At 73.9% G+C, this 57,671-nt stretch carries 42 protein-coding genes and 1 tRNA gene (1 of these 43 running past the window's edge); 26 read left to right on the plus strand and 17 right to left on the minus strand.

What is annotated here, in order from left to right; translation table 11 throughout:
• Window positions 1-5,668 carry the 3' portion of a PKD domain-containing protein gene (locus KKR89_RS18560; RefSeq protein WP_208198034.1) on the plus strand. 200 nt of this gene lie to the left of the window's left edge, so the window shows 5,668 of its 5,868 coding nt (coding positions 201-5,868); its start codon lies beyond the left edge, outside the window; the stop codon is at window positions 5,666-5,668.
• Between the two features lie 146 nt (window positions 5,669-5,814).
• Window positions 5,815-7,086, plus strand: a complete 1,272-nt coding sequence (locus tag KKR89_RS04420; RefSeq protein ID WP_208198035.1) for a hypothetical protein — start codon at window positions 5,815-5,817, stop codon at window positions 7,084-7,086.
• Here the strand turns inward: KKR89_RS04420 and KKR89_RS04425 are convergent.
• From KKR89_RS04425 to KKR89_RS04440, 4 genes are all read right to left on the minus strand, one after another.
• Window positions 7,044-8,168, minus strand: a complete 1,125-nt coding sequence (locus KKR89_RS04425) for a glycosyltransferase family 4 protein (RefSeq protein ID WP_208198036.1) — start codon at window positions 8,166-8,168, stop codon at window positions 7,044-7,046. The genes KKR89_RS04420 and KKR89_RS04425 overlap by 43 nt on opposite strands.
• Entirely contained in the window at window positions 8,165-9,973 is a 1,809-nt protein-coding gene (locus tag KKR89_RS04430; protein ID WP_208198037.1) for a polysaccharide biosynthesis tyrosine autokinase, read from the minus strand. Before KKR89_RS04430 ends, KKR89_RS04425 begins: the two co-directional genes overlap by 4 nt.
• Before the next feature lie 135 nt (window positions 9,974-10,108).
• On the minus strand, window positions 10,109-12,745 hold the full coding sequence (locus KKR89_RS04435; RefSeq protein WP_208198038.1) for a right-handed parallel beta-helix repeat-containing protein: 2,637 nt from the start codon (window positions 12,743-12,745) through the stop codon (window positions 10,109-10,111).
• A gap of 409 nt (window positions 12,746-13,154) precedes the next feature.
• Window positions 13,155-13,700 carry a hypothetical protein gene (locus tag KKR89_RS04440; protein ID WP_208198039.1) on the minus strand — a complete coding sequence of 182 codons (546 nt, stop codon included), beginning with the start codon at window positions 13,698-13,700 and terminating at the stop codon, window positions 13,155-13,157.
• A 382-nt stretch (window positions 13,701-14,082) separates the two neighbouring features.
• Between KKR89_RS04440 and mfd the strand changes: the two genes are divergently transcribed.
• The 6 genes from mfd to KKR89_RS04470 all read left to right on the plus strand — a co-directional run bounded on the left by mfd (window position 14,083) and on the right by KKR89_RS04470 (window position 24,510).
• A complete protein-coding gene (mfd, locus tag KKR89_RS04445) occupies window positions 14,083-17,724 on the plus strand; it encodes a transcription-repair coupling factor (RefSeq protein WP_208198192.1) in 3,642 nt (1,213 codons plus the stop codon).
• Window positions 17,725-17,858: 134 nt separating this feature from the next.
• Entirely contained in the window at window positions 17,859-18,422 is a 564-nt protein-coding gene (locus tag KKR89_RS04450) for a hypothetical protein (RefSeq protein ID WP_208198040.1), read from the plus strand.
• A gap of 13 nt (window positions 18,423-18,435) precedes the next feature.
• Window positions 18,436-19,131 carry a MazG family protein gene (locus tag KKR89_RS04455; RefSeq protein WP_208198041.1) on the plus strand — a complete coding sequence of 232 codons (696 nt, stop codon included), beginning with the start codon at window positions 18,436-18,438 and terminating at the stop codon, window positions 19,129-19,131.
• A 210-nt stretch (window positions 19,132-19,341) separates the two neighbouring features.
• On the plus strand, window positions 19,342-20,895 hold the full coding sequence (locus KKR89_RS04460) for a Re/Si-specific NAD(P)(+) transhydrogenase subunit alpha (protein WP_208198042.1): 1,554 nt from the start codon (window positions 19,342-19,344) through the stop codon (window positions 20,893-20,895).
• Window positions 20,896-20,899: 4 nt separating this feature from the next.
• Window positions 20,900-22,291 (plus strand): Re/Si-specific NAD(P)(+) transhydrogenase subunit beta, encoded by a 1,392-nt coding sequence (pntB, locus tag KKR89_RS04465; RefSeq protein WP_208198043.1) that lies wholly within the window; start codon window positions 20,900-20,902, stop codon window positions 22,289-22,291.
• 128 nt (window positions 22,292-22,419) lie between these two features.
• The gene (locus KKR89_RS04470; protein WP_208198044.1) at window positions 22,420-24,510 is read left to right on the plus strand and encodes an endo-1,4-beta-xylanase; all 2,091 of its coding nucleotides are present in this window, start codon (window positions 22,420-22,422) and stop codon (window positions 24,508-24,510) included.
• A gap of 110 nt (window positions 24,511-24,620) precedes the next feature.
• On the opposite strand, the gene KKR89_RS04475 is transcribed toward KKR89_RS04470, so the two are convergent.
• A complete protein-coding gene (locus KKR89_RS04475) occupies window positions 24,621-25,499 on the minus strand; it encodes a putative protein N(5)-glutamine methyltransferase (RefSeq protein WP_307802244.1) in 879 nt (292 codons plus the stop codon).
• A 147-nt stretch (window positions 25,500-25,646) separates the two neighbouring features.
• Between KKR89_RS04475 and eno the strand changes: the two genes are divergently transcribed.
• From eno to KKR89_RS04520, 9 genes are all read left to right on the plus strand, one after another.
• Entirely contained in the window at window positions 25,647-26,927 is a 1,281-nt protein-coding gene (eno, locus tag KKR89_RS04480) for a phosphopyruvate hydratase (RefSeq protein ID WP_208198045.1), read from the plus strand.
• 421 nt (window positions 26,928-27,348) lie between these two features.
• On the plus strand, window positions 27,349-27,822 hold the full coding sequence (locus KKR89_RS04485; RefSeq protein WP_208198046.1) for an FtsB family cell division protein: 474 nt from the start codon (window positions 27,349-27,351) through the stop codon (window positions 27,820-27,822).
• Window positions 27,823-27,874: 52 nt separating this feature from the next.
• Window positions 27,875-28,447 (plus strand): DUF501 domain-containing protein, encoded by a 573-nt coding sequence (locus KKR89_RS04490; protein ID WP_251141018.1) that lies wholly within the window; start codon window positions 27,875-27,877, stop codon window positions 28,445-28,447.
• A gap of 63 nt (window positions 28,448-28,510) precedes the next feature.
• Entirely contained in the window at window positions 28,511-29,464 is a 954-nt protein-coding gene (locus KKR89_RS04495; RefSeq protein ID WP_307802245.1) for a Ppx/GppA phosphatase family protein, read from the plus strand.
• A gap of 190 nt (window positions 29,465-29,654) precedes the next feature.
• Window positions 29,655-29,984, plus strand: a complete 330-nt coding sequence (locus KKR89_RS04500) for a PadR family transcriptional regulator (RefSeq protein WP_208198049.1) — start codon at window positions 29,655-29,657, stop codon at window positions 29,982-29,984.
• Window positions 29,981-31,189 carry a hypothetical protein gene (locus KKR89_RS04505; RefSeq protein ID WP_208198050.1) on the plus strand — a complete coding sequence of 403 codons (1,209 nt, stop codon included), beginning with the start codon at window positions 29,981-29,983 and terminating at the stop codon, window positions 31,187-31,189. The genes KKR89_RS04500 and KKR89_RS04505 overlap by 4 nt, the downstream gene beginning before the upstream one ends.
• A gap of 164 nt (window positions 31,190-31,353) precedes the next feature.
• The gene (locus KKR89_RS04510) at window positions 31,354-32,793 is read left to right on the plus strand and encodes a hemolysin family protein (RefSeq protein WP_208198051.1); all 1,440 of its coding nucleotides are present in this window, start codon (window positions 31,354-31,356) and stop codon (window positions 32,791-32,793) included.
• Window positions 32,794-32,887: 94 nt separating this feature from the next.
• Window positions 32,888-34,408 carry an NAD(P)/FAD-dependent oxidoreductase gene (locus KKR89_RS04515; protein ID WP_208198052.1) on the plus strand — a complete coding sequence of 507 codons (1,521 nt, stop codon included), beginning with the start codon at window positions 32,888-32,890 and terminating at the stop codon, window positions 34,406-34,408.
• A 155-nt stretch (window positions 34,409-34,563) separates the two neighbouring features.
• Window positions 34,564-34,637: transfer RNA gene (locus tag KKR89_RS04520), tRNA-Leu, on the plus strand.
• A 19-nt stretch (window positions 34,638-34,656) separates the two neighbouring features.
• Here KKR89_RS04520 and KKR89_RS04525 read toward each other — a convergent pair.
• The 4 genes from KKR89_RS04525 to KKR89_RS04540 form a co-directional block, all read right to left on the minus strand.
• The gene (locus KKR89_RS04525; protein WP_208198053.1) at window positions 34,657-35,070 is read right to left on the minus strand and encodes a DUF3592 domain-containing protein; all 414 of its coding nucleotides are present in this window, start codon (window positions 35,068-35,070) and stop codon (window positions 34,657-34,659) included.
• A gap of 37 nt (window positions 35,071-35,107) precedes the next feature.
• Window positions 35,108-35,500: a PLDc N-terminal domain-containing protein gene (locus tag KKR89_RS04530; protein WP_208198054.1), complete on the minus strand. Its 393-nt coding sequence runs from the start codon at window positions 35,498-35,500 to the stop codon at window positions 35,108-35,110.
• A gap of 74 nt (window positions 35,501-35,574) precedes the next feature.
• Window positions 35,575-36,051 (minus strand): YciI family protein, encoded by a 477-nt coding sequence (locus KKR89_RS04535; protein WP_208198055.1) that lies wholly within the window; start codon window positions 36,049-36,051, stop codon window positions 35,575-35,577.
• 118 nt (window positions 36,052-36,169) lie between these two features.
• Window positions 36,170-37,054 carry a siderophore-interacting protein gene (locus tag KKR89_RS04540; RefSeq protein WP_208198056.1) on the minus strand — a complete coding sequence of 295 codons (885 nt, stop codon included), beginning with the start codon at window positions 37,052-37,054 and terminating at the stop codon, window positions 36,170-36,172.
• Window positions 37,055-37,255: 201 nt separating this feature from the next.
• Between KKR89_RS04540 and KKR89_RS04545 the strand changes: the two genes are divergently transcribed.
• Window positions 37,256-40,396, plus strand: a complete 3,141-nt coding sequence (locus tag KKR89_RS04545) for an efflux RND transporter permease subunit (protein WP_208198057.1) — start codon at window positions 37,256-37,258, stop codon at window positions 40,394-40,396.
• Window positions 40,397-40,471: 75 nt separating this feature from the next.
• Here KKR89_RS04545 and KKR89_RS04550 read toward each other — a convergent pair whose 3' ends face one another.
• Both KKR89_RS04550 and KKR89_RS04555 read right to left on the minus strand, forming a co-directional pair.
• Entirely contained in the window at window positions 40,472-41,332 is an 861-nt protein-coding gene (locus KKR89_RS04550; protein ID WP_208198058.1) for an ABC transporter permease, read from the minus strand.
• Complete coding sequence (locus tag KKR89_RS04555; RefSeq protein ID WP_208198059.1) at window positions 41,329-42,279, minus strand: ABC transporter ATP-binding protein; 951 nt, start codon at window positions 42,277-42,279, stop codon at window positions 41,329-41,331. The genes KKR89_RS04550 and KKR89_RS04555 overlap by 4 nt, the downstream gene beginning before the upstream one ends.
• Window positions 42,280-42,523: 244 nt before the next feature.
• On the opposite strand from KKR89_RS04555, the gene KKR89_RS04560 reads away from it, so the two are divergent.
• From KKR89_RS04560 to KKR89_RS04580, 5 genes are all read left to right on the plus strand, one after another.
• On the plus strand, window positions 42,524-43,354 hold the full coding sequence (locus KKR89_RS04560) for a Bax inhibitor-1/YccA family protein (protein ID WP_208198060.1): 831 nt from the start codon (window positions 42,524-42,526) through the stop codon (window positions 43,352-43,354).
• A 94-nt stretch (window positions 43,355-43,448) separates the two neighbouring features.
• Window positions 43,449-44,855 (plus strand): cystathionine beta-synthase, encoded by a 1,407-nt coding sequence (locus KKR89_RS04565; RefSeq protein WP_208198061.1) that lies wholly within the window; start codon window positions 43,449-43,451, stop codon window positions 44,853-44,855.
• Between the two features lie 90 nt (window positions 44,856-44,945).
• Complete coding sequence (locus tag KKR89_RS04570; RefSeq protein ID WP_208198062.1) at window positions 44,946-45,944, plus strand: acetylxylan esterase; 999 nt, start codon at window positions 44,946-44,948, stop codon at window positions 45,942-45,944.
• An 81-nt stretch (window positions 45,945-46,025) separates the two neighbouring features.
• Window positions 46,026-46,430, plus strand: coding sequence for an FKBP-type peptidyl-prolyl cis-trans isomerase (locus KKR89_RS04575; RefSeq protein ID WP_208198063.1), 405 nt, complete (start codon window positions 46,026-46,028; stop codon window positions 46,428-46,430).
• Window positions 46,431-46,586: 156 nt separating this feature from the next.
• Window positions 46,587-47,528, plus strand: a complete 942-nt coding sequence (locus tag KKR89_RS04580) for a transglutaminase-like domain-containing protein (RefSeq protein WP_208198064.1) — start codon at window positions 46,587-46,589, stop codon at window positions 47,526-47,528.
• A gap of 21 nt (window positions 47,529-47,549) precedes the next feature.
• Here KKR89_RS04580 and KKR89_RS04585 read toward each other — a convergent pair whose 3' ends face one another.
• The 5 genes from KKR89_RS04585 to msrA all read right to left on the minus strand — a co-directional run bounded on the left by KKR89_RS04585 (window position 47,550) and on the right by msrA (window position 53,266).
• Window positions 47,550-48,818, minus strand: a complete 1,269-nt coding sequence (locus tag KKR89_RS04585) for an FAD-binding protein (protein WP_208198065.1) — start codon at window positions 48,816-48,818, stop codon at window positions 47,550-47,552.
• A 22-nt stretch (window positions 48,819-48,840) separates the two neighbouring features.
• Window positions 48,841-49,584, minus strand: a complete 744-nt coding sequence (locus KKR89_RS04590; RefSeq protein WP_243883528.1) for a CPBP family intramembrane glutamic endopeptidase — start codon at window positions 49,582-49,584, stop codon at window positions 48,841-48,843.
• 186 nt (window positions 49,585-49,770) lie between these two features.
• Window positions 49,771-50,817 (minus strand): DUF2776 family protein, encoded by a 1,047-nt coding sequence (locus KKR89_RS04595; RefSeq protein WP_208198066.1) that lies wholly within the window; start codon window positions 50,815-50,817, stop codon window positions 49,771-49,773.
• A gap of 76 nt (window positions 50,818-50,893) precedes the next feature.
• Window positions 50,894-52,453 (minus strand): ATP-dependent DNA ligase, encoded by a 1,560-nt coding sequence (locus tag KKR89_RS04600; protein ID WP_208198067.1) that lies wholly within the window; start codon window positions 52,451-52,453, stop codon window positions 50,894-50,896.
• A gap of 135 nt (window positions 52,454-52,588) precedes the next feature.
• On the minus strand, window positions 52,589-53,266 hold the full coding sequence (gene msrA / locus KKR89_RS04605) for a peptide-methionine (S)-S-oxide reductase MsrA (protein ID WP_208198068.1): 678 nt from the start codon (window positions 53,264-53,266) through the stop codon (window positions 52,589-52,591).
• 117 nt (window positions 53,267-53,383) lie between these two features.
• Here msrA and KKR89_RS04610 point away from each other — a divergent pair, with 117 nt between their 5' ends.
• The 3 genes from KKR89_RS04610 to ilvA are packed head-to-tail and all read left to right on the plus strand — an operon-like array spanning window position 53,384 to window position 57,092.
• Complete coding sequence (locus tag KKR89_RS04610) at window positions 53,384-54,619, plus strand: cystathionine gamma-synthase (RefSeq protein ID WP_208198069.1); 1,236 nt, start codon at window positions 53,384-53,386, stop codon at window positions 54,617-54,619.
• A complete protein-coding gene (locus KKR89_RS04615; protein WP_372438597.1) occupies window positions 54,616-55,887 on the plus strand; it encodes an AI-2E family transporter in 1,272 nt (423 codons plus the stop codon). Before KKR89_RS04610 ends, KKR89_RS04615 begins: the two co-directional genes overlap by 4 nt.
• Window positions 55,884-57,092: a threonine ammonia-lyase gene (gene ilvA, locus KKR89_RS04620; protein ID WP_208198070.1), complete on the plus strand. Its 1,209-nt coding sequence runs from the start codon at window positions 55,884-55,886 to the stop codon at window positions 57,090-57,092. Before KKR89_RS04615 ends, ilvA begins: the two co-directional genes overlap by 4 nt.
• A gap of 83 nt (window positions 57,093-57,175) precedes the next feature.
• Here ilvA and greA read toward each other — a convergent pair whose 3' ends face one another.
• Window positions 57,176-57,661, minus strand: coding sequence for a transcription elongation factor GreA (gene greA, locus KKR89_RS04625; RefSeq protein WP_208198071.1), 486 nt, complete (start codon window positions 57,659-57,661; stop codon window positions 57,176-57,178).
• Between the last annotated feature and the right edge of the window lie 10 nt (window positions 57,662-57,671).

Below are 57,671 nucleotides of genomic sequence, written 5' to 3' on the forward strand. Positions count from 1 at the left end.
CGTCGCTCTCGGCGGGTCCGGGACCGTGCCGCGGGCCCACATGATGGCCTACGACCTCGCGACCGGTGCCCTGAGCGCGTCCTTCGCGCCGACGTTCAACGGTCAGGTCAGCGACCTCGTCGCCTCGGCGGACGGCCGCACCCTCTATGCCGTGGGCGCCTTCACGACCGTCAACGGGCAGTCGCGCAACCGTGCCGCGGCCTTCGACATCCCGAGCGGGACCCTCAAGCCGTGGGCGCCCAACCTCAACGGCTACGCGAAGGGCGTCACGGTCGCTCCCAACGGGACCGTGTACATCGCGGGGAACTTCTCTCACGTCGGCAGCACCGCGCGCCCCAAGGTCGCGGCCTTCCACCCCACGACGGCAGCCCTGCAGCCGTTCACGGCACCCGTCGACGACTACCAGGTGAACGCGATCCAGGTGTCGCCCGACGGGCAGACGGCCGTCATCGGTGGCAACTTCACCGGCATCGGCGGTGAGTCCACCCAGAGCTACGGCCTCGCGCGGCTCGACGCCGCCACGGGGGCGCTGCTCCCGCTGCCGGTGGCGTCCACCGTCCGCAACGCCGGGGCGCGGTCGGCGATCGCCTCGCTGAGCAGCGACGCGACGGGCTTCTACGGCACGGGTTGGCACATCGCCTCCACGGGCACCATCGAGGGCACGTTCAAGGCGTCGTGGGACACCGGCGAGCTCGTGTGGCTGGAGGACTGCCACGGCGACACGTACTCGGCCGCCCCCGCCGGAGACGTCGTCTACATCGCGAGCCACAAGCACTACTGCGGCAACAGCGGCGGGTTCCCGCAGACCGATCCGTGGTCGTTCTACCACGGCACGGCCGTGACGAACGACGTCCGTGGCGTCAACACCCGGGACATCTACAACTACCCCGACCACCCCGGCACGCCGCGCCCCGAGTTCCTCGAGTGGTACCCGACCTTCGTGCCCGGCACGTACACCGGGCAGGGGCAGGGGCCGTGGACCGTGACGGCAGCCGGCAGCTACGTCCTGTTCGGCGGTGAGTTCCTGCGGGTCAACGGCACGGGGCAGCAGGGCATCGTCCGGTTCCTCGACCGCTCGTCCGCGCCGAACAAGGTGGGTCCGACAGCCAAGGGCAGCGCGTTCGCGCTCGGCGGCCTGTCGTACGCGAGCGGCGAGGTGCGGCTCACCTGGCCCGGCAACCCCGACCGGGACGACGCCACGGTGCGCTACGACCTCTACCGGCAGTCGACGTCGACGCCGCCGATCCACACCGAGAGCGTCACCGCGCCGTTCTGGACGCAGCCGACGATGTCCTTCGTGGACAAGGGGCTGACCCCGGGCTCGTCGCAGCGCTACCGCGTCATCGCGACGGACCCGTGGGGCAACGCGTCGATGTCGGACTGGTACACGGTGACCGTGAGCGACGCGCCCGTCAGCGACTACGCACGTGAGGTGCTCGCCGACGAGCCGAGCTCCTACTGGCGGTTCGGTGAGCCCAGCGGTACGGCGGTGTACGACTGGATGGGGGCGAACGACCTCACGACCACGGCGAGCGTCACCCGTGGCGCCGCCGGTGCGCCGGTGGGCGACCCGAACACGGCGGCGACGTTCCCCGGCACGACGGCGGGTACGGCCGCCACCCGGACGGCGGCGCCCGCGCCCAACGTCTTCTCGGTCGAGACGTGGTTCCGCACGACGTCTCGGACCGGCGGCAAGATCATCGGCTACGGCAACCGGGTGACGGGCGCCTCGGGCTCGTACGACCGGCACGTGTACATGACGAGCAACGGCCGTCTCGCCTTCGGCGTCTACCCCGGCACCGCACGTACCGTCACGTCCACCGCGTCCTACAACGACGGGGCGTGGCACCACGTCGTGGCGACGCTCGGGTCGGGCGGCATGCAGCTGTACGTCGACGGCAAGCGTGTCGGCCAGCGCACCGACACGACGATGGGCCAGGCGTACAACGGGTACTGGCGGATCGGCGGTGACGTCCTGTCCAGCTGGCTGAACCGCCCGTCGACCGACTACTTCGCCGGCACGATCGACGAGGTCGCGGTCTACCCGCGGGTCCTCACACCGCAGGAGATCCGCTCGCACGTGACGGCGGCCGGGTACGCGGCCGCCATCCCGCCCGCGCCCGCCGACCCGTACGGCGCCGCCGTCTACGCCGCGGACCCGGAGCTCTTCTGGCGGTTCGACGAGGCGACCGGCTCGGCGCTCGCCGACTCGGGGGCGTCCGGCAACGCGGGCACGCTCACCGGCACGGGGTGGACCCGTCAGGCCGCCGGCGCTCTCGCCGCCCACGAGGAGAACCGGTCCGTGCGGTTCGTCGAGGGGTCGGCGGGTGCCGCCACCACCGCCACGTTCGAGAACCCGCGCGCCTACTCGCTGGAGGCGTGGTTCTCCACCACCAGCAGCCGCGGCGGGAGGGTCCTCGGCTTCAGCAGCCGGCAGACCGGCACGGCCGGCGACCACGACCGGCACATCTACCTGCAGGACGACGGCAGGCTCGTGTTCGGTGCGTGGACCGGCACGGCGAACACCATCACGTCCGCGGAGCCGTACAACGACGGGCAGTGGCACCACGTCCTCGCGACGCAGGGCCCGGACGGCATGGTGCTGTACGTCGACGGCGCCTCCGTCGGCACGAACCCGCAGGTCGACTCGCAGGCGTACACCGGCTACTGGCGGGTGGCGAACGGAGCGACCTGGGGCTCGACGTCCGCCGCTCTCGACGGCCGGATCGACGAGGTCGCCGTGTACTCCCGGCCTCTGAGCGGGAGCGACGCGGTTCTGCACGCCGGTCTCGGCCGGACCGGCACCACGCCGAACCTGCCGCCGCAGGCGGCGTTCGACGCGACCCTCGAGGGGCGCGAGCTCACGCTCGACGGGTCGGCCTCCACGGACGCGGACGGTGCCGTCACGTCGTGGGCGTGGGACCTCGGCGACGGCACGACGGCGCAGGGGGTGACGCCGCCGGCGCACACGTACGACCTCGCCGGCACGTACACCGTGACGCTCACGGTGACGGACGACAAGGGCGCCACGAGCGCCCGGCAGCAGTCCGTGACCGTCGCCAACGCGCCGCCGGTGGCCACGTTCACGGTCGCGGCGAGCCACCTCGACGTCGCCGTCGACGCCTCCGCCTCGACGGACCCCGACGGCGCCGTCGTCGGGTACTCCTGGCGGTTCGGGGACGGTGCCACGGCGACCGGTGCGACGGCCTCGCACACGTACGCGAGCGCCGGCACGTACACCGTGACGCTCACCGTGTCCGACCACGACGGGACGACGACCACCACCACGCAGGACGTCACCGTCGCCCCCAACCAGGCACCGGTCGCCGGTTTCGTCGCCCAGCCGTCCGCGCTCGCGGTGGCGTTCGCGCCGGTCGGCACCGCCGACCCTGACGGCACCGTGGCGTCGTACGCGTGGGACTTCGGGGACGGCGCGACATCGGCGCAGGAGGCACCGACGCACACGTACGTCGAGCCCGGCACGTACACCGTGCGGCTGACCGTCACCGACGACCTGGGCGCGACCGGTACCACGAGCTCGCGCGTCGTCGTCACGGCCAACGCCGCTCCCGTCGCCGCCTTCACCCCGACGACGGCGCTCCTGCGCCTCGCGGTCGACGCGTCCGCGTCGTCCGACCCGGACGGGTCGGTCGTCGCCTACGTGTGGGACTTCGGGGACGGGGCGCAGGCCGCCGGGGTGGCGGCCGAGCACACGTACTCGTCGCCCGGCACGTACACCGTGACGCTCACCGTGCGGGACAACCAGGGGACGGAGACGAGCGTGAGCCACGACGTCGAGGCCGTCGCCCCGACCATGTGGGCGCACGACAGGTTCTCGCGCTCGGCCGCCACGGGGTGGGGGTCCTCGGACGCCGGGGGCGCGTGGACGCACTTCGGCAGCGCGGCCCAGTACTCGGTCGCCGACGGCACGGGCCGCGTGTCGATCGGCACCACCGCGTCGACGCCGCGCCTCCAGCTGCGCTCGGTCGCCGCGACGGACTCCGACCAGACGGTCCAGTTCTCGCTCGACAAGGTCCCCGTCGGCGGCGGCGGGACGGTCGCGCTCACCAGCCGCGGCGGGAGCTGGTCGAGCCTCTACCGGGGACGGGTCTGGGTGCGTGCCAACGGCACCGTGTCCCTCCTCGTCACACGGATCGCGGGCGCGGAGTCGACGCTCGCCGCGGTCAACGTGCCGGGGCTGACGCTCACCGCCGGGACGCCGCTCAACGTGCGGTTCCGCACGGAGGGCTCGAGCCCGACGGCGCTGCGCCTCAAGGCGTGGACGGGGCCGACCGAGCCCGCCGCCTGGCAGGTGCAGACGACCGACGCGACCACGGAGCTGCAGGACGCCGGCGCGGTCGGGATCGACACGGGCCTCGACGGCGGGGTCACGAACGCGCCGGTGCGGGTGACGATCGACGAGTTCTTCGCCGGTCAGCCCGGCTCGGCGGCGCCGAACCAGGTGCCGGTGCCGGCGTTCGCCGCGACGGCGACCGACCTCTCCGTCGCCGTCGACGGCAGCACCTCGGCCGACGCCGACGGAACCGTGACCGCCTGGTCGTGGGACTTCGGGGACGGCTCGCCGGCCGTGACGGGCACCCAGGTCACGCACGCCTACGCCGCCGACGGCACCTACCCGGTGACCCTCACGGTGACCGACAACCGTGGGGCCACCGCGTCGGTGACCCAGCAGGTGACGGCCTCGTCGCCCGCAGGGGACCCGATGGTCGCGCCGGTCGCGGCCTTCGAGGCGTCGCCGCTGGGGCTCACGGTGAGCGTCGACGGGTCCGCGTCGTCGGCGGGAGACGCTCCTGTCGTCGCCTGGGCGTGGGACTTCGGCGACGGGGAGCAGGGCGACGGCGCGCAGGCGCAGCACACGTACGCCGCAGCGGGCACGTACGCCGTCACGCTCACCGTCACCGGGCCCGACGGTGCGACGGACACGCTCACCCGAGAGGTCACGGTCGCGGCGGTCCCGGCGGAGGAGCCCCCGGTGGAGGAGCCGCCCGTGGAGGAGCCGCCCGTCGACGGGGCCCTGGCCCAGGACGTCTTCGACCGCACGGTCGCCACGGGCTGGGGGACGTCGGCCACGGGTGGTGCGTGGTCGCACTTCGGGTCCGCGGCGCAGTACTCCGTCGCCCCGGGCGTGGGGACGCTCCAGGCGCTCGCGCCCGGTGCCACGCCGCGGGTGCGGTGGGCGGACCTCGCGGTGCGGGACGTCGACGTGCTCGGGCAGGTCTCGCTCGACAGCATCGGTGACGGGGGAGGGACGTTCGTCGCCCTCACCGCACGGTCGGGCAGCTGGTCGAGCATGTATCGCGGGCAGGTCTGGGTGAAGTCGACCGGCGCGCTCAACCTCGTCCTGACCCGCATCGCCCCGCGCGAGACCATCCTCGCCCAGGTGAACGTGGCAGGCGTGACCCTCGCGGCCGGCGAGCGGCTCAACGTCCGCTTCCAGGCCGTCGGTTCCGACCCGACGACGCTGCGGCTGCGGACGTGGAAGGACGGCACGCCCGAGCCCACGACGTGGCACCTGACGGCCACGGACGCGACGCCCGAGCTCCAGGACGCCGGCGGGGTCGGCGTGGACGGGCTGCTCAGCGGGACGTCGACCAACGCACCCGTCAGGATCCGGGTGCACGGGCTCACGGTCACCGAGGCCGTCTGAGGTGCGTCGGAGCGCCGGGCGTCCCAAGGCGCCCGGCGCTCCGGGACGTGCCCTGAGCCGATCGAGGAAGGCGGCCCGCCCACGGGCGGACGATGGAAGAGTGGTGCGGCGCGCCCGTCGGGGTGGCGAGGAGGGGATGAGAGCGGATGGAGCCCAGGCGGGAGGACGCCCCGGCCTGGCGTAGCCCGGCCTACCGAGCCCTCGCGGTGCTCGGCACGGTTCTCGTCGGTGCCCGCCTCGACCTCGCTCAGGGCGCGACGCTCGGGCTGGTCCTCTGCCTCGCGCTCGCGCCGGTGTGGTGGCGCGCGGCCTGGTCGGTGGTCGGCTACCGGTGGCTCGTCGCAGCCGCGGTCCTCGCGGTCGTCGCCGGGTTCTGGCTCACCAGCCACGCCGCGACCGACCACACCACGAACACGACGATCGCCCTGCGCAACAGCCTCCTCGTCATCGGCCTGCCCGTCCTCGTCGGCTTCCTCGTCTGGGCGTGCCGGCAGGTGGCGCCGCCGCTGCTCGCCGTGTGCTTCGGCCTCGCCATGCTCGTCACCGTGCCGACGGGCGGCGCGTTCGCGACCAACCCGTGGAAGTTCGGGTTCGCGACGCCGGTGACGATCGTCCTCCTCGGGCTCGCGTGGTGGTCAGGGCGACGGTGGGTGCAGGTGGTGGTCGCGCTCGTCATCAGCGCGGTGCACGGGATCAACGACGCGAGGTCGGCGTTCGCCATCCTGTTCATCGTCGCCGTGGTCATGCTGTGGGAGGGACGACCGACGACGGCGACGCGCCGGGCGTCCGGCCTGCGCGCGGGTGCGTTCGTCGCCGGCCTCGGCGCAGGGGCGTACTGGCTCGTCCAGGCGCTGATCCTCGACGGCGCGTTCGGCGAGGCGACCCAGGCACGCACGCAGGCGCAGATCGAGCAGTCCGGCTCCGTGCTCGTGGGTGGTCGGCCCGAGATCGGGGCGTTCCGGTACCTGCTGGCCCACCGGCCGATGGGGTTCGGGAGCGGCACGCTGCTGACCAGCGAGGACATCCTCGTCGCGAAGGAGGGCATGGCCTCCGTCGGGTACGAGCCGAACAACGGGTATGTCGAGAACTACATGTTCGGCGGCCAGATCGAGCTGCACTCAGGGGTCGGCGACCTCTGGGCCTGGTCAGGCGCGGCAGGCCTGCTCCTCGCCGCGGTGCTCGCGGTGGTGGTCGCTGTGCACACCACACGGGGGATCGGCGCCTCGACGAGCGTGGCCCTCGCTCTCGCCCTCGCCATCCGCTTCTTCTGGGACCTGCTGTTCAGCCCGTTCGTCTCGTCGACGATGAACCTCGTCCTGCTCCTGGGTCTCGGGTTCGGGGTCTGGTGGGTCGGCGACGACGGGCGGCGACGCGCTCAGCCGCGGCCGGAGTCGGAGTCGGCGAACATCCACGCGTGAGCCGCCTCGCGGCCGTCCTGCGTGGGCAGCGACGCGAGGACCTCGGCACGGGGCAGCGGCGCGAGGAGCGTGTCGAGGAGCGCGTCGCCGAGATCGGCGGCTGCTGCGCTCGACGGGACGACCCGGTGCCCGTGCTCCGCGAGCCACGGCGCGAGTCCCGTCTGGTCCGTCGTCACGACGGTGCACCCGTGCTCCAGCGCCTCGACGATCGGCAGCCCGACCTGCTCGCGCCACGTCGGTGACGCCTGCGACGGCAGGACGAGGACCGAGGCCGCCCGCAGCTCGGCATGGATCTGCTCCCGCGGTGGGTCGACGACGACGCGCACCCGGTCGTCCGTGGCGGCGAGCGCGCGTACCTCGCCCTCGAGCTGGCCCTTGCCGACGCAGGTGAGCGTCGTCCCGGGATGCTCCGCGAGCGCCGGCCACGCCTCGAGCAGCACCGCAAGCCCCTTGCGCTCGACGAACGCGCCCAGGAACAGGATCCGTCCGGGGTCCGGCGCGGCGGTCGGGCAGGAGCACGGCGTCGGCAGGGCGGGGATGGTGCGTGTCTCCTGGTGCCGGGACGGCGGCCCGTAGAGCGCGTGATACGTCGCCGCCGCCTGCGGCGTGCCGAACACGAGGCGGTCGACCCGACGCACGACCCGGGACGACATCCACCACTTGGCGCGGAAGGTCACCTGCTCGCGGACCGACCGCGGCTGGTACTCCTCGCGCGGGTCGTTGTTGCCGATGGCGTACGACACGACGCGCGGGAGCGGCCGGCGTCGGACGACGCGTCGCAGGCGGAGGGCCGTCAGGCACGTCGCTGCCCGCACGATGCCGGCGAGGAAGGCCGGCTCGGTGATCTCGAGAACCGCGACGTCCGAGCGCCAGAGCAGGCGTGCGGCGTCGAGGGTGCTCGCGCGCCGGGCGTCGAGCCGCTCGGCGAGCTGGACGTCGAAGTCGTACCGCGGGGCGGCGTAGAGCAGGCTGAGCCGCGGGTCCGCGGCCTGCCGCTCGAGGTGCGCGGTCCGGGCCTGCTCGTAGAGCTGGACGTGGGCGCGCAGCGGCGCGCGGGCGCGCCCCGGCGCGTCGACGGTCACCGTGCGCCGCTCGCCCGCACTGCTGTGGCCTCGTCGGTCGCCTCGGGACGCACGTCCGGGCCGCGGGGGCCGTGAGGCGCCTCGGTCGCACCGGCAGGCGCGTGCTCGGCTGCGTCGGAGGCTGGGGAGTCGTGCTCCGCGATCTCTGCGGGACGGTCGACCGGCGCCCCGTCGTGGACGGCGGCGGCGTGCGGTCCGGAGGCCGCGTCGGACGGGGGCGTCTCGGACGCCCGCGACGGCATGTCCTCCCCGGTGGGGCCGGGCGGCTCTGCCCCGACGTCCGACGTGCGCTCGCCGGCTTCCCCGGCCGTGGTCGCGGTGGCCGGTCCCGTGGCTGCGCGACCCGCGGCCGCCGGGTCGGCGAGCGCGGGATCGTCGGCGGCGGCACCGGGAGCTGCCTGCGCGGCGGAGCGGCGACGAACCGCGGAGCCGCGCCGCATGCCGCGGCGGTGCGCCGGTGCGAGCGGGAACGCGTTGCCGTACGTCGCGCCCGTGCCGTCATCCGTCCAGTTCGTCGCGACGAGCCCGAGGCAGGTCGCCCCCACGCGCTCGAGCGCGGCCAGCGCGCTGCGCAGCTGCTGGCGGCGCGTCGACCGGAGGCGGGTGACGAGCAGGACGCCGTCGCTGCGGCGCCCGAGCAGGGTCGCGTCGACGACGGGGAGCACCGGGGCCGCGTCGATGACGACGAGGTCGTACTCCCGTGCGGCCTCCTCGAGCAGCGTGTGCATCGCCGGGGAGTCGAGGAGCTGGCTGGGGTTCGGGGGCCGGTCGCCGGCCGTCAGGACGTGGAGGTTCGGCATCCCCCACGTCTGGACGACGTCGTCGAGACGGGCGCGCCCGATGAGGACCGTCGTGAGGCCTGCACCGCCCTCGAGGCCCAGGGCCTCGGCGATCGCCGGCATCCGCAGGTCGCCGTCGACGAGGAGCACCCGCGCGCCCTTCTCTGCCACGGCCGACGCGAGGTTCACCGACGTCGACGTCTTGCCCTCACGCGCCATGGCGGAGGTGACGACGATGGTGCGCAGGCGTCGACCCGTCTCGAGGTACTGCAGGTTCACCTGCAGGCGCCGGAACGCCTCGGCCCGAGGCGTTCCCGGCTCGGTCCGGACCGTGGTGTACGCGGCGCGGGCCGACCGGGTGCGCACGATCGTCCCGAGGACGGGCAGACCGCTGACCTTCTCGACGTCGGCGCGCGTGCGCAGCCGGGTGTCGAGGAGGGTGAGCAGGAGAGCGAGCGCGACACCCAGCAGGGCACCGGCGGCGATGCCCGACGCCGTGAGGAACCGGGTGTTCGGCTCGAAGGGCACCGCGGGCGCCACCGCGGGGGCGACCAGGCTGAGCTGGATCGCGCTCTCGCCGGCCTGGGTCCGCGGCGAGAGGCCCTGGACGGTGACCGCCAGCTGGCGCGCGACGGCGTTCGAGATCGTCGCCGCGGCCTGCGGGTCGGGGCCGGTCGTCGAGATCTCCAGGATGACCGTGTTGAGCGGGTTGTCGGCGGTGACGCGCTTGCTGAGCTCCTTCGCCGTCGTGTCGAGGTCGAGCTCGGCGATCACGGGGTCGAGGACGGCCGGCATGCTGGCGAGCCGGCCGAACGACGTCACCGAGTTCTGGACGAACGTCGAGCCCTGGACGAGCTCCCCGGCGGACTCGGCCTCGGTGACCGAGGCGAAGACGCTCGCCGAGGCACGGTAGGCGGGCGTGATCGACTGGGCGTAGGCCCAGGCGAGCGCTCCGCCGACGACCGCGAGCACGGCGATGACGAGCCACCGCTTTCGCAGGGCCAGCAGGTACTCGTCGAGCTCCATGCGGTGACGCTCCTCACGCAAGACCGAGCTCCGATCGTCTCACGTGCCATGCGGGCCCACGGGCGTTATGCGCCCGAACGGGTGGTTTACCCGGGGTGATATCGGACGAAAGCACCTCCCCGGGTCACCGGGCGTTCAGCCGCGTGCTGCCTCGATCGGGCCGAGCCCCTTCCATCCGGACGAGACGCCGAGGGCGGCCGCGACGTCGTCGGTCACGCTGACCGGGACGCCCTGCGCACCGGAACGTCCGGTGGAGTTGAGCGCGAGGTCGGAGCCGACGACCGCCGCGCCCTCGACGAGCTTGGACGAGTCGTCGTTGCCGGTGGCGGACTGGAAGTCGCTGAGCGTCGTGTACGACACGAGCTGCGGCCCCGCTGCCCACTGCACGAGACGTGGCGGGTTGCTCGCGGACGAACGGTGGTAGAGGTTCCCGGCGAGGTTGATCCCGAGGTCCTTGGCATAGCTCTTCTGGGTGAAGTCGTGCACCTGGACGGCTGCGGTCGAGCCGTTGGCCGCGCCGAGGACGTTGTTCCGCACGTTGATCGTGCGCAGCAGCCACGGCACGCCGGCGGTGCTGCCGCGGCGCTCGTCCTGCAGCATCCGGATCGCATAGCCGCGGTTGCCGGTGATCGTGTTGTTGGAGACCTCGATCGTCCCGGAGTCGAAGATCTTCAGACCGGACTCCCCGTTGCCGTCCAGGTAGTTGCCGGCCACGACGATGTTCTCGCTCAGCTCGATCTCGACGCCGTCGACCCCGTTCCCGACGACGGTGTTGTGCACGACCCGGGAGTTGCGCATGTCGACGTCGAACCACAGGCCCCGGGTGACGTTCGAGTCGAAGACCGAGCGCTCCACGGTGACGTTCGTCGAGTTGTGCAGCTTCGCGCCACCGGAGGCGGGCTCGGCCTTGAAGCGCTCGGAGTTGTTGCGGGCGAAGACCGACTCCGAGATCGTGAGGTCGTCGGCCTTGCTGGCGACGAGCCCGAGCAGGCCGTTGTCCTCGACGGTGAGACGCGAGAACGCAGCGCCCTTGGCCCACACGTAGATCCCGATGCTCGCGTTGTCGCGGACGACGAGGTTCTCGAGCGTGATATCGGGGACCTCGGCGCTGACGACACCGAGCACAGCGGCGTGGTCGCCGTAGCGCTGCACGCCGATGCCGCGCACGGTGGTGCCCGCGCCCTGGATCTGGATGGCCTTCTTCAGGGCGCTCGCGCGCACCTCCTTGTTGCTGGGGTCCGTGCCGATGACGAGCCGGTTGGCGCCCCGGTCGACGTAGAACGTCCCTGCGGTGACGGCGCCCGCGGAGCCGACCTGGGTCAGCTCGGTCCCGCCGACCCAGACCTGGTCGGGGTGGCCCGCCATGGGGTACGCCGGGTCGACGTAGCGGCTCGACTCGTCCTGGTTCGCGCTGAGGGAGACGCGGGTGTCGAAGTCGACGTCCCAGCCTCCGACGGACCAGGTGCTGCCCGACTTCTGCCAGCCGGACACGACGCGCGAGCCGTCGAACCAGACGGCCTCGTTCGGCGCGGACTGGATGGTCAGGGCCCGGTAGAAGGGCACCTGGACGCTCTCGTGGTAGGTGCCTGCGTGCAGGACGACGGTCGCGCCGTTGGGCGCCTTCGCCAGCGCGGTCGCCGCGCTGCCGTAGGGGGAGGCGGCCGAGCCGTCTCCCTTGGCGTCGCCGCGCGGCTCGACGTGCACCGCGTTCGCCGGGACGGGGTAGGAGGTCGTGCCGACGGCTGCGGCGCCGTGGGCGGTGGCCGAGGCCTGCGTCGGGACGGGGGCCGCGGTGGCGGTGGGCTTCGGCGTGGCCGACGCCGTGGGCTTCGCCGTGGGGCTCGCGGTGGCGGTCGGCCGGGGTGTGCTGGTCGCCCTGGGCGTGGCGCTGGCCGACGCCGTCGGCGTGGCCGACGGCGTCGCGGTCACCGGCACGAGGGCGCGGGTCAGGAGGTCGTCGAAGCGCAGTCCGGTCGCAGCCGTCCCCCCGGACAGCCCGCCGCGCACCGACGCCGTGCCGGCCTTCGAGATCCGCTGCGAGCTCGCGTCCTCGGCGCGCACCTGCCAGGCGGGAGCGGTCGTGCCGACGGGCCACGCGCGTGCCGCGACGGAGACCGGTGAGCTGCCGGTGACCTGGAGCTCGAACCGGAACGCCGTCGAGGCGGACGTGGCGCGCTGCGGCAGGAGCCTGTCCGCGACGAGCACCGTGTCACCGCCGTTGGCACGCTCGAGCTTGAGGCTGACCTTGTTGTCCTTGCCGAACCGCAGCGTCCCCCGGTACCCGGCGGACGAGCCCGAGCCGCGCAGTTGGAGGGTGGTGGATGCACCGTTGCCGGCCGTCGGCAGCTTGTCGACCGAGACGGTGACGGCCGAACGGGCGTCGGCGACCGAGGTGCCGGAGGCGACCACCTGGCCGGTGCGGCCGGGGGCGAGCCACATCTCGCCGCGACCGGAGGCGACGGACGCGCCGACCGAGCTCTCCGCCGCGTACGTCTGGCCGCTCGTCGCGGTGCCCCAGCCCGCGGCGACGGTCCGCGAGAAGGTGTCCTGCACGACCGTCGCCCCGAGCTGGTAGCTCGTCGCCGCCGAGGCGCCCTGGCCCGAGGCGACGAGGGTGCCGAGGCCGAAGGCCGCCGTGACGCCCAGCGCGACGGTCTGCCGGAGGCGGCCGCGACGCGGCGCGGCGCGGCGCGAACCGGACCTCTCCGGACGGCTCTGTGCGCGGACCGGACGTCGGGCGTGACGCCCGGCGGGCTGCGAGTGTGCGGCCATAGGGGTCCTCCGGGGAAAGAAGAGACTGTCCAGGGAGCCGATCGGGTGAACGACGCGTTGAGCCTCGTGCCTACTGGTCGGTGAGTGTTCCACAGGACTCACGGCGCTCCACAAGGCCTGATATCGCCTGTGGACCGGGATCCGGGGGTAGGAGAGGGTCGTCGAGGACAGCCGCCCCGGACGTCGTCGTGCGCTCTGGGGCGGCCGGGCGTCGTGCCCGCCCTCACTCGCACGGGTGGTACGGGTCACGCGCGATGGCGCAGGTCAACGGCAGTCCTGTGACCACCGCTCGCCGCCCGGGCCGTCGTCCCGGCCCGGCGGTGCCCGAGTTCTGTACGTCTGTCCAATTTGGACGCGAGCAGAACTGGACATATGTCTGCGTCCCAGATGGTGGACGCCACGATGTGACCTACCTCACACATGCACAGACGGCGCAATGTGGGGCAACGAGGGGCACTCGTACGGGTGAAAAATTGTGCGCCCGGCACGCGGTGCGCCCGCTCGTCGTCGGCATTCCGGAGCGACGAGCCGGGATGCCCGTGGCGACCACCGGGGCGCCCGTGAGCTCGGACAGGCCGCGGACCAGCAGGGGGAAGAGGGGGAAGAAGGCGGCCGTGGACAGGTGCCCCTGGCCCGGCTCGGGGATGGCGTCGGGGTAGCCCTGCTCGGCGATCGCGACGTAGAACGGTCCGTCCCACGGTGCGAAGGCGCGCGACCGGTCGAGGTCCTGCTGGCGGGTGGCGACCGCGATCGCGCCCAGCACCGCGACGCGCGACACCAGGTACGCGACGACCAGGACGGCGCTGCGGCGGACGAGGTCGCGGCGCGAGACCGGTGCGGCGTCGCCGCGCGCCACCGGTGCTGCGCGGACGAGGGTGGTGTCACCTCGTGGCTCGTCCGGGAGCGAGCCGCTCTCCGCGGCGAGGCGCACCCCTCTCAGCAGCTGCGCGAACATCGTTCCCCCGGGTCGTGCGTCCTCGTGGTCGGGCCCACGTGCGGCGGCCCGGGTCGGGCGGCGGCTCAGGGGTCGGCGTCCGCGGGCACGGTGTCGGTGCGCCCGGCCCGGCGCAGCGCCGGTGTCGAGGTGCGCGGCGGCGGCAGCAGCGACGTGCCACCGCGTCCCGTGCGCTCGCGCACCGCATCCCCCACCCCCCGGTCGGGACGAGACCGGGCAACCCGGTCGATGCAGACTGGCAGGGGGTGGCCGGCGCGCGCACCCACGCCCCGGGTGAAACCGGCGTCACCGTCGCCATCCCCGTGCCTCCGTAGAATGGAGGTGCTGCCGCATCACCCCCCGAGCCCTCGGGAGGGTGGACATCATGCTGCCCAAGGACCTCATGGACCTCACCGGAATCCTTCCCGCCCTGCTCGCCGACCCCGCCGCCGCGGAGGCTGTCGCGTCCGTCCGCGCACGCGGCGAGCTCGACGTCGTCGGCCCGGCCGGCATCCGCCCGCCGCTGCTGGCCGCGCTCGCGGGCGCGCACGCCACGGCGCGGGACGCGGCGTCGGGCAGCGCGGGCCGCCCGCTGGTCGTGGTCACCGCCACCGGCCGTGACGCCGACGAGCTCGCGGGCGCGCTGCGCTGCTACCTGCCCGACGACGACGTCGCGGTCCTGCCCAGCTGGGAGACGCTGCCGCACGAGCGGCTGAGCCCTCGCTCGGACACGGTCGCGCGCCGGCTGGCGGTCTTCCGCCGCCTGGCGCACCCCGATCCGGAGCCAGGGCCGTCCGGCCCGGTGCGGGTCCTCGTCATGCCCGTGCGCGCTCTGCTGCAGCCGGTCGTCGAGGGTCTCGGCGAGCTGGTGCCGGTCGAGGTCCACACCGGTGACACGGTGGACCTCGAGGACCTCGCCCAGCGGCTCGTCGACGCGGCGTACACGCGCGTCGACATGGTCGAGCGGCGCGGCGAGTTCGCCGTGCGAGGCGGCATCCTCGACGTCTTCCCGCCCATCGAGGACCACCCGCTGCGCATCGAGCTGTGGGGCGAGGAGGTCGAGGAGATCCGCTGGTTCTCTGTCGCCGACCAGCGCAGCCTCGAGGTCGCCGACCACGGCCTGTGGGCGCCACCGTGCCGCGAGATCCTGCTGACGGACGCGGTGCGTGCGCGTGCCGCGGCCCTGCGCGAGCAGCTGCCCGGGGCCCTGGACATGCTGGACCGCCTCGCCGAGGGCATCGCGGTCGAGGGCATGGAGTCCCTCGCGCCCGTCCTCGTCGAGCGGATGGTGCCGGTGCTCGACCTCGTGCCCGACGACTCCCTGCTGGTGGTCGTCGACCCCGAGCGTGTGCGCCGCCGCGCGCACGACCTGGTCGCGACGACGCGGGAGTTCCTCGAGGCGGCGTGGACGTCGGCGGCTGCCGGTGCCGCCGTCCCGCTCGACCTGTCCGCAGCGTCCTTCGCGTCCTTCGCGGAGGTCCGCGCCCTGGCGGCCGTCCGGTCCCTCGGGTGGTGGACGCTGTCGGGCTTCACGCTCGACGCCGACGCCGTGACGGGCGAGGGCCCGGCGGACGGGCCGTCCGCCGACGTCGACGTGCGCACGCTGGTCGTCGGCGCGCGCGAGGTCGAGCGGTACCGCGGCGAGGTCGCACGCGCCGTCGAGGACGTCCGGCGGCTGCAGCACGACGGGTGGCGGCTCGTGCTGGCGACCGACGGCCACGGCCCGGCGCAGCGCATGGTGGAGCAGCTCAAGGCCGCGGACGTCCCGGCGCGCCTGGTCGCGACGGTGCCGGACGAGCCGGAGGGCGGGGTCGTGCTGGTCACGCCCGCCCCGCTCGGGCCCGGGTTCGTCCACGAGGCCCTGCACCTGGCCGTGTTCAGCGAGTCCGACCTCACGGGACGCGCCGGGTCCAGCACGCGCGACATGCGCCGCATGCCGAGCCGGCGGCGCAACGTCGTCGACCCCCTGCAGCTGCGTCCGGGCGACTTCGTCGTGCACGAGCAGCACGGCGTCGGGCGGTTCGTCGAGCTCGTGCAGCGCACGATCGGCTCGGGTGCGTCCGCGGCGACCCGCGAGTACCTCGTCGTCGAGTACGCGTCGAGCAAGCGCGGCCAGCCGGGGGACCGGCTGTACGTGCCGACCGACCAGCTCGACCAGGTCACCAAGTACGTCGGCGGTGAGGCGCCCACGCTCAACCGCATGGGCGGCTCGGACTGGCAGAAGACGAAGGGCCGTGCCCGCAAGGCCGTCAAGGAGATCGCGGCCGAGCTCATCCGCCTGTACTCGGCGCGCATGGCGACGCCCGGGCACGCCTTCGGGCCGGACACGCCCTGGCAGCGGGAGCTGGAGGACGCGTTCGCGTACGTCGAGACGCCCGACCAGCTCGCCACGATCGACGAGGTCAAGCAGGACATGGAGAAGACGGTCCCCATGGACCGCCTGGTCTGCGGCGACGTCGGCTACGGCAAGACCGAGATCGCGGTGCGCGCGGCCTTCAAGGCCGTGCAGGACGGCAAGCAGGTCGCCGTCCTGGTCCCCACGACGCTGCTCGTGCAGCAGCACATCGACACGTTCACCGAGCGGTACGCGCCGTACCCGGTGACCGTCCGGGCGCTGTCGCGGTTCCAGTCGGCCAAGGAGTCCGCGGAGGTCGTCGAGGGCCTCGCCGACGGGTCCGTCGACGTCGTCATCGGCACGCACCGCCTCATCACGGGCAGCGTCCGGTTCAAGGACCTGGGGCTCGTCATCATCGACGAGGAGCAGCGCTTCGGCGTCGAGCACAAGGAGACGCTCAAGGCGCTGCGCACCAACGTCGACGTCCTGGCGATGAGCGCCACGCCCATCCCGCGCACGCTCGAGATGGCCGTGACGGGCATCCGCGAGATGTCGACGCTCGCGACGCCGCCCGAGGAGCGCCACCCGGTCCTGACGTTCGTCGGCCCGTACGAGGAGAAGCAGATCTCCGCGGCGATCCGCCGCGAGCTGCTGCGCGAGGGGCAGGTCTTCTTCGTGCACAACAAGGTCGAGTCGATCGAGCGCGTGGCGTCGCGGCTCAACGAGCTCGTGCCCGAGGCCCGCATCGCGGTCGCCCACGGCAAGATGGGCGAGCACCGGCTCGAGCAGGTCATCGTCGACTTCTGGGAGAAGAAGTTCGACGTCCTGGTCTGCACGACGATCGTCGAGACGGGCCTGGACATCTCCAACGCCAACACCCTGATCCTCGAGCGCGCCGACCGGCTGGGCCTGTCACAGCTGCACCAGCTGCGCGGGCGCGTCGGGCGTGGGCGGGAGCGGGCGTACGCGTACTTCCTCTACCCGCCCGAGGTGCCGCTCACCGAGACGGCGCACGACCGGCTGCAGACCATCGCGGCGCACACCGACCTCGGGGCCGGCATGGCGGTGGCGATGAAGGACCTCGAGATCCGCGGTGCGGGCAACCTGCTGGGCGGTGAGCAGTCCGGCCACATCGAGGGCGTCGGGTTCGACCTGTACGTGCGCATGGTCGGTGAGGCCGTCGCGTCGTTCCGGGGCGACGCCGCCGAGGAGCAGCCGGACGTCACGATCGAGCTGCCCGTCGACGCGCACGTCCCGCACGACTACATCGCGCACGAGCGGCTGCGCCTCGAGGCGTACCGCAAGATCGCGGCCGCGACGGACGCGACCACGCTGCGCGAGGTGCACGCGGAGCTGGTCGACCGCTACGGCCCCGTGCCGCAGGCCGTGGACAACCTCTTCGAGGTCGCGCAGTTCCGCCTGCACGTGCGGAACGCCGGGCTGGCGGACGTCACGGCGCAGGGCCGGTTCGTGCGCTTCGCGCCCGTCGCGCTGCCCGAGTCGGCGCAGCTGCGCCTCAAGCGGCTCTACCCGGGCTCGGTCCTCAAGCCCGCGGTGCGCACGGTGCTCGTGCCGTTCCCGACCACGGCCCGCGTCGGCGGCAAGCCGCTGCACGGCCGTGAGGTCATGACGTGGGCGCGCCAGTTCATCGACGCGATCGTGCTCGGGGACGTCGCCGCCGCGGCGGCGGCCGGCACCTCGGCCCGGTGACACGCGGCCCCGTCGCGCCGGATGGGCCGGGTGACGGCGAGCGCGCGACCAGGGCCTACGATGGCGGCCGACCCCTACGGAACGTGAGCGGGAGGCCCCTGGTGGCAGTGCGACGGACGCGAGGACGCGTACGGGTGGTGGCGGCGGTGGTCGCGGCGGGCGGTCTGCTCGCGGGGTGCTCGGGTCAACCGGGTGCCGCGGCGGTCGTCGACGGCCGCACGATCACGACGGCCGAGCTCGCGGCGACGCACGAGGAGCTCGCCCCCATCTACAACGGTGCGCGCGCGCAGGACGTCCTCGGGGTGCTGATCACCGAGCCGTTCGCCGCCGAGGTGGCGGCCGAGGCCGGTGTGGGCGTCAACGACGAGCAGGCGCTCGCGCTGCTGCGGACCGTCGCGGTGCAGGCCCTCGGCGAGGAGGAGGGCGCGGAGCTCGAGTTCGGGCCCGGCGCGGTCGCCATCGGGCGCTACTCGCTGGTGACGAGCGCGCTGCAGGACCTCGCGGACCCGCAGGCTGCCGCCACCGAGTACCAGGAGCGCGTCGCCGCGGCCGACATCGAGGTCAACCCCCGGTTCGGCGACTTCACCGACGACCTCGTCGTGGCACCACCCACGACGCCGTCGTGGGTGGTCCCCCCGGGCGGTCGTGACGCGGCACCGGTTGACGCGACGCCCGCGCCTGCCCCGACGCCCAAGTGACACCCTGACGGACGTGACGACGCCCGGTCCGGGCGAGGTCCCGCGCACCGCGCGGCAGGCGGACGCCGTCGCGCGCGCCGTCGCCGTGCTGGACCGGTTGCGGTCGCCCGGCGGCTGCCCCTGGTACGCGGTGCAGACCCACGCGTCGCTCCTGCCGTACGCGGTCGAGGAGGCGCACGAGCTCGTCGAGGCGGTCGAGGCCGGTGACCGTGCCGGGCTGCGCGAGGAGCTCGGCGACGTCCTGCTCCAGGTCCTCGTCCACGCGCGCGTGGCTGAGGAGCACGAGGACGACCCGTTCGACGTGGCCGACGTCGCCGAGGCGCTGGTCGCCAAGCTGGTGCGCCGCAACCCGCACGTCTTCGCCGCCGACGGCGACGGGGGGATCGACGTGGCCGCGGTGCTGGAGCGCTGGGACCGGCTGAAGCGGGCCGAGAAGCCGACGCGGACGTCCGCGCTCGACGGTGTCCCGGCGACGATCGGCGCGCTCGCGCGTGCGCAGAAGCTCGTCGCGAGGGCGGACCAGGCGGGACTGCTCGCGGCGGCCCCGCCCCCCACGCGCCCGGTCGGCGACGCGGCCGACGTCGAGGCCCTGGGCGACGCGCTCCTGGGACTCGTCGCCGCGGCCCACCGCGCCGGCGTCGACGCGGAGGCCGCGCTGCGCCTCGCGACCGCCACCTGGGAGGCGGCGGCCCGCAGGGCCGAGGGCTGAGGGGTGTGCGCGCCGGCCGGTCGGCGCATCCGCCTCGTCCCGAGGCGTGGGACAGGAGGGGTCGAAACGAGGCCCACCCACCCCTGAGGCCCGGGAGAATGCGTCCGTGCAGGCCCAAGGTCCGACCCGGGCACGATCGCGTCCGGTGAGGATGGACCCCGCGAGCCGGGACCCACGTCCCGCTCACCGCCCCGTCGAAGGAGAGCACGCATGAGGATCGGCGTCCCCCGCGAGCAGCGCCCGGGTGAACGGCTCGTCGCCGCGACGCCCCGGACCGTCGCCCGGCTCCGCGACCTGGGGTACGAGGTCCTCGTCGAGCGGGGGGCGGGGCTCGCCGCGACGTTCACCGACGACGCCTACGCGGCGGCCGGCGCCACGCCCGTCGAGCGCGCCGACGTGCTGGCGTGCGACGTCGTCACCGCCGTGCACCTGCCGCCCGACGTCGACGCGATGCGGCCCGGTGCGACGCTCGTCGCCACCATGGCGCCCTTCGCCGACCCGGACCTGGCGGCACGGCTGGCGGGCCACGGGATCACGGCGCTGGCTCTCGACGCCGTGCCGCGCATCTCGCGTGCGCAGGCCCTCGACGTCCTGTCGACGCTGTCCAACGTCGCGGGGTACCGCGCGGTCATCGAGGCCGCCGAGGAGTTCGGCGGGATGTTCACCGGTCAGGTGACCGCCGCCGGCAAGACCCCGCCCGCCAACGTCTTCGTCATCGGCGCGGGCGTCGCCGGCCTCGCGGCCCTCGGCACGGCCGGCAGCCTGGGCGCCCAGGTGCGCGCGTTCGACGTCCGCCCCGAGGTCGGCGAGCAGATCGAGTCCATGGGCGCCACCTTCGTGCAGGCCGAGGGCGCGAGCCAGGAGGTCTCGACCGACGGGTACGCGCGCGAGCTCACCGCCGAGCAGGAGCGGCTCACCGAGCGGATGTACGCCGAGCAGACCGCCTGGGCCGACGTCGTGGTCACGACCGCGCTGGTGCGCGGCCAGGCGCCGCGGACCATCACCAAGGAGATGGTCGCGGCGATGACGCCCGGGTCGGTGATCGTCGACCTCGCCGCGTCGGGCGGCGGCAACTGCGAGCTCACCGTGCCCGGGGAGCGCGTCGTGTCCGACAACGGCGTGGTCGTCCTGGGCTACACCGACCTGCCCAGCCGCATGCCGCAGCACACGTCGCAGCTGTTCGGCACCAACATCGTGCACCTGCTGGCGCTGCTCACGCCCGGCAAGGACGGCGAGCTCGTCCTCGACCTCGACGACCCGGTCCAGCGCGGCATGACCGTCACCACCGGCGGGGACGTCACGTGGCCGCCGCCGCCGGTCGCCGTGTCCGCCGCCGCGCCCGTCGTGACGCCGCCCGTCGAGACGCCCGAGGATCTGGCGGCGCGGAAGGCGGCCGCCGTCGCGTCGGCCGCGCGTCGCTCGCGCCGCAACGGCGTGCTCGCCGGGCTCGGTGCCGTCCTGGCGGTCCTCGCCCTGACGGTCGCACCGGCCTCGTTCCTCGGCCACGCGACGGTGTTCGCGCTCGCGGTCGTCGTCGGCTACTACGTCATCTCCAACGTCAGCCACTCGCTGCACACCCCGCTCATGGCGACCACCAACGCCATCAGCGGGATCATCCTGGTCGGCGCCCTGCTCCAGATCGGCAACGACAACTGGGTGGTCAGCACCCTGGCCTTCGTCGCAGCCACGGTCGCGGCCGTCAACATCTTCGGCGGGTTCCTCGTCGCGTTCCGCATGATCCACATGTTCCGGAAGGAGGCGTGACGGCGTGCTCACGTCACTGGCCCAGGCCGTCTACCTCGTCGCGGCGATCCTGTTCGTCCTGTCCCTCGCGGGGCTGAGCAAGCAGGAGACCGCGCGACGCGGCAACCTCTACGGCATGGCGGGCATGGCCCTGGCGCTGCTCGCCACGGTCGCGCTCGCGGCCGACCTCTCCGAGCGTCCCGTGGTGGTCACGCTGCTGCTCATCGCGATGGCGCTCGCCCTGGGTGCCGGCATCGGCATCTGGCGGGCGCGCAGCGTCGAGATGACGCAGATGCCGGAGATGATCGCGATCCTGCACTCGTTCGTCGGGCTCGCGGCCGTGCTCGTCGGCTTCAACTCGTTCCTCACCGAGGAGCCGGACGCCGTGCACCTGGTCGAGGTCTTCCTCGGCGTGCTCATCGGCGCGGTGACGCTGACGGGGTCGGTCGTGGCGTTCCTCAAGCTGTCGGCGCGGATCCGCAGCGCGCCGCTGATGCTCCCGGGCCGCAACTGGCTGAACCTGGCGGCCCTCCTCGCCTCGGCGGGCCTCCTGGCGTGGTTCCTCGACAGCCGCTCGCTGCTCCCGCTCGCGCTCATGACCGTCGTCGCGCTCGCGCTCGGCTGGCACCTCGTGGCGTCGATCGGCGGCGGCGACATGCCGGTCGTGGTGTCGATGCTCAACTCGTACTCGGGCTGGGCGGCGGCCGCCGCCGGGTTCATGCTGAGCAACGACCTGCTCATCATCGTCGGAGCTCTCGTCGGCTCGTCGGGCGCGATCCTGTCGTTCCTCATGTGCAAGGCCATGAACAGGTCGTTCGTGTCGGTGATCCTCGGCGGGTTCGGCGCCGAGGGCGGCAAGGTCGCGACCGGCGACCACGACTACGGCGAGCACCGTGAGATCAGCGCCGTCGAGGTGGCCGACCTGCTGCGCGACGCCAGCAGGGTCGTCATCGCGCCGGGCTACGGGATGGCCGTGGCGAAGGCGCAGTACCCGGTGGCGGACCTGGTCGCGCGGCTGCGCGGCCAGGGCGTCGACGTGCGGTTCGCGGTGCACCCGGTCGCCGGGCGTCTGCCCGGGCACATGAACGTGCTGCTCGCCGAGGCCAAGGTGCCCTACGACATCGTCTTCGAGATGGACGAGATCAACGACGAGTTCGCGGACACCGACGTCGTCCTGGTGATCGGCGCCAACGACACCGTCAACCCGTCCGCGCTCGACGACCCCTCCTCGCCGATCGCCGGGATGCCGGTGCTCGAGGTGTGGAAGGCCAAGCAGGTGATCGTCTTCAAGCGGTCGATGGCCACGGGGTACGCGGGCGTGCAGAACCCGCTGTTCTTCCGCGAGAACACCGCCATGCTCTTCGGCGACGCGAAGGACCAGGTCGAGCAGATCGTGGCGCCGCTGGCGGTGGGCTGACCGGGACGGCGCCCCGAGGGGTGGCAACGGCACTGAAACGCTTCGGGGTCTGATGCTGCGCGGCGCCCGCGCCTAGCCTCGCGACGGGTCGTGCTGTAACGATCCACCCCCAGCGCGAGGAGCACCGCATGCCGTCCGCCCGTCCCGTCCCTCCCGCCTCCCGGCCGGTCGTCGCGGCCCTCGCGGCCCTGCTCGCGGCCGCCCTGGTGGGCGTGGGGGCGCTCGTGGTCCCGCTCGTCGCCCCGGCCCGCGCGCTGTCCCCGGCCGTGGTGCTGGCGAGCGACTTCGAGTCCGGGCTCGGCGGCTGGCAGGCGCGCGGCGCCGCGACCGTGAGCACCACGTCGGTCGGCGCCCGCGGGTCCGGCAGCCTGCTCGTGGAGGACCGCGTCGACCCGTGGGACGGCGCGCTGTACCCCGTGACCGAGCTGTTCGAGCCCGGGACGACGTACACGATCGGTCTGTGGGTGCGGCTGCCCGACGGCGCCGGCAGCGCCGACCTGCGGGTCTCCGTGCAGCGCGACCTCGACGGCGAGCCGTCGTACGAGACGGTCACCACGGTCGAGGGCGTGACCAGCCAGTGGCGTCAGGTCACCGGGACCTACACTCCCGGACCGTTCGACACCGCCTCGCTGTACGTCGAGTCGGTCTCCTCGCCCGTCGACGTCATGATCGACGACGTCCTGGTCACCGGGGTGCGCTACACGCCCGACCTGTCGGTCACGCCCGTGTCCGACGCGGTGTCCGTGCCCTTCGGCATCGCGGTCGAGCCGCAGGACCTGCTGGGCGGTCGCGGGGACCTGCTCGCGCACCACGCCGAGCAGATCACCCCCGGCAACCAGATGAAGCCCGACGCGATCCAGCCCACCGAGGGCACGTTCACGTTCGCCGCGGCCGACAGCCTCGTCGACTGGGCGGTCGAGCACGACATGCGCGTCTACGGCCACACGCTGCTGTGGCACCAGCAGACGCCCGCGTGGTTCTTCCAGCGCGACGGGTCCGCGCTGACCACGTCGGCCGCCGACCAGGCGCTGCTGCGCGAGCGGCTGCGCACCCACATCGAGGCGATCGCCGACCACTACCGCGAGACGTACGGCGAGTACGGCACGCCCGGCAACCCGATCTTCGCGTTCGACGTCGTCAACGAGGTCATCGACGAGAACGAGCCCGACGGCCTGCGGCGCAGCGACTGGTACCGCGTCCTCGGTCCGTCGTACATCGCCGACGCCTTCCGGTACGCGCGTGACGCGTTCGGTCCCGAGGTGCAGCTGTTCATCAACGACTACAACTCCGAGTACCCGAACAAGCGCGCGCCCTACCTGCGCCTGGTCACCGAGCTGCTCGCGCAGGGCGTGCCGGTCGACGGCGTCGGGCACCAGCTGCACGTCGAGGTGGGCCGCTCGATCTCGATGATCGAGGACACGATCGAGGCCTTCGAGGCGCTCGACGTGCGGCAGGCCGTCACGGAGCTCGACGTCTCGGCGTACCGCGACTCCGGTGAGCAGTGGGACGCTCCGCCGGCGGCCCGCCTGCTCGAGCAGGGGTACTACTACCGCGACATGTTCGACATGCTCGAGCGCCACGCGGCGTCGTTCGAGTCGATCACGGTCTGGGGCCTCGAGGACTCGCGCACGTGGCTGCGCTCGGGCGCGGCGCCGCTGCTGTTCGACGGGCAGCTGCAGGTCAAGCCCGCGTACTGGGGGATCGTCGACCCGTCACGCATCGGGGCGACGCCGACGGCCACGCCGACCGTGACCCCGACGCCGACGGTGACCCCGACGCCGACGGTGACCCCGACGCCGACGGTGACCCCGACGCCGACGGTGACCCCGACGCCGACGGTGACCCCGACGCCGACGGTGACCCCCACGCCGATGACCCCCACGCCGACGCCCACCGCCGGCGCGGGCTGCCGTGTCGCGTACACGACGAACGACTGGAACACCGGCTTCACGGCGGGCGTGCGCGTCACCAACGCCGGGTCGTCGGCGCTCACCGGGTGGACCCTGACGTTCGCGTTCGCGGGCGGGCAGCGGGTCACCCAGGGCTGGTCGGCGACGTGGTCGCAGTCCGGCTCGACGGTCACGGCCACGAACGCCGCGTGGAACGGCACGCTCGCGGCGGGCGGCACGGTCGACATCGGCTTCAACGGCTCGCACACGGGCGCCAACCCCCGGCCGACGGCGTTCGCGCTCAACGGCACGCCCTGCACCGTGAGCTGACCTGACCGGAGCAGTCCCCTCCGGGCCCGGTCCGCTCACCCCCGTGGTGAGCGGTCCGGGCCCGGCCCCGTCCCGGGGTGACCGGTGGAGCCGGCCGGCTACCTGCGACGTCAGGCCGGGCGGCGGGCGACGACGACCGTGCCGTCGACGTCGTCGTCGTGCAGCACCTCGACCGACCACCCCGGCGGGCACGCCGCGCGCGTCAGCGGGGCCTGGCCCACGCTCGTCTCGACCAGCACGTGCCCGCCGGGGCGCACCCACCGCGGTGCGAGCGCGAGCAGCCGCCGGTGCACGTCGACACCGTCGGGTCCGCCGTCCAGCGCGACGTGCGGCTCGTGGTCGCGTGCCTCGGGGGGCATCACCGCGATCGCGTCGTGCGGCACGTAGGGCGCGTTCGCGACGAGCACGTCGACGTGCCCGCGCAGCGCGTCCGGCACCGGGTCGAGCAGGTCGCCGGTCCACGCGTGGCCGCGCCCGTCCAGGTTGCGCGTCGCCCACGCCGCCGCGACGGGGTCGAGGTCCGCGGCGTGGACGTCCGCCCCGGGCACGTCGTGCGCCACGAGCGCGGCGACGGGTGCGACACCGCAGCAGGCCTCGACGACGACGGGGGAGGGGCCGGCCGCGCGGGCGAGCCGCACCGCGGTGCGTGCGAGCAGCTCGGTGCGGCGTCGGGGGACGAACACGCCGGGACCGACGCCGAGCCGCAGCCCGGCGAACGCGACCCAGCCGAGGACGGTCTCCAGCGGCTCCCCGGACACCCGCCGGGTGACGAGGTCCTCCAGCACGTCGGGCCGCGCGGTCCGTCGTCGGTCGGCGTCCGAGGACCGCTCCCACGCGGCCGTGACCAGCAGCTCGGCTTCCTCCTCCGCGAAGACGCAGCCCGCCGCGCGCAGCCGGGCCACGAGCGCGGGCGGCGGCACCGGGTCGCCGCCGGCCGGTGCGCCCGGGGGCGTGCCGGTGGGCGGCGCGGGCGGCGTGTCGTGCGTCACGCCCCGATGTTCGCACGCGGGCGGTGCGCCGTGCCGGCATCGTCGCTGGTCAGCGCCGCGGCGTCCACCTGCCGAAGGTCCCGAGGTGCGTCCTGACCAGCGGCACTAGTCTGGGTGAGCAAACCCACCGTCTGTCGAAGGAGCACCATGGCCAGCATCGAGGCTGTCGGCGCCCGCGAGATCCTGGACTCGCGCGGCAACCCCACTGTCGAGGTCGAGGTCGCCCTCGACGACGGCACCATCGCGCGTGCCGCCGTCCCGTCGGGGGCGTCCACCGGCGCGTTCGAGGCCGTCGAGCGCCGTGACAGCGACGACCCCCGCTACGGCGGCAAGGGCGTCCAGGGTGCCGTCAACGCCGTGATCGACGACATCGCCCCGGAGCTCATCGGCTTCGAGGCCAGCGAGCAGCGTCTCGTCGACGCCGCGCTCATCGAGCTCGACGGCACACCCAACAAGGGCAAGCTCGGCGCCAACGCGATCCTCGGCGTCTCGCTCGCGGTCGCGAAGGCCGCGGCCGACTCGGCCGACCTGCCGCTGTTCCGCTACGTCGGCGGCCCCAACGCGCACGTCCTGCCCGTGCCGATGATGAACATCCTCAACGGTGGGTCGCACGCCGACTCCAACGTCGACGTCCAGGAGTTCATGGTCGCCCCGATCGGCGCCCCCACGTTCCGTGAGGCGCTGCGCACCGGCACCGAGGTGTACCACTCGCTGAAGTCCGTGCTGAAGAGCAAGGGCCTGTCGACGGGTCTGGGCGACGAGGGCGGCTTCGCCCCGAACCTCCCGAGCAACCGCGACGCGCTCGACCTCATCATCGTCGCGATCGAGAAGGCCGGCTTCGTGCCCGGCAAGGACGTCGCGCTCGCGCTCGACGTCGCGGCGACGGAGTTCTTCGCCGACGACAAGTACGGCTTCGAGGGCCAGAAGCTGCAGTCGGCCGCGATGATCGAGTACTACGAGGCGCTCGTCGCGGACTACCCGCTGGTCTCCATCGAGGACCCGCTGGCCGAGGACGACTGGGAGGCGTGGGTCGCGCTCATGTCGCGCATCGGCGACAAGGTCCAGATCGTCGGTGACGACCTGTTCGTCACCAACCCGGAGCGCCTGGCCAAGGGCATCAAGCTCAAGGCGGCGAACTCGCTGCTGGTCAAGCTCAACCAGATCGGCTCGCTCACCGAGACGCTCGACGCGGTCTCGCTGGCGCAGCGCAACGGCTTCACGACGATGACCTCGCACCGCTCCGGCGAGACCGAGGACACGACGATCGCCGACCTGTCCGTCGCGACCAACGCCGGCCAGATCAAGACGGGTGCGCCCGCCCGCGGCGAGCGCATCAACAAGTACAACCAGCTCCTGCGCATCGAGGAGGAGCTCGACGACGCCGGCATCTACGCCGGTGCGAGCGCCTTCCCGCGCTTCCAGGGCTGATCACCGCCTGAACGACGACGCCCGGTCCACCGTCACGGTGGGCCGGGCGTCGTCGTGGGGGGAGGCGCGACGCGACGCACGCAGCCACGTGCGGCCGATCGGGCGCGCGGCAGGCACAATCGAGGCCATGTCCTCGCCCCGTCGTCCTCCCGCGCCCGGCTCCGGCCGGCGTCCGGGGCGCGACGAGGCGCCGTCGGGGGCGGTCCCGCGCGCCGGCCGCGCAGCAGCGGGCAGGTCCACCGGGCCGTCGACGTCGCCGCGTGGCGTGCGCAGCGCCGCCCCCCGGTCAGGTGCCGTGCCCAAGGTCGGGCCCGCGCGTCCTGGCGCCGCTCGCGCGAGCGTCCGCCCCGGGTCGTCCCGCGGCGCCACGCCCCCGCGAGGCACGCCGCGCGCGGCCGCCACGAGGCTGCCCGTGCCGCGGATGTTCACCGTCCGGGCGATGGTGTTCTCGCTCGTCGTGCTGGTGGCGTTCGTGCTGGTCTACCCGACGCTCGGCTCCTACCTCGCGACGCGGACGGAGGTCGAGCAGCTGCGCGCGGCGCGCGACGCGGCCCGTGCGCAGAACGCGGACCTCGAGGCGGACCTGCAGCGGTGGGACGACGACGCCTACGTCGTCGCGCAGGCGCGCGAGAGGCTGTCGTTCGTCATGCCGGGGGAGACGGCGTTCCGCGTCGTCGACCCCGAGGTCGTGGTCGACACGGCGCCGGACGGCGCTCCCGTGGTGGAGCCGTCCGACGGTGCGACGCGCCCCTGGTACGCGACCGTGTGGGAGTCGGTGGAGATGGCCGGTGACCTCGACGTCGACGCCGAGGCGCCCGGCGACCCCGCGGACGGCTCGACGACGCCCGGCACGCCGCCGACGGCCCCGGGACCCGGCACGGAGCCCACCGGCTGACGTCCCGTGAGGGAGAATGGACGTCCCCGACCGGACGAACGAACGGACCGCCGTGCCCGCACGACCTGACCCCACCGAGCACCGCGACGTGCCCGGACCCTCGGCGCTGCCCGACGCCGCGACCTCGCCCGTCGTCCTGGACGTCGTCAGCGAGCGGGACGTCGAGGTGCTCACCGAGCAGCTCGGGCGGCCGCCGCGCGGGGTCGTCGGTGTCGCGGCGCGCTGCGTGTGCGGGCGCCCCCTGGTCGTGCGGACGGCACCGCGCCTCGACGACGGCACGCCGTTCCCGACGACGTACTACCTGACGTCGCCCCAGGCCGTCGCGGCCGTCAGCGCGGTCGAGGCGACGGGCGTGATGAAGGAGATGACGGCGCGGCTGGCCGAGGACGACGAGCTCGCGGCGGGCCACCGGCGCGCGCACGAGGCGTACCTCGCGGACCGCGAGGCGCTCGGGCACGTGCCCGAGATCGCGGGCATCTCGGCCGGGGGGATGCCGCACCGCGTGAAGTGCCTGCACGTGCTGGTCGCGCACGCGCTGGCCGCGGGGCCCGGCGTGAACCCGGTGGGGGACGAGGCGCTGGCGATGGTCGCCGACCGGTGGCGTCCCGACCGCTGCACCTGCTGACGGCCGCGGACCCAACGTGAGCCGCCGCTCGGCGGTGTCGGTCGGCGGTGGCACGATGTGCCGGTGACACGCGTGGCAGCCATCGACTGCGGGACCAACTCCATCCGTCTGCTCGTCGCGGACGTCGACCCGGTGGCGGGCACGCTCGTCGACCTGGAGCGCAGCAACGAGGTGGTGCGGCTCGGCCAGGGGGTCGACCGCACGGGGCTGCTGGCCCCCGAGGCGCTCGAGCGCACGCTCGCGGCGACGCGCCGGTACCACGAGGTGTGCGAGGGGCTCGGTGTCGAGGCGGTGCGGTTCGTGGCCACGTCGGCGACGCGCGACGCGCGCAACCGCGAGGAGTTCGTCGCGGGCGTGCGTGCAGCGCTGGGCGTGGAGCCCGAGGTCGTCGCGGGGGACGAGGAGGCGCGGCTGTCGTTCCGCGGGGCGACGGGCGTGCTCGCGAGCCGGTTCGACGGGCCGTTCCTCGTGGTCGACCTGGGCGGCGGCTCGACGGAGCTCGTCCTGGGCACCGACGCGCCCGAGGCGGCCGTCTCGATGGACGTCGGCTCGGTGCGGCTGACCGAGCGGCACCTGCACGACGACCCGCCCACGCCGGCGCAGGTCGCCGCGGCCGACGCCGACGTGCACGCGGCGCTGGACGCCGCCGCCGCCGTCGTGCCCCTGGGCCGGACCGTGACGCTCGTGGGCCTCGCGGGGTCGGTGACGACGCTCACCGCGCACGCTCTCGGCCTGGACCACTACGACCGCACGCGCATCGACGGTGCCGTGCTCGGCGTCGACGACGTGCTCGCGTCGTGCGAGGACATGCTGGCCCGCACGCGCGAGCAGCGCGCGGCGCTGCCCTACCTGCACCCGGGTCGCGTCGACGTCATCGGCGCGGGGGCCCTCGTGTGGCGCGACGTCGTGCGACGGGTGCGCGACGAGGTGGCGGCGGCGGGGGGCGGGCTGACCCACGTGGTCACCTCCGAGCACGACATCCTCGACGGCATCGCCTGGAGCATCGCCGAGCGCTGAGCTCGCGGGCCCGGTGCTGCCGGACCGGTGCAGCGCCACATCAACTGTGGCGTGTCGTAGACAGTAGTGCGGACTGCACAGTACTGTGCGACGTGCGGGCCCTGGAGGGGTGCCCGCGCCACGTACGCCCGCCGGTCCCGCTCACATCCGGGACCGGCGGTGCGACGGGCGAGGAGACCCGGGAGGTCGCATGGACACCACGCAGCTGCTCAAGGGGGTGCTGGACCTGGCTGTGCTGTCCGTCGTGGCGGACGAGGACGGCTACGGCTACGACGTCGTGCGACGCCTGCGCGCCGCCGGCATCGAGGAGGTCGGTGACGCGTCCGTGTACGGCACGCTCCGCCGGCTCTACTCGTCGGGGGCGCTGACGTCGTACGTCGTGCCCAGCGACGAGGGACCGCACCGCAAGTACTACGGCATCAACGCGCAGGGCCGGGCCATGCTCGACGGGCAGCGCAAGGACTGGTACGAGTTCGCAGGCACGATGCAGCGCCTGCTCGAGACGGAGGGTGGGGCATGAGCATCGTCGACGACGCGATCGCGCAGGACGTCCGGACGTACGCCGCGCAGGTGCGGGCCGCGCTCGCGGACCTCGGCCAGGAGAACGTGGACGACCTGACCGACGGCCTCGAGGTCAACCTGGCCGACGCGCTGGCCGACGACGGGCGGGCCCACGGCGGCTCGCTCGTCGACGAGTTCGGCACGCCGGAGGCGTACGCGGCCGAGCTGCGCTCGGCCGCGGGGCTGGCGGCGGCCGGGCGGAAGGAGCGCACCGAGAGCGTGTTCCGCGCGGCGCTGCTGGCACCGTGGCGCGAGGCCAACGACGTGGTCCGCACCGCGCTCGCGCGCCTGCGGGGGACCCGCTGGTTCCCCGGTGTCGAGGACCTGCTCGTCGCGCTGCGTCCCGCGTGGTGGGTCCTGCGTGGCTGGGCGCTCGCGCACCTGGTGCTCAACATGGTCGGCGCCGAGCCGTACCCCTTCTGGGTGCCGTCGAGCTCCGGAGGCTGGGTCCTGATGATCCTCGCGGTCGTCGCGAGCGCGCAGTGGGGACGCGGCGAGTGGCGCGCCGGGCCCCGCTGGGACCGCGTGCTGCAGGTGCTCAGCCGCGTGCTCGCCCTCGCGGCACTGATCCTCGTCCTGACGCTGCCCGGGGCGCACCGCAACGACGTGGCGATGGCCGAGGCCTGGGTCGACACGCCCGCCGAGGACGGTGTGTTCGTCGCGGGTGAGCCGGCCTCCAACCTGTTCGTCTACGACGCCGACGGCAACCCGGTGGAAGGTGCGCAGGTCTTCGACCAGCAGGGGCGTCCCGTGACCACCGAGCCCCACGGAGGGACTCCGTGGCTCCAGCAGGAGCACTGGCCCGACGGCGCCGACGAGCCGCTCCTGCACGTCGGGGTCCCCGGCCTGAACGGCGAGACCCGGTGGAACGTCTTCCCGCTGCACAGCCTCAGCCGGGGGGAGTTCCCGGACGGTGCGCCGCTCGACGTCACCGACGAGCGCGTGCGCAAGCAGGTGCTCGCCCCGTCCTGGCCGTTCGCGGCGGCCGCGGCCGTCCTGCCGTGGCAGAAGGCGACGGGCGGCCCGCAGCCCACGCCGACCCCGTCGGCCACGGCCCCGGTCGAGGAGGCACCGGCCCCGGTCGAGGAGGCACCGGCCCCGGCCGACGACGCGCCGGCCCCGGACGCGCCCGCCGACGCCGAACCGGCACCCACCACCCCCTGACGAGCGCCGAGCGCGGGGGACACCGCTCGAGCGCGGGGGTCGTTTTCCCCCGCGCTCGAGCCGTTCCTGCCGCGCTCGCGGGCCGGGGAGAGCGGCGGCGGGGGCCGCTGGACGGGGCCGGCGCCTAGGCTGGGAGCCACCGCTCGTCCACCCTGGAAGGACCCGTGACCGTCGACATCTGGGCCGACATCGGCCTCGTCCTGCTCTTCGTCCTCATCGGCGGCGTGTTCTCGGGTACCGAGCTCGCGCTGGTGTCGCTGCGCGAGTCGCAGCTCGGGCAGCTCGAGAAGCAGGGGCCGCGCGGGGTGCGCGTGGCCGCTGTCGCGCGCAACCCCAACCGCTTCCTCGCGGCCGTGCAGATCGGTGTCACCGTCGCCGGGTTCTTCTCCGCGGCCTTCGGAGCGTCGGCGCTCGCGTCGGCGCTCGCGCCCGTGTTCGTCTCGCTCGGCATGGCGCCGGGGCCGGCCGAGGGCGTCGCGCTCGTCGTGCTCACGCTGGTCATCGCCTACCTGTCGCTCGTCCTCGGCGAGCTCGTGCCCAAGCGCATCGCGATGCAGCAGGCGGCGCGCGTCTCGCTGTGGGTCGGGCCGCCGCTCGACCGGTTCGCCGCGCTCATGACCCCGGTGGTGTGGCTGCTGTCGCGGTCGACCAACGGCGTCGTGCGGCTGCTCGGGTTCGACCCCGCGGCGACCGGCGACCAGATGAGCGACGAGGAGCTGCGCGACCTGGTGCGCACGCACCCCGACCTGCCCGAGGACGAGCGGCGCCTCATCGACGACATCTTCGACGCGGGCGACCGCTCGCTCGTCGAGGTCATGCGCCCGCGCGCCGACGTGACCTTCCTCGCGGCGGCCGAGCCGATCGCGCAGGCCGCACAGCTCATCGGCACGCTGCCGTACTCGCGGTACCCGGTGACGGGGGAGGACTTCGACGACATCGTGGGGTTCGTGCACGTGCGCGACCTGCTCGCACCCGTCGCTCGTGCCGTGCGCGACGCGGACGCCGACCCCGACACCCACGGGCGCGAGGGCGTCGTCGAGGCGATCGTCCAGGTGTCGTCCACGACCGTCGGTGACGTGATGCGACCCGTCGTGCAGCTGCCCGGCACCAACGCCGTCCTGCCGACCCTGTCGACCATGCGGCGCACCGGTGCCCACATCGCCGTCGTCGTCGACGAGTACGGCGGCACCGACGGCATCGTCACGCTCGAGGACCTGCTGGAGGAGCTCGTCGGCGACATCGTCGACGAGTACGACCACGTGCCGGTCCGCGCAGCGGGTGACGACGACGTCGACGCGGGGCTCTCGCTCGAGGACTTCGCCGACCGCACGGGCGTCGTGCTGGCCGACGGGCCGTACGAGACCGTCGCCGGGTACGTCCTCGCGCGGCTGGGCCGGATGGCACGCCCCGGAGACGTCGTCGACGTCGAGCCGCCCGAGGCTGAGGACGGGCCGGCCGGCCCGCCGACCCGGCTGCGGGTACGCGTGGTCGACGGTCGTCGGATCACGGCGGTGCGCGTCGAGCAGCCCGTCGAGCAGCCCCTCGAGCCGGAGCCCGCCGACTCGCAGCGGTCCGGGCGGCCGGCCGACGTCGACCGCTCCTGAGCGCCGGACGCCACCCCGCCGAAGCACCCGGTGTGCGCGGTATCACCGCCTTCCGGCAGGGTTGCCGAGCCCGTCCGCGTCTACCGTAAGAGGTATGCCTCAGCTGTCCGCTCCCGTCGACGCCGACCGCCCCTCGGGCGTGCTCATGCCCGCGCCGGCCGGTAAGCCCCGCAAGGTGCCGCGCGTCGTCGTCCTCGGTGGCGGGACCGTCGGCCTGTACTCGGCCCGGCGCCTGCGCCGTCGCCTGGGCCGGCGGGACGCGGCGATCGTCGTCGTCGACCCGCGTCCCTACATGACGTACGCACCCTTCCTGCCCGAGGCCGCGGCCGGGTCCATCGACCCCCGCAACGTCGTCGCACCGCACCGCCGGGCCCTCAAGGGCGTCGACGTGCTGCAGGGGCACGTCACGCAGATCGAGCACGCGCAGCGCCGCGTGCAGATCACGCCCATCGAGGGCGAGCCGTACTGGGTGACGTACGACCACCTCGTCGTCGGCCTGGGCTCGGTCGCCCGCACGCTGCCGATCCCGGGGCTCGCCGAGGTCGGCATCGGCTTCAAGAACGTCGAGGAGGCCATCGCGCTGCGCAACCACGTGCTGGGCCGCATCGACGTCGCGGCGTCCACGTGGGACCCCGAGCTGCGCCGCAAGATGCTGACGTTCGTGTTCGTCGGCGGCGGGTTCGCGGGCGTCGAGGCGCTCGGTGAGGTCGAGGACATGGCCCGGTACGCGGTGCGCAAGTACGGGCAGATCGAGCCGGACGAGATGCGCTTCGTCCTCGTCGAGGGCAGCCGCCGCATCCTGCCCGAGGTGAGCGAGGAGCTCGGCGGGTACACCCTCGAGCAGCTGCGCAAGCGGCACATCGAGATCTACCTGTCCACGTTCCTCAGCTCGTGCGTCGACGGGCACATCGTGCTGTCGGACGGCACGGAGTTCGACGCCGAGACGGTCGTGTGGACCGCCGGCGTCAAGGCCAACCCGGTGCTGAAGGACTCGGACCTGCCGCTCGACAAGATCGGCCGCGTCATCTGCAACGAGTACCTGCAGATCACCGCGGCGGACGGCACCGTCGTCGCCGACGCGTGGGCCGCGGGTGACTGCGCCGCCGTGCCGGACCTGTACAACCCCGGCGCAACCTGCCCGCCGAACGCCCAGCACGCGCTGCGCGAGGGCAACCACATCGGTGACAACCTCGCGCTCGTCCTGCGCTCGGCGGACCCGACGCCGTACAAGCACCGCAACGTCGGCGCCGTCGCGTCCCTCGGCATGTACAAGGGCGTCGCGCAGATGTTCGGCCGCATCAAGGTGCGCGGGTTCCTCGCGTGGGTGCTGCACCGCACGTACCACGTGTTCGCGATGCCGACGTTCAACCGCAAGCTGCGCATCGCCGCCGGGTGGACCGGCTCGGTGCTGCTGCGCCGCGAGGTCGTCGCCCTCGGCTCACTGCACGACCCGCGCGCCGAGTTCCGCGCCGCGTCGGTGCCGCCCAAGCCCCAGGTCGAGCAGACGACGCAGGACACCGCCCCCACGGACGGCGCCACGGCCGCCCCGCCGCTCCCGCCGCAGAAGGCCGAGAAGGACTCCCCGGCCGCGAAGAGCGACGCCCACCAGGCCTGACCCGCACCGTCCGACGGCCCCGCCACCCCTCGGGGTCGCGGGGCCGTCGCACGCCGTGACTGGATCGCACTGTCACGGGCAGGTGGCGCGGGAGCGGCCCCACCCCGAGGCGTGAGAGGGCGATCCAGCGCACGCCCCTGGCAGGATGGCGGCGCGCCCCCGTAGCCCAACCGGCAGAGGCAACCGGCTTAAACCCGGTCCAGTCCGGGTTCGAACCCCGGCGGGGGCACCGACCGCTACCCGTCGTGTCAGCGGCGTACGCGCTCCCAGTCGATGCGCCGCGTCCACGTGAGGGCCGCGAGGACCAGGCACAGGGCGCTGATCGACCCACCGATCCAGGCGCCCGTCCCGTCGGGGCCCAGGCGGGCGTCGACGACGCGGTCCTCGGGGGCCAGGGGGTCGTACAGCACCGGCACCTGGTCACCGACCGACGGGGTCCAGCCCGCGGTGTCGACCTGGGCGACGACCTCGGGTCCGTCGTGCGGCGCGTAGCGGACCTCGACGTGCATCGTCTTGGAGAACCAGACGTCCACGACGACGCCCGTCGCGCCGAGGCCGCGGCTGCTGAGTGCCTCGGCGTCGGCATGCATCTGCCAGGCTGCCAGTGCGGCGACCGCCGCCACGACGAGCGCGATGAAGGTCGACGGCCCCCGCCTGTTCACCCAGGTCGCGGAGGACGAGCGGCGTCGGCGCGCCACGTCAGGCGTCGGGGCGGTCGCGCTCAGCCGCCTGCTCGCGGGCGCGGATCTGCGCCTCCCACTCGCGCAGCATCTGCTCGTGGAGCTCGTCGGACCGGCGCTCCTCGGCGCGGCGGCGCTCGGCGGCCGCGTCGTCGTCGCCGTACCGGCGCGGGCGCTCGTGCTCGGGGAAGCCGGCGGTCTCGGTCGCCGGCCACGCGACCTGTGCGCGCGGGGTCTGCGGACGTCCGGCGACGAGCCACGCGATGCCGCCGACCAGCGGCAGCACGACGATGAGGACGAGCCACCAGCCCTTCGACAGGTTGCGCACACGGTCGGGGTCGGACTGGATCGCGTCGATGAGGCAGAACACGAGCAGGGCGATCTCCGCGACCACCGGCAGGAAGCGCAGCACCCGACCCCCTTCGTCGTCACGGGCAGCAGCACGCTAGCGCTCCGGCGCGTCCGGTGTGACCGGTTCGGGGCATCTCACCCGTTCGGACGTCCCGCTGCACCGGCCTCGCCGTCACCGCGCGCGGTGTCCCGCAGCCACCGCGTCATCGCCTCGGCGTCCGACGGCCCGTCGTCGAGGACCCGCCGCACTTGCACGGGCTGGCCCAGGGGGACACCGCCGCGGCCCGGTGCGGCCGAGACGCGGGCCGCGATCTCGAGCGCGCGGTCCAGCGACGCGACGTCGACGACCTGGAACCCGGCCACCCACTCGGAGAACTCGGTGAACGGGCCCTCGGTGACGGTCGTGCCCGCGCGCCCGTCGGAGCGCACGACGCGGGCGACGTCGGGCCCGTCGAGCACCACGAGGCCCGTGAGCTCGCCGTTCGCGCGCAGCTCGTCGTTGAGGGCGCCGTAGTGGTCGAGGTGCGCCTGCACGTCCGCCGGGTCCCACTCCTGCATCGGTGCGGGGTCGGTGCCGGGCTGGAAGTCCACGATCAGCAGGTACTGCGGCATGGTGCTCTCCGTCCGTCACGGGCGCCCGGTTGGCGCCCTCACCTGCATGACGCGCGGACCGTGCCGGTCTCGACGTTCCCGAGCGACGAGTCGTGTCCTCGCGCCGTCCCCCCCCGGGTCAGTCGAGCCCGGCCGCAGCCTCCGCCTGCTCGATCTGCGCGTTCCAGGCGCGCTTGTCCGCGCGCCAGCCCTCGTCGTCGGCGCCGAGACGCCAGTAGCCGGAGATCGACAGGTCGCCGCGCGCGACGCGGTGGTCGACGCGCAGGTGGGCGCGCAGCTCCTTGACCGCACCCGCCTCGCCGTGGACGAAGGCGCCGACCCGGCCGACGGGCCACGGCCAGGCGCGGACGGCGTCGGGGAGCGTCGAGCCGACCGGTCGCTCGCCGTGGTGCAGCCAGTGCACCTCGACCCCCGCGGGGCCGGTGAGGTCCAGCTCGTCGTCCGGCCCGTGGACCTCGACGAACGCCGCACCGACCGCGTCCGCCGGCAGCCGCTCGAGCGCCACGGCCACGGCGGGCAACGCACTCGCGTCGCCGACCAGCAGGTGCGCGTCGACGTCGGTCCGGGGGTCCCACGCACCGCCCGGTCCGTGGACGAGCACACGGTCGCCCGGTTGCGCCGCCGCGGCCCACGGCCCGGCGAGGCCCTCGTCGCCGTGCACGACGACGTCCAGGGTCAGCTCGCGCGTGGCGTCGTCCCACGTGCGGACGGTGTAGGCGCGCTGCCGCACCTGCACCCCGGCGGGCAGGGTCGCCTGCAGGGCCGGGAGGTCCACGCGGCCGTCGGGGGCCGACGGGCAGTCGTCCAGGGCGCCGGCCGGCAGGAAGCCGAGCTTGACGTAGGAGTCGGCGCACGGCGGCGTCGCGAACGCGTCCAGGCCCGGGCCGCCGAGGACGACCCGGACGAGGTGCGGCGTGAGCCGCGCCGTCCGGACGACCTCCGCGAGGACGGGGGCGGGCCGCCGCGGTGCAGGGGGGAGGACGCTCGGCCCGGTGGTGCTCATAGGCCCGACCGTAGCCGCCGTGCCACCCGGGATGCGTCGGCGCCGGACCAGGTGTGACGTGGACCACGTGCGCGACCGGCAACTCCGCGCGCCGGACGACCGTTGACGCTACGGGTGCCCTTGCCCGCGCGGCTGTCCGCTCCGTCGTCGCCGCGAACCGCTCGTCCCACCGCCGCGCAGTCGCGGCCACCCGGAGGACCCGTGTCACGCCTCGCCCGGCTCTCGCTGGCCAACCGCTCCGTCGTCGCGCTCGTGACGGTCGCGATCGCGGTCTTCGGCTGGTTCAGCCTCGGCTCCCTCAAGCAGGAGCTCATCCCGTCGCTGCAGATCCCCACGGCGGTCGTCGTCGCGGTCGACCCGGGGTCCTCGCCGGAGCTCGTCGAGCAGCAGCTCACCGAACCCATCGAGCAGGCGGTCTCCGCCGTCGCGGACGTCGAGTCCGTGACCTCCACGTCCGCCACGTCGGTCTCGACGACGACGGTCGAGCTGACCTACGGCGTGGACGTCGACGCGCGGGCCCAGGACATCCAGCAGGCCGTCGACCGCATCCGCTCCGCGCTGCCCGAGGGCGTCGACCCGATGGTCGTGACCGGGTCCATCGACGACCTGCCCGTCGTGCAGCTCGCGGTCGCCGGGACCCCCGACGACGTGCGCGAGGGCGAGGACCCGCAGGCCGCGCTGGCCCGGGTCGTCGAGGACGTCGTGGTGCCGCGCCTGGAGCAGGTCGACGGCGTGCGGGAGGTCGCCGTCACGGGCGTGGCCGAGCAGGCGGTCACGATCACGCTCGACCTGCCTGCCCTCACCGCGGCCGGCCTGTCTCCGGCGGCGGTGCAGACGATCCTGCAGGACAACGGGGTCGTGCTGCCCACCGGCACGGTCGACGAGGGCGACCTCACCCTGTCCGTCCAGGCGGGCTCGCCGATCACCTCGGTCGACGACCTGCGTGCGCTCCCGCTGCTCGGCTCCGCGACCGGCCAGGCCGTCACGCTGGGTGACGTCGCGGAGGTCGTCGTCGCACCGGTGCCCGCGTCCAGCCTGTCGCGCCTGGACGGCGAGCCGGCCCTGGCCGTCTCCCTCACCAAGACGCCCGCCGGCAACACCGTCGACGTGTCGCACGGCGCGCAGGACGCGGTGGACGAGCTGCGCGAGCAGCTCGGCGGCGACGTCGACGTCGCCGTGGTGTTCGACCAGGCGCCGTTCATCGAGGAGTCCATCGAGGGCCTGGCCACCGAGGGCGGCCTCGGCCTGCTGTTCGCGGTCGTCGTCATCCTGCTGTTCCTGGGCTCGATCCGCTCGACCCTCGTCTCGGCCATCTCGATCCCGCTGTCGCTGCTGGTGACGTTCATCGGCCTGCAGGTCGCCGGGTACTCGCTCAACATCCTCACGCTCGGCGCGATGACCATCGCGATCGGCCGCGTCGTCGACGACTCGATCGTCGTCATCGAGAACATCAAGCGGCACCTGTCGTACGGCGAGGGCAAGCGCGACGCGATCGTCACCGCGGTGCGCGAGGTGGCGGGCGCGATCACCGCCTCGACCATCGCGACCGCTGCGGTGTTCGTGCCCATCGGCCTGGTCGGTGGGATGGTCGGCGAGCTGTTCCGGCCGTTCGCCTTCACCACCGCGATCGCGCTGGTCGCCTCGCTGCTCGTGTCGCTGACGATCGTGCCCGTCCTGGCGTACTGGTTCGTCAAGGCGGACGCGGTCGAGGGGGCCGGTGCGGACGACGTGCGCGCCGCGGCGGAGGCCAAGGAGCGTCGTTCCTGGATGCAGCGGTCGTACCTGGCCACGCTGCGCGGCGCGATCGCGCACCCCGTGGTCACGATGCTCGCGGCCGTCGTCGTCTTCGCCGGGACGCTCGGCCTGGCCACGCGCCTGGAGACCAACTTCCTGGGCGACGCCGGCCAGGACACCCTCACCGTCACCGAGACGTTCCCGCCGGCCACCTCGCTCGAGGCGCAGGACGCCGCGGCGCAGGAGATCGAGGAGGTCCTGCAGGGCGTCGAGGGCGTGCAGACCGTGCAGACCACGGTCGGCTCGGCCGGCGGCATCGAGGCCGTGTTCGGCAGCGGGGGAGCGCCGCGCGCGTCCTTCGCGCTGACGCTCACCTCCGACTCCGACAACACAGCGGTCGCCGACGACGTGCGCGAGGCCGTCGCCGACCTGTCGGGCAGCGACGGGCACGGCGACGTCGTGGTGGCCGGCGCCGACGCCGCGTTCGGGTCGTCGACCGTCGACGTCGTGGTGCAGGCCGACGACTCCGAGGAGCTGGAGCGGCTCGCCGCGCAGGTGCGCGACGTCGTCGCCGGGGTCGAGGGCACCACGGACGTCACCAACGACCTGTCCGCGGACCAGCCGACCGTGCGCGTCACGGTCGACCGCGAGGCCGCGGCAGCCGCCGGGCTGACCGAGACCGCGGTCGTCGGCACGGTCGCCGGTCTCATGAGCCCGCAGCCGATCGGCACGGTCGACCTCGGCGCCGGGCCTGTGGACGTCACCGTCGTGACGGTCCCCGCACCGGCGAGCGTGGCCGAGGTCGAGCAGCTCGTGCTGCCCACGGCCACCGGCATCGTCCCGCTGACGTCCGTCGCGAGCGTCGAGGAGGTCGAGGTGCCGGTCTCCACGACCCGCATCGACGGCAAGCGCGCGGCGACGATCTCGGCCACGCCGGCCGACCAGGACCTCGGCGGGCTCACGGAGCGGATGCGGACCGCGTTGGAGGACGTCGACGTGCCGGCCGGTGCGAGCGTCGAGATCGGCGGCGTCGCGGCGGACCAGGAGGACGCGTTCGCGGACCTCGGGCTCGCGCTGCTCGTCGCACTCGCGATCGTCTACGTCGTGATGGTCGCGACGTTCCGGTCGCTGCTGCAGCCGCTGATCCTCATGGTGTCGGTGCCGTTCGCGGCGACCGGCGCCCTGCTCGGCCTGCTGCTCACCGGGACGCCGCTGGGCGTGCCCGCGCTGATCGGCGTGCTGATGCTCATCGGGGTCGTCGTGACGAACGCGATCGTGCTGGTCGACCTGGTCAACCAGTACCGCGAGCGCGGCCGCGGGATCGACGACGCCGTGACCGAGGGGTCGCGCAAGCGGCTGCGGCCCATCCTCATGACGGCCGCCGCGACGATCTTCGCGCTCGTGCCCATGGCGTTCGGGCTCACCGGCGGTGGGGTGTTCATCTCGCAGCCGCTGGCGATCGTCGTCATCGGCGGCCTGTTCACCTCGACGCTGCTGACCCTGGTGCTCGTGCCGGTGCTCTACACGCTGGTCGAGCGGCGCCGGGAGCGTGGCGCCGCACGGCGTGCGGAGCGTCGGGCGACGTCGACCACCGCCGACGCGGGGTAGCCGCCAACCGCACGCACGACGACGGCCCACCACCGTCCCCCTCCGGGACGGTGGTGGGCCGCGTCTGCGCGAGAGTCAGACGTCGCGCGTGCGCAGCCGCACGACGGCGGCGGCGAGGATGGCGACGACCCAGCCGACGAGCACCGCGTACCCGGCCCACGGGGACAGGTCGACGGCCTGCGTCGCCATCTGGTTCGTCAGCTCGAGGAACTCCTGGGGCGTCGCGACGCGGGCCCCCGCCGACGACGGCAGGAACGGCCGGACGTACTCGAGCGGCTTCCACGAGATGAGGTTGAGCACGCTCTCGACGACGAGCACGAAGCCGATGACCGTCGCGATGGTCGCCGCCGTGTTGCGCATGAGGGCGCCGAGCGCGTAGCCGAGCAGTGCGACCGTCGTGATGTAGAGCGGTGTGCCGAGCACGATCCGCAGCATCTCGGGGTCGGACCAGTCGGGCCGCATCTCGGGCACGATGGCGCCCGCCAGCGCCAGGGACAGGGCTGTGCCGACGGCGGCCGTCACGAAGGCCACCAGCGCGACGACCGCACCCTTGGCCCACAGCACGGGCAGCCGGGACGGGACGGCGGTGAACGTGGAGCGGACCTGCCCCGTGCCGTACTCGCCGGTCACCGTCAGCGCGGCGAGCACGACCAGGACGAGGGAGCCGAAGATCTGCCCGGGGGCGAGGACCGTGTAGACGGTCGTCGCGCTGCCGGGTGCGTCCGACAGGTCGCCGAAGCTCGCGGCGCCCGCGGCCATCGCCCAGGCGAGCAGCACCAGCACGGCGACGGTGAGGCCGACCGTCCAGAGCGTCGAGCGCAGGCTCCAGAGCTTGATCCACTCGGAGCGCAGCACGTGCCACGCCGACAGGCGTGCCGTGCTCGCGGGCGCGGAGTGCTGGGCGTGCGAGGTGCGGGGAGTGGTCGCGGTGCTCATCGCTGCGCCTCCGGCTCGGTCGTGGGGGCGGTGGGTGCGGCGTCGATGCCGGAGTGGTACTCGACCGCGTCGGCCGTCAGGCTCATGTACGCCTGCTCGAGCGAGCCGCTGACGGGCGTGAGCTCGTGCAGGACGTACCGCGACGCGGCGGCGAGCTCACCGATCTCGGCTGCGGACGGCCCGCGCACCTCGATCAGGCCGGGCTCGATCGCGTCGATGGTCGTGCGCGGTCCGGAGAGGGCCGCGGCGAGCTCGGTCGCGTGGGGGCTGCGGACGCGCACGGTCGTGCTCGTCGCGCGGGAGATGACCTCGTCGACGGGGCCCTGAGCGACGATCCGGCCGCGGCCGATCACGAGCAGGTCGTCGGCGGTCACCGCGACCTCGCTCATGAGGTGGGAGGACAGGAACACCGTGCGCCCGTCGCCCGCGAGGTGCTTGGCCAGCCCGCGCACCCACGCCACGCCCTCGGGGTCCAGGCCGTTGACGGGCTCGTCGAGGATCAGCGTGTGCGGGTCGCCGAGCAGCGCCGCGGCGATGCCCAGGCGCTGGCCCATGCCGAGCGAGAAGCCCTTGACGCGCTTGGACGCGACCGCGCCGAGCCCGGCCATCTCGATGACCTGGTCGACGCGCTTGTCGCCGATCCCGTGCGTCGCGGCGAGCGCCCGCAGGTGCTGACGCGCCGACCGCCCGGGGTGGACGGCCTTGGCCTCGAGCAGCGCGCCCACCTCCGTCAGCGGCGAGCGCAGCCTCGCGTACGGCCGGCCCTGCACCGTCACGGTGCCGGCCGTCGGGTGGTCGAGCCCGACGATCATGCGCATGGTCGTCGACTTGCCCGCGCCGTTGGGCCCGAGGAAGCCGGTCACACGTCCGGGTCGCACGGTGAAGTCGATCCCGTCGACGGCGGTCTTGCTGCCGTACCTCTTGGTCAGTCCGTGCGCCTCGATCATCGGGTCCCCTGGTTTCGCGTGGTGGTGCGCGTCGCTGTGCTCACAGACGACGACGCTATTCCTGCCGCGCCCGCCGCGGCACCCTCCCGCGACCGATCCGGGTGCCCGGGCCCTCATCCGCAAGGACGACGTCGCCGGCAGCAGGATCCGGGGGCTCCCGGACGGGGAACGTCCTGGCCACCCGCTACGTTGTTCCTGTCGTCGACAGAAACATCCCCGGCCGGCTACGACCAGAGGTGCCCGCATGACCAACCCCGTCTTCAACAACAGTCCCGTCTTCGGTGACCCGCGCCAGCAGCGCCGCGGCGGTCAGCAGACCGTCGTCCAGGGCCCCGCGTGGGGCACGCCCGGTGCGCAGGCGGCCGACGCCGCGACGCTCGAGCAGATGTACGACGCGCCCCCCGCCACCCCGCGCGAGACGGGCCGCCTGACCTACGACGACGTCATCGTCAAGACCGGCGGGCTGCTCGCGCTGCTCGTGGTCGTGGCAGCGGCGACGTGGATGATCGCGCCCGGCCTGTGGATCGTCGGCGCGATCGTCGGCCTGGTCCTGGGCCTGGTCAACGCGTTCAAGAAGGAACCGAGCCCGGTCCTCATCACGCTGTACACGGTGGCCCAGGGCGTGTTCCTCGGCGGCATCAGCGCGTTCTACGAGTCGGCCTTCGACGGCATCGTCGGGCAGGCCGTGCTCGCCACGCTCTCGGTGTTCGCCGTCTCGCTGGTGCTGTTCCGCTCCGGCAAGGTCCGGGTCACGCCCAAGTTCCAGCGTGCGGTCCTCATCGGCATGGCCGGGTACCTCGTGTACTCGCTCGTCAACGTCGGGCTCATGCTGTTCGGCGTCGGCGGCGGGGACTACGGGCCGCTGCGGTCCGGCCCGCTCGGCATCGTGATCGGCCTCGTGGCCGTGGGTCTCGCCGCGGCGAGCCTCATCATGGACTTCGACTCCATCAAGCGCGGCGTCGAGCAGGGCGCGCCCGCCAAGTTCGCGTGGGCGGCGGCCTTCGGCCTCATCGTCACGCTCGTGTGGCTCTACCTCGAGCTGCTGCGTCTCCTCGCGATCCTGCGCGGCGACTGACCAGCACCGCAGCCTCACGAGAGCCCCGTCGACCTCGGTCGGCGGGGCTCTCGCACGTCCGGGGCGGGTGACGGCGGGATGAGAGGATCGGCGCGTGAAGTACGCCCAGCACATCTCCGAGCTCGTCGGCGGCACCCCGCTCGTCCGGCTCACGTCCGTCACCGCCGGCCTGACCGCCACCGTCCTGGCGAAGGTGGAGTACCTCAACCCCGGCGGGTCCGTGAAGGACCGCATCGCCCTGCGGATGATCGAGGCCGCGGAGGCGTCGGGCGAGCTGCAGCCGGGCGGCACGATCGTCGAGCCCACGTCCGGCAACACCGGCGTCGGCCTGGCGCTCGTCGCGCAGCGCAAGGGCTACCGCTGCATCTTCGTGTGCCCGGACAAGGTCAGCCAGGACAAGCGCGACGTGCTGCGCGCGTACGGCGCCGAGGTCGTCGTGACGCCGACCGCGGTGCCCCCCGACCACCCGGACTCCTACTACTCGGTGTCCGACCGCATCACGCGCGAGACGCCGGGCGCCTGGAAGCCCAACCAGTACGCCAACGTCAACGGCCCGGCCAGCCACTACGCGAGCACGGGCCCGGAGATCTGGGCGGACACCGACGGGCGCATCACCCACCTCGTCACGGGCGTCGGCACGGGCGGCACCATCACCGGCACCGGGCGCTACCTGCACGACGCGTCGGCGGACCGCCCCGCGGCGGACGGCGGCCGCGTGGTCGTCGTCGGCGCGGACCCGGCGGGCTCCGTGTACTCCGGGGGTGACGGCCGGCCGTACCTCGTCGAGGGCGTCGGCGAGGACTTCTGGCCGACCGCCTACGACCCGGCGGTCCCGGACGAGATCCTCGCGGTGTCCGACGCGGACTCGTTCGCCATGACGCGCCGCCTGGCGCGCGAGGAGGGTCTGCTCGTCGGCGGGTCGTGCGGCATGGCGGTCGAGGCGACGCTGCGGCACGCCCGCGCGTTGCAGGACGCCGACCCCGACGCCGCCGCCCGCGCGGTGTACGTCGTGATCCTCCCCGACGGCGGACGCGGCTACCTGTCGAAGATCTTCAACGACTCCTGGATGCGGTCGTACGGGTTCCTCGCCGCCGGCGAGGGCGCGTCCGTGGGCGACGTGCTCCGGACCAAGTCGGGCGACCTGCCGGCGCTCGTGCACACGCACCCCACCGAGACGGTCCGCGACGCGATCGAGATCCTGCGCGAGTACGGCGTCTCGCAGATGCCGGTCGTGGGTGCCGAGCCGCCCGTCATGATCGGCGAGGTCGCCGGGTCCGTGAGCGAGCGCGAGCTGCTCGACGCGGTCTTCTCCGGCGCCGCGTCGCTCGCCGACCGCGTCGACGCGCACATGGCCGCACCGCTGCCGCTCATCGGCGTCGGGGAGCCCGTCGAGGCCGCGCGGGCGACGCTCGAGAAGTCGGACGCGCTCATGGTCGTCGACGACGGGCGCCCCGTGGGCGTCCTGACGCGCCACGACCTGCTGGGCTTCCTGGCCCGCTGACGCGCGGGCCGCTCCGGTCCGGCGGGAAGCGTCCGCGCGCGGGTTAGCATCGGCCGACCCCTGGGCCGTACCCGCAAAGGACCAACCGCGATGGCGCTGTTCGACCTGCCCCTGCCCGAGCTCGAGCGCTACCTGCCGGAGCTCGACGAACCCACCGACTTCGACGAGTTCTGGGCCGCCACGCTCGCCGAGACGCGCGCGTTCGACCTCGACGTGCGTCGTGAGCCGTACGACGCGGGGCTGACGCTGGTCGACGTCGAGGACGTGACGTTCGCCGGGTTCGGCGGGCACCCGATCAAGGCGTGGGTCACGCGGCCCGCGGGGTCGGCCACGGACGGGTCCTCGCTGCCGGCCGTCGTGGAGTTCAACGGCTACGGCGGTGGCCGCGGGCGCCCGCACGAGCGCCTCGCGTGGGCCGCGGCCGGGTACGTGCACCTGCTGATGGACACGCGCGGCCAGGGTTCGGGGTGGGGCAGCGGCGGCGCGACGCCGGACCCGGTCGGGTCGGGGCCGCAGGTGCCGGGCTTCCTGACCCGCGGGATCCTCGACCCCGCCGAGCACTACTACACGCGGGTGTACACCGACGGCGTCCGCGCGGTCGAAGCCGTGCGGACCCTGCCCGGGGTCGACCCGGCGCGCGTCACGGTGACCGGCGGCAGCCAGGGCGGCGGCATGACGCTCGCGGTCGCAGGGCTGTCCGACGGCCTCGCGGCGGCGATGGCCGACGTGCCGTTCCTGTGCCACATCCAGCGCGCGATCGCCGTCACCGACGCGAGCCCGTACCGCGAGCTCGTGACGTACCTGTCGGTGCACCGCGACCAGAAGGCCGCCGTGATGCGGACCCTGTCGTACCTCGACGGTGTGCACCTCGCCCGCCGCGCGACGGCGCCGACGCTGTTCTCGGTGGCGCTGCGCGACCCGATCTGCCCGCCGTCCACCGTGTTCGCGGCGTACAACTACTACGGCACGCTCGCGGGCTCCCGCCCGGAGCGTGCCATCGAGGTGTACGAGTTCAACGAGCACGAGGGCGGCGGCGCCTTCCAGCTCGACGCCCAGCTGCGCTGGCTCGCGGGGGTCCTCGGCCGCTGACCCCGCCGACGCCCGTGCGGCAGGGCCGTGGTCGGCAGGGCAGGATGGTCGGGCACTGTCATCCACCGAAGGAGAACCGCCATGGCCGCAGCGCTGCCCGAGGTCTCGGGCGCACCCGGCACCAAGCCCACCCTCACGTTCCCGGAGGGCGCGCCGTCCGACGAGCTCGAGGTCGTCGTGCTCAGCCGCGGCGACGGCGCACTCGTCGAGGCCGGGCAGGACATCGAGGTGCACTACCTGGGTCAGGCCTGGCAGGGAGGCGTCTTCGACAACTCCTTCGACCGTGGCTCCTCGATCAGCTTCCCCATCGGGGTCGGCGCCGTCATCGCGGGCTGGGACGAGGGCCTCGTCGGCCAGCAGGTCGGCTCGCGCGTGCTGCTCTCCATCCCGTCGCACCTCGGCTACGGCGACCGCGGCGTGCCGCAGGCCGGCATCAAGGGTGGCGACACGCTCGTGTTCGTGGTGGACATCGTCGGCGTGAGCTGACCACGCCCCACCGTGCGCCGCCGGTCGCCCCGACGAGGGCGCCGGCGGCGCTCGCACGTCGGGGACCCGCCGGTTCCCGCCGCCCCGATGAGTCCGGCACCCGCGAGGTGTCCACCTCCACGGGAGTCCGACGCGGGCCCCGGGACGGAGGCGGTGATGCCGGACAGCGTGCAGGACGCGACGGGCAGCCCAGCCGTGTGGGCGCGGCACTCGCCCTACAGCGACCCCGGTCGGCACGCGGCGGTGCTCGCCGCGCTGGGTACCGACCCGGCCGACGTGCACGCCGCGGCGACGGGTGTGATCGCGCACTATCGGGCTGAGGCGGACACGCTCGACGCCGACCGGCTGTCAACCGTCGACCTACGGTGGTTGGACGCGATCCTCACGGCCGGCTTCGCGCTGTCACCCGCCCCGCTCACGGGCCGCCCCGCCGGCGCCCGTCTCGCGGGGTGCTGCCGGGACCACACGCTTCTCGGCGTGGGTCTGCTGCGGGAGCACGGCATCCCCGCGCGGTCCCGCATCGGGTTCGCGCGGTACTTCACCCCGGGCTTCGCGCACGACCACGTGGTCGTCGAGCGCTGGGACGGACGCCGCTGGGTGCGCGCGGACCCCGAGCTCGACGCGGCGTTCGGTGCCGCACCCCCGGCCGGGGAGCCGTTCGACCCGTTCGACCTGCCGACAGGGCTCGACGCGCCGTTCGCGACCGCCGCGGAGCTGTGGCTCGCGCACCGGCGCGACGGGCTGGACCTCGGTGCGTACGGGGTCGCGCGAGAGCTGCCCGACCTGTGCGGACCGGACTTCGTGCGCGGGAACGTGCTGCTGGAGCTCGCGCACCGCCGCCGCGACGAGCTGCTGCTGTGGGACGTGTGGGGCGCCGAGCTGCACGAGGCGCCCGAGGACGTCGCCGCACTCGCGGACGAGATCGCCGACCTGCTGATCCGCGCGGACGGCGGCGACCTCGAGGCCGAGGCCGCGCTCGCGCGCCGATACGCCGACGACCCGCGCCTGCACCCCGGGGACCGGGTGCGCACGCTGTCACCGCTCGGGCGCGAGGGCTGGACGGACCTGCGGACGAGGGTCACCGCCTGGGACGCCTGAGCCGTGCCGCCGGGCGGGCCGTCAGGCGCGCAGCCCGTGGCGGACCAGGAAGTCGTTCGCGAAGACGCCCTCGGGATCGCGGCGGGCCAGCAGCGCCACCTGGTCGTCCCACCGCGGGTACAGACCGCGCAGCGCGCGGTCCTCGTCGGCGAACAGCTTGCCCCAGTGCGGGCGCGCGCCGAACGGCGCGAGCGCCTCCTCGATCACCGGCAGCGCGGCGTCGACCTCGGCCCGCAGCGGCTTCCACGTGAAGTGCAGCGCCACGCGGTCGCCGCCGTGCGCGGTCGACAGCCACAGGTCGTCACCGGCGATCGTGCGGATCTCGCTCACCAGGAGCAGCGGCGACGTGACGTGCGCGATGCGGCGCAGGGCCTCGATGGCCGCGACGGCGTGCTCGCGCGGGACGAGCCACTCGGACTGCAGCTCGGCGCCTGCGGACGGCGTGAAGTCGAGCCGGAAGTGCGGCAGCCGCTCGTGCCACGGCCCCGGCACGCCGCCCTGCTGGGTGCAGGCCACGGGGTCCGGGCCGGGGACGGGGTGCACCGGCCCGGGCGCGGGCCGTGCGCCCTGCAGGACGTCACCGGCCTGCGGCAGCGTCCACGCGTCGCCGTCGACGCGGTGCTTGCGCCACACCTGGCCCACGGCGTCCCCGGTCCAGTCGGTGAACAGGCTGACCGAGTACGCCGACGACATCAGCGCGTCGAAGCGCTCGAGCGCCGTGCGCCACGGGAGGTCGAGCCAGACCTCCTGCGCGACGTCGTACGTCGGCTGGATCGCGAGCGTCACACGCGTCACGACGCCCAGGCTCCCCAGCGCGACGACCGAGCCGGCCAGCTCCGGGTCCTCCGGGCCCAGCGTGCGCACCTCACCGCCCGCACCGACGATCTCCAGCCCCCGCACCGCGGCAGACAGGTTGGGTGCCGTGACGCCCGAGCCGTGCGTGGCCGTCGCGACGGTCCCGGCGACCGCGATGTGCGGCAGCGACGCCATGGTGTGCAGGGCCCACCCCGCCGCGTGCAGGTCCTGCGCGAGCTCGCCGTAGCGGACACCCGCACCCACGGTGACGGTGCCCGCGTCGGGGTCGATCACGGTCGGGACGTCGAGCCGGTCCAGGACGACGAGCGTCCCCGGACCGTCCGCGAGGTCGTGGAACGAGTGCCGTGAGCCGAGCGCCCGCACGTGCCGGGCGCCCGCGACGAGCTCTGCGACCTGCTCGACCGTCTCCGGGTGCACGACCGGTCCGCCGCGGAACGTGTGGCTGCCGGCCCAGGTGGTCAGGGCGTCGGTCATCGGGGTCCTCCTCGGTGAGTCGTCAGCGCGCGGGCGCGGTGACGAAGATGTCGAACAGCTCGGGGGTGTGCGCGTGCACGAGCACCATGAACACCACCGCGTCGAAGAGCAGGTGCACGACCAGCACGTAGGTCAGCGACTTGGTCAGGTTGAACGTGAACCCCTGGATGAGGGCGAACGGGATCGTCAGCAGCGGGCCCCACTCGCGGTAGCCGAGCTCCCAGAGGAACGAGACGAACACCAGGGCCTGCAGCACGTTGGCCGTCCAGAGGCCGAAGTGCCGGCGCAGCAGCGCGAACACGGTGCAGACGAAGAACAGCTCGTCCCACGTGCCGACGGCGTTGACGCCGACGAACAGCCGCGCGATCTCCTGGCCCTCCACGACCGTCGGCCAGTTCTGGTACGCGCCGGAGGACAGGAAGTAGTACGGCAGCACGAGGTAGCCGGCGCCGACGACGAACAGCAGGTACGCCCACTGCGTGCGCGTCCACCGCCGGCCCGTGCGCCAAGGGAACCGGATGACATGGTCGCCGTTGACGTGCCGCGACAGCACGTACGGGACGATCACCGCCAGCGACAGCGCGATGGTGAACTGCACCATCCCGAGGTCCGACAGGTCGGCGGCCAGGGGGATCGTGCTGACGATGCTCATGCCTGCGGCGACGATCAGCAGGTCGCGGCCCAGGACGCGGTCGACGGCCCAGGCCAGGGCCACGCCGACGACGAGCGGCACGTACGCGAGCGGACGCACGTGGATCGCGAACATGAGCACGGCCGACCCGCAGACCAGGGCCGCGGCCACGTACCGCCACCACGTGCTCACCAGGGGGCGCGGCTGCGTGTCGTCCACGCGTGTCGGCAGGGCTCCGGCTGTCTCGTCCACCCGGACACCCTGCCTCACGGGGCCCGGCCGTGCAGTGCGGTGGCCTCCGGCGCGCCGCGCGGGGCGCTCCTACGACTTCGACGTGCCGGCCTCGAGGATCGACACGATCGAGAACAGCGTGAAGCAGACCGCGCCGAGGCCGACCAGGACGTGCGCCCCCACGAAGAAGCCGGGCTGCCGCGTCGTCGCCTCGAAGAGGAACGCAGCGAGGAACAGGCAGGTCAGCGCGGTCCCCACCGGGATGATCGGGATGCGGTTGGCGAGCGGGAACCTGCGTCGCCACACGAGCGCGAGCAGCACGACCTTCGACAGGATGCTGAAGCAGACCAGACCCAGCCCGATCAGCACGGTGCCGGGGGCCAGGCGGGCCGGGTCGTCCGAGGCGACCAGGACGCCGACGCCGACGCCGACGTTGATCGTCCCCATCGCCACGACCCACCAGGTCCAGCGGAACCGCTCGGCGTCACCGAACTCGTTGCGGACCTGCCGCACGATGCTGGCGACCAGGGCGACGAGCGCCGCGCAGATCAGCGAGAGCCCCGTCAGGACGTGCGCGGCGACGAGACCCGGTGTGTCACCCCGCGCGTAGAGGGTCGCGGCGATCACGAGGCCCGTCACGGCGAGCACGACCGGCACCGCGACGAGCACCGCGCCGACCCGACGCGAGTACGCACCGTCGGGCGGGCCGCTGTCCGGCGGGCGTGCACCGTTCGCCGCGATGAGCACGAACTTCGTCGACGCCACGGCCACGGTGCTCACGCAGGCCGCGATGAAGCCGATCCCGATCAGGACGTGCCCTGCCACGACGTGCTGCGGCTCGTCGCCCTCGAGCGTGATCGTGGCGCCCCAGACGACGGTGCCGGCGGCGACCGCGTAACCGAGCGCCGGCAGCACGATCTCCCAGACCTCGCCGTAGCGGTCGACGAGCTGCCGGATGATCGTCGCGGCCGTCGTGAACAGCGCGATGCAGATCGCGGTGAGCGCGATGTTCACGTGGCCGGCGACGAAGTGCGCGGCGTCGTCGCCGCCGGACAGGATGTCGAGCCCGAACATGAGGCAGACGAGTCCCATGACCAGCGGGATCGCGCGGAACAGGATGCTGATGGACCGGTTCATTGCGTCCCCCCGACAGCCGAGCCGATTTCCCCACGGTAGGCCCGGGCACCGGGTTCGGCGCGGCGGTGGTCGCGGGCTACCCGAGCAGGGCCCGCACGGTGTCGATGGTGTCCGCCTCGGTGGCCGGCTTGTCGTCCCGGTAGCGCAGCACGCGGGCGAAGCGCAGGGCGAGGCCACCGGGGTAGCGGGTCGAGCGCTGCAGCCCGTCGAAGGCGATCTCCACGACCTGCTCGGGGCGCACCGTGACGGTCCACCCGTCGTCGGCGACCTCCAGCTCCCGGAAGCGCTGCGTCTGCCACGCGAGCATCTCGTCGGTCATGCCCTTGAACGTCTTGCCGAGCATGACGAACCCGCCGTCCGGGTCGCGCGCGCCCAGGTGGATGTTCGACAGCAGCCCGGACCGTCGTCCCGACCCGCGCTCGACGGCCAGCACGACGAGGTCGAGCGTGTGGCGCGGCTTCACCTTCACCCACGCCGCCCCGCGCCGGCCCGCCTCGTACGGCGCGTCGACCGCCTTGACGACCACACCCTCCTGGCCGGCGGCGACGACGGACCGGAAGTGCTCGGCCGCGACGGCGGGGTCGGACGTGACGACGCGCTCCACGACGTGCCCAGCGGCCACCTGGTCGAGCACCGCGAGCCGCTCGCGCAGCGGTGCGTCGAGCAGGTCGCGGCCGTCGGCGTGCAGGACGTCGAAGAAGAACGGGGTGAGCGTCGCGGTCGCCGCGAGCTCGGCGTCACGCGTGGCGCTGCGGGACGCGGTCTCCTGGAAGGGGCGCGGCCGGCCCTCGGCGTCGAGCGCCAGCGCCTCGCCGTCCAGGACGAGCGTGCGCGCCGGCAGCGCTCGCACGGCGGCGACGATCTCGGGCACGCGCGCGGTGACGTCGTCGAGGCTGCGCGTGTACACGCGGACGTCGTCGCCGTCGCGGTGCACCTGGATGCGGATGCCGTCGAGCTTGGTGTCGACGACGACCTGCGCGGCAGGGGCGTTGTCGGTGCCCGCCGACAGCTGTGCCACCGCCGTGGCGACGTCGGGCGCCGACTGCGCGAGCATGGGCCGCACCGGGCGGCCGACCGTCAGTGTGAATTGGTCGAGGGCCGCCCGCGCGTCGTCGGGCGAGGCGGCGCCGAGCGCTGCCACCGCGACCGCCTCGGTCTCACCCGCCAGCATCGCGGCCCGGCGGACGGAGTCGGCCGGCACGCCCGCGGCCTCGCCGACCGCGTCGAGCAGCAGCGCGTCCAGGGCGCCCTGCCGCAGCTCCCCGCTCACCAGCCCGCCGAGCAGCCGCTGCTCCCGCTCGGTGGCCGCGGCGAAGAGCGTCCGCGCCGCCTCCAGGCGCGCGGTCGACGAGCCCGGACCGCTGAGCCCCGCCACGTGCGCGAACGCCGCGTCGACGTCACGCACCGTCAACGAGGGCGTGTCCGCGGGGTCGGGCATGCCGCTCAGCGACCGCCACCCCAGGCCGGTCCGCCGCTGGCGCAGCTCCCCACCCAGGTACCGCGACACGATCGCGACGACGTCCGGCCCGTCCGCCGCCGCTCGTCGCAGCACGTCGACCAGCACCGCCCGCTTGGCGAGGCGCGACCGGGTCGCCGCGACCTGCGCGGACGCGTCCGCGACGTCGTCGAAGAGCATGGGGCTCATCCTGACCCGACCCACCGACACGCGCGCGCGCAGCTGCCCGTCGTCGGACGGCGGGGTCGACCGGATCGCTCTCTCACCACCTGGGGGGTGACCGCCTGGGTGGTGAGAGAGCAGTCCAGGTGCGGGTCAGGCCGAGGGGAGGGGGCAGGCGACGCCCGTCGAGTTCACCGGGCAGTAGCCGCCCGGGTTCTTGTGCAGGTACTGCTGGTGCGGGCCCTCGGCGTAGTAGAACGCGCCCGCGTCCTGCACCGCGCGGATCTCGGTCGTCACGTCGCCGTACCCGCGGGACTTGAGCACCGGGGCGTACGCGTCGCGCGTCTGGCGTGCCGCGGCCTCCTGCTCGGGCGTCGTGAAGAACACCGCGGAGCGGTACTGGGTACCCACGTCGTTGCCCTGGCGGAAGCCCTGCGTGGGGTCGTGCTCCTCCCAGAAGTGCCGCATGAGGTCGACGTCGGACAGCACGGCCGGGTCGTACGCGACCATCACCGTCTCGGTGTGGCCGGTGCGACCGGTGCACGTCTCCTCGTACGTCGGGAAGGGCGTGAACCCGCCCATGTACCCGACGGCTGTCGTGACGACGCCCGGCAGCTGCCACGCCTCCTTCTCCGCGCCCCAGAAGCACCCCGACGCCAGGTACAGCACGCGGGTGCCCTCGGGCCACGGTCCCTGCAGCGGCGTGCCCAGCACCGCGTGCGTCTGCGGCACGGCGTACGCGTACCCGTCCCGGCCCTTCAGCGCGTGCTCCGCGTCCACCATGGTGGTGCGCAGCGACGTGCCCAGCAGCGTCTCGAACAACGAGGCCATGACCATCTCCTTGGGAATCGGCTCCACGACGTGCAACAGGCGCCGCGCGGATGGTGTTCCGGCACGCGGCGCGCGCCCTCCCGCGCTGCTCGTGCGTCCACCGCCTAGCCTGGGTGCGTGACCCACGACCCGCTCGCGCAGACCCACGACTGGACCGACTCCGGCTTCTCGACCCGCGCCATCCATGCAGGTCAGGACCCCGACCCCCGCACGGGCGCCGTGGTGACGCCCATCCACCAGGTCTCGACGTACAAGCAGGACGGCGTGGGCGGCCTGCGGGACGGGTACGAGTACTCCCGCTCGGGCAACCCCACGCGCGACGCGCTGCAGGAGGCGCTGGCCGCCGTCGAGGGCGGGGCCGCCGCCTTCGCGTTCGCGTCGGGCCTGGCGGCGGAGGACACGCTGCTGCGCGCGGTGCTCCGCCCCGGGGACCACATGATCGTCCCGGACGACGCGTACGGCGGCACGTACCGCCTGGTCGCGCGGGTCCTGGGGCCGTGGGGGATCGACCACACGCCCGTGCACCTGTCCGACCCCGACGCGGTGCTCGCCGCGATCCAGCCGGGCCGCACCAAGGTGATCTGGGTCGAGACGCCGACCAACCCGCTGCTGGGGATCGCGGACATCGCCGCGATCGCGACGCACGCCCGGTCCGCCGGCGCGGTGCTGGTCGTCGACAACACCTTCGCGTCGCCGTACCTGCAGCAGCCCATCGCGCTGGGCGCCGACGCCGTCGTGCACTCGACCACCAAGTACATCGGCGGTCACTCGGACGTGGTCGGCGGTGCCGTCGTCGTCGCGGACGGTGCGCAGCTGCCTGCCGGTCTCGAGGGGCCGACGGGCACGACGGCGCTGGGAGACGCGGTCGGCTTCCTGCAGAACGCGTCCGGCGCCGTCGCGGGCCCGTTCGACGCCTGGCTCACGCTGCGCGGCCTCAAGACGCTCGCCGTCCGGATGGACCGCCACAACGCGAACGCCGAGGCGGTCGCCCGCTTCCTCGTCGAGCACCCCGGGGTCCGGGAGGTCCTGTGGCCGGGCCTGCCCGAGCACCCGGGCCACGAGGTCGCGGCCCGTCAGATGCGCGGCTTCGGCGGGATGGTCGCGTTCCGCACGGGCTCGGCCGAGTCCGCGGTCGCGGTCTGCGGCGCGACGCGCGTGTTCACGCTCGCCGAGTCGCTCGGCGGTGTCGAGTCGCTCGTCGAGCACCCCGGCCGCATGACCCACGGGTCCGTCGCCGGGACGGCGCTCGAGGTCCCCGACGACCTCGTGCGGCTGTCCGTGGGGATCGAGGACGTCGAGGACCTGCTCGCCGACCTCGAGCAGGCGCTCGCCGCCGCGGGACTGAGCCGGTGACCACCCCGGACGTGCCGGGCCCGACCGTCCCCGGCGGCGCGGCCGTCACGCCGCGCCCGCACCCCGTCCCCGCATCCGTGCGCGCCTGGGCCGGCTGGTCGTGGCGGACCCTGGTGATCCTCGCCGCGCTCGCGGCGGGGCTCTGGCTCGTCGCCGCCCTCAAGGTGATCGTGGTGCCCGTCGCGGTCGCGCTGCTGGTCACCGTGCTGCTGTCACCGGTCGTCGCGGCGCTCCAGAGGTACGCGCGCCTGCCGCGAGCGGCCGCGGCCGGCACAGCGCTCGTCCTGCTCCTCGCCCTGGTCGCGGGACTGCTCACGCTCGCCGGGCGGTCGATCGCCAACGGCATCACCGCGCTGTGGGAGCAGGCGCGGGACGGTTTCACCCAGCTGCTGCGCTGGCTGTCCGACGGTCCGCTGCAGCTCGCCACGGACGACCTCGACCGCTACGTGCAGCAGCTGCAGGACACCGTCGCCTCGAGCGGGCAGCAGATCGCGTCCGGGGCGCTGTCCGTGGGCGTGACGGTGGGCCACGTCGCCGCCGGGGTCCTGATCGCGCTGTTCTGCACGCTGTTCTTCCTCATCGACGGGCGCAGGATCTGGGCGTGGGTCGTCGGGCTCATGCCCCGCGGGTCGCGCGAGCGGGTCCACCAGGCGGGGCGGCGCGGCTGGGTCACGCTGGGCGCGTACACGCGCACGCAGATCCTCGTGGCGGGCGTCGACGCGGTCGGCATCGGCATCGGAGCGGCGTTCCTGCAGCTGCCGCTCGTCGTCCCGCTCGCGGTGCTCGTCTTCTTCGGCTCGTTCATCCCCTTCGTGGGCGCCATCGTCACCGGCTCCATCGCGGTGCTCGTCGCGCTCGTCACGCAGGGCTGGGGCTCCGCGCTGATCATGCTGGGCGTCGTGCTGCTCGTGCAGCAGCTCGAGGGTCACGTGCTGCAGCCGTTCCTCATGGGTCACGCCGTGTCGCTGCACCCGGTGGCCGTCCTGCTCGTCGTGACGACGGGATCGCTGGTCGCCGGCATCGTCGGCGCCCTGTTCGCGGTGCCGCTCGCCGCGCTCGTCAACACCGTCGTGCTGTACCTGCACGGCCACGACAAGTTCCCCCAGCTGGGGACCGACGACCACGTGTCCATCCGCGCCAAGGGGCACCCCGTGCTCGACCGCGCCGTGGCGGCCGCGGCGGAGGCCGAGTCCGAGGCGCGTGCGGCGCGCGCCGAGCCCGACGCGGCGCGCGGCACCACACCGGGCGACTCACCCGTGGCCCCGTGATCGGACCCCAGGACGTCCGGGCGGCCGCCGCCCTCATCGAGGGCGTCGCCGAGCGCACGCCGGTGCAGCGCAGCCGCGCCCTCTCGCAGCTGGTGGGCGCCGACGTCTGGCTCAAGTGCGAGAACCTGCAGCGCGCGGGGTCGTTCAAGATCCGCGGCGCGTACACGCGCATGGTGCGTCTCACGGAGGCGGAGAAGGCGCACGGCGTCGTCGCGGCCAGCGCCGGCAACCACGCGCAGGGCGTGGCGCTGGCCGCCGGGCTCCTCGGGCTCGACGCCGTCATCTTCATGCCCGTCGACGCCGCGCTGCCCAAGGTCGCGGCGACGCGCGGGTACGGCGCACGCGTCGAGCTCGTCGGCACGTCCGTCGACGAGGCGCTCGTGGCCGCGCGTGCGCACGCGGACCGCACGGGCTCCGTCCTCATCCACCCGTTCGACCACCCGGACGTCGGCGCGGGCCAGGGCACGGTCGCCCTCGAGGTGCTCGAGCAGGTCCCCGACGTCGGGACGATCGTCGTGCCCGTGGGTGGCGGCGGGCTGGCGGCGGGCATCGCGGCCGCGCTGGCCGACCGGCCGGACGTGCGCGTCGTCGGCGTGCAGGCCGCGCGCGCCGCGTCCTACCCCGTGTCGCTCGCCGCCGGGCGGCCGGTCCCCGCGACCGAGCTGCGGACCATGGCCGACGGCATCGCGGTGGGCATGCCCGGCGCCGTGCCGTTCGAGGTGCTGGCGAGGCACCAGGTGCCGGTGCGGACCGTCTCCGAGGAGGACCTGTCGCGCGCGCTGCTGCTCGTCGCCGAGCGCGCGAAGCTCGTGGTCGAGCCGTCGGGCGCCGCCGCGGTCGCCGCGGTCATGGCCGACCCCACGGGGATCGCGGACGACGGGCGGCCCGTCGTGTGCGTGCTGTCGGGCGGCAACGTGGACCCGATCGTGCTGCTGCGGGTGATCCGCCACGGCCTGGCCTCGGCCGGGCGCTACCTGCAGCTCCACGTCGTCGTCGAGGACACGCCCGGAGCGCTGGCGGAGCTCCTGCGCGAGGTCGCGGCGATGGGCGGCAACGTCATGCACGTCAGCCACCTGCGCACGGGCGGCGACCTGGGGTTCAGCGACGTCGCGATCGACCTGCAGATCGAGACCAAGGGTCCCGAGCACTGCGGCACGGTCCTGACGGGCCTGCGCGCAGCGGGCTACCGCCTCAGCAGCTCCTGAGACGCCGAGTGCGGGGGAACCGGCCCGAGCGCGGGGTGGTCCCCCCGCCCTCGGGCAGCTTCCCCCGCACTCGGCGGAGCGGGTCAGCCCTGGAAGGGGCTGGCCGCCGTGATCTCGACCGGGATCTGCCGGCCGTTGGGCGCCTCGTAGGACGTCGTGTCGCCGACCTTGTGGCCGTGGATCGCGGCACCGAGCGGCGACGTGGGGGAGAAGACGTCGATGTCGGCCGACCCGGCGATCTCGCGCGAGCCGAGCAGGAACGTCATCTCGTCCCCGGCGACGAGCGCCGTGACGACCATGCCGGGCTCGACGACGCCGTCGTCGGGCGGCGTGCCGATCTGCACGTTGCGCAGCTTCGCCTGCAGCTCGCGGATGCGGGCCTCCTGCTTGGCCTGCTCCTCGCGGGCCGCGTGGTAGCCACCGTTCTCCTTGAGGTCGCCCTCGTCGCGGGCCGCCGCGATGCGGTCCGTGATCTCCTTGCGACCGTCCGTCTGGAGGTGTGTGAGCTCCTCCGTGAGGCGGTCGTAGGCCTCCTGCGTCAGCCATGTGGCCGCAGTCGTCTCCGTCACGATCGCTCCT

Source organism: Cellulomonas dongxiuzhuiae, from assembly GCF_018623035.1.
Taxonomy (GTDB): Bacteria; Actinomycetota; Actinomycetes; order Actinomycetales; family Cellulomonadaceae; genus Cellulomonas; species Cellulomonas dongxiuzhuiae.

What these genes read in the sequence shown, in the direction of transcription:
- KKR89_RS04535 (WP_208198055.1), bottom strand. Translation starts at nt 36,051, where the DNA reads ATGCCGCAGTACCTGCTGATCGTGGACTTCCAGCCCGGCACCGACCCC.
- KKR89_RS04560 (WP_208198060.1), top strand. Translation starts at nt 42,524, where the DNA reads ATGACCAACCCCGTCTTCAACAACAGTCCCGTCTTCGGTGACCCGCGC.
- eno (WP_208198045.1), top strand. Translation starts at nt 25,647, where the DNA reads ATGGCCAGCATCGAGGCTGTCGGCGCCCGCGAGATCCTGGACTCGCGC.
- mfd (WP_208198192.1), top strand. Translation starts at nt 14,083, where the DNA reads ATGGACCTCACCGGAATCCTTCCCGCCCTGCTCGCCGACCCCGCCGCC.
- KKR89_RS04575 (WP_208198063.1), top strand. Translation starts at nt 46,026, where the DNA reads ATGGCCGCAGCGCTGCCCGAGGTCTCGGGCGCACCCGGCACCAAGCCC.
- KKR89_RS04485 (WP_208198046.1), top strand. Translation starts at nt 27,349, where the DNA reads ATGTTCACCGTCCGGGCGATGGTGTTCTCGCTCGTCGTGCTGGTGGCG.
- KKR89_RS04580 (WP_208198064.1), top strand. Translation starts at nt 46,587, where the DNA reads ATGCCGGACAGCGTGCAGGACGCGACGGGCAGCCCAGCCGTGTGGGCG.
- KKR89_RS04595 (WP_208198066.1), bottom strand. Translation starts at nt 50,817, where the DNA reads ATGAACCGGTCCATCAGCATCCTGTTCCGCGCGATCCCGCTGGTCATG.
- KKR89_RS04590 (WP_243883528.1), bottom strand. Translation starts at nt 49,584, where the DNA reads ATGTTCGCGATCCACGTGCGTCCGCTCGCGTACGTGCCGCTCGTCGTC.
- KKR89_RS04585 (WP_208198065.1), bottom strand. Translation starts at nt 48,818, where the DNA reads ATGACCGACGCCCTGACCACCTGGGCCGGCAGCCACACGTTCCGCGGC.
- KKR89_RS04440 (WP_208198039.1), bottom strand. Translation starts at nt 13,700, where the DNA reads ATGTTCGCGCAGCTGCTGAGAGGGGTGCGCCTCGCCGCGGAGAGCGGC.
- KKR89_RS04470 (WP_208198044.1), top strand. Translation starts at nt 22,420, where the DNA reads ATGCCGTCCGCCCGTCCCGTCCCTCCCGCCTCCCGGCCGGTCGTCGCG.
- KKR89_RS04420 (WP_208198035.1), top strand. Translation starts at nt 5,815, where the DNA reads ATGGAGCCCAGGCGGGAGGACGCCCCGGCCTGGCGTAGCCCGGCCTAC.
- KKR89_RS04430 (WP_208198037.1), bottom strand. Translation starts at nt 9,973, where the DNA reads ATGGAGCTCGACGAGTACCTGCTGGCCCTGCGAAAGCGGTGGCTCGTC.
- KKR89_RS04550 (WP_208198058.1), bottom strand. Translation starts at nt 41,332, where the DNA reads ATGAGCACCGCGACCACTCCCCGCACCTCGCACGCCCAGCACTCCGCG.
- KKR89_RS04555 (WP_208198059.1), bottom strand. Translation starts at nt 42,279, where the DNA reads ATGATCGAGGCGCACGGACTGACCAAGAGGTACGGCAGCAAGACCGCC.
- KKR89_RS04540 (WP_208198056.1), bottom strand. Translation starts at nt 37,054, where the DNA reads ATGAGCACCACCGGGCCGAGCGTCCTCCCCCCTGCACCGCGGCGGCCC.
- KKR89_RS04460 (WP_208198042.1), top strand. Translation starts at nt 19,342, where the DNA reads ATGAGGATCGGCGTCCCCCGCGAGCAGCGCCCGGGTGAACGGCTCGTC.
- KKR89_RS04600 (WP_208198067.1), bottom strand. Translation starts at nt 52,453, where the DNA reads ATGCTCTTCGACGACGTCGCGGACGCGTCCGCGCAGGTCGCGGCGACC.
- msrA (WP_208198068.1), bottom strand. Translation starts at nt 53,266, where the DNA reads ATGGCCTCGTTGTTCGAGACGCTGCTGGGCACGTCGCTGCGCACCACC.
- KKR89_RS04500 (WP_208198049.1), top strand. Translation starts at nt 29,655, where the DNA reads ATGGACACCACGCAGCTGCTCAAGGGGGTGCTGGACCTGGCTGTGCTG.
- KKR89_RS04570 (WP_208198062.1), top strand. Translation starts at nt 44,946, where the DNA reads ATGGCGCTGTTCGACCTGCCCCTGCCCGAGCTCGAGCGCTACCTGCCG.
- KKR89_RS04435 (WP_208198038.1), bottom strand. Translation starts at nt 12,745, where the DNA reads ATGGCCGCACACTCGCAGCCCGCCGGGCGTCACGCCCGACGTCCGGTC.
- KKR89_RS04515 (WP_208198052.1), top strand. Translation starts at nt 32,888, where the DNA reads ATGCCTCAGCTGTCCGCTCCCGTCGACGCCGACCGCCCCTCGGGCGTG.
- KKR89_RS04505 (WP_208198050.1), top strand. Translation starts at nt 29,981, where the DNA reads ATGAGCATCGTCGACGACGCGATCGCGCAGGACGTCCGGACGTACGCC.